General features: G+C 66.2%; 56 protein-coding genes and 1 pseudogene (1 of these 57 only partly in view). 27 read left to right on the top strand and 30 right to left on the bottom strand.

The features are described from left to right. Positions 1 to 185: 185 nt before the first annotated feature. Positions 186 to 938 carry a lipoate--protein ligase gene (locus AB0I34_RS27940; RefSeq protein WP_360450546.1) on the bottom strand — a complete coding sequence of 251 codons (753 nt, stop codon included), beginning with the start codon at positions 936 to 938 and terminating at the stop codon, positions 186 to 188. Between the two features lie 162 nt (positions 939 to 1,100). Beyond that, entirely contained in the window at positions 1,101 to 1,751 is a 651-nt protein-coding gene (locus AB0I34_RS27945) for an amino acid racemase (RefSeq protein ID WP_360450549.1), read from the bottom strand. Positions 1,752 to 2,028: 277 nt separating this feature from the next. Here AB0I34_RS27945 and AB0I34_RS27950 point away from each other — a divergent pair, with 277 nt between their 5' ends. From AB0I34_RS27950 to AB0I34_RS27960, 3 genes are all read left to right on the top strand, one after another. Continuing rightward, positions 2,029 to 2,958, top strand: a complete 930-nt coding sequence (locus tag AB0I34_RS27950; RefSeq protein WP_360450551.1) for a cysteine synthase family protein — start codon at positions 2,029 to 2,031, stop codon at positions 2,956 to 2,958. After that, a complete protein-coding gene (locus AB0I34_RS27955; protein WP_360450554.1) occupies positions 2,955 to 3,692 on the top strand; it encodes a haloacid dehalogenase type II in 738 nt (245 codons plus the stop codon). Before AB0I34_RS27950 ends, AB0I34_RS27955 begins: the two co-directional genes overlap by 4 nt. 351 nt (positions 3,693 to 4,043) lie before the next feature. Beyond that, positions 4,044 to 4,721, top strand: a complete 678-nt coding sequence (locus AB0I34_RS27960; RefSeq protein WP_360450557.1) for a helix-turn-helix domain-containing protein — start codon at positions 4,044 to 4,046, stop codon at positions 4,719 to 4,721. Between the two features lie 282 nt (positions 4,722 to 5,003). On the opposite strand, the gene AB0I34_RS27965 is transcribed toward AB0I34_RS27960, so the two are convergent. After that, positions 5,004 to 5,372 (bottom strand): metalloregulator ArsR/SmtB family transcription factor, encoded by a 369-nt coding sequence (locus AB0I34_RS27965; protein WP_360450560.1) that lies wholly within the window; start codon positions 5,370 to 5,372, stop codon positions 5,004 to 5,006. 114 nt (positions 5,373 to 5,486) lie between these two features. On the opposite strand from AB0I34_RS27965, the gene AB0I34_RS27970 reads away from it, so the two are divergent. After that, complete coding sequence (locus tag AB0I34_RS27970) at positions 5,487 to 5,672, top strand: hypothetical protein (protein WP_360450562.1); 186 nt, start codon at positions 5,487 to 5,489, stop codon at positions 5,670 to 5,672. A 199-nt stretch (positions 5,673 to 5,871) separates the two neighbouring features. Here AB0I34_RS27970 and AB0I34_RS27975 read toward each other — a convergent pair whose 3' ends face one another. Next, positions 5,872 to 6,369, bottom strand: coding sequence for a DUF2505 domain-containing protein (locus AB0I34_RS27975; RefSeq protein WP_360450565.1), 498 nt, complete (start codon positions 6,367 to 6,369; stop codon positions 5,872 to 5,874). A gap of 411 nt (positions 6,370 to 6,780) precedes the next feature. Here AB0I34_RS27975 and AB0I34_RS27980 point away from each other — a divergent pair, with 411 nt between their 5' ends. The 4 genes from AB0I34_RS27980 (at position 6,781) to AB0I34_RS27995 (ending at position 9,464) form a co-directional block, all read left to right on the top strand. Then, positions 6,781 to 7,266 (top strand): hypothetical protein, encoded by a 486-nt coding sequence (locus tag AB0I34_RS27980; protein ID WP_360450567.1) that lies wholly within the window; start codon positions 6,781 to 6,783, stop codon positions 7,264 to 7,266. Between the two features lie 20 nt (positions 7,267 to 7,286). Further along, a complete protein-coding gene (locus AB0I34_RS27985) occupies positions 7,287 to 7,877 on the top strand; it encodes a metalloregulator ArsR/SmtB family transcription factor (RefSeq protein ID WP_360450570.1) in 591 nt (196 codons plus the stop codon). 385 nt (positions 7,878 to 8,262) lie between these two features. Beyond that, complete coding sequence (locus tag AB0I34_RS27990; RefSeq protein ID WP_360450573.1) at positions 8,263 to 8,628, top strand: molecular chaperone DnaK; 366 nt, start codon at positions 8,263 to 8,265, stop codon at positions 8,626 to 8,628. Next, positions 8,625 to 9,464, top strand: a complete 840-nt coding sequence (locus AB0I34_RS27995) for a rod shape-determining protein (protein ID WP_360450575.1) — start codon at positions 8,625 to 8,627, stop codon at positions 9,462 to 9,464. Before AB0I34_RS27990 ends, AB0I34_RS27995 begins: the two co-directional genes overlap by 4 nt. Here the strand turns inward: AB0I34_RS27995 and AB0I34_RS28000 are convergent. The 4 genes from AB0I34_RS28000 to AB0I34_RS28015 all read right to left on the bottom strand — a co-directional run bounded on the left by AB0I34_RS28000 (position 9,452) and on the right by AB0I34_RS28015 (position 13,431). Then, on the bottom strand, positions 9,452 to 9,586 hold the full coding sequence (locus AB0I34_RS28000) for a hypothetical protein (RefSeq protein WP_360450578.1): 135 nt from the start codon (positions 9,584 to 9,586) through the stop codon (positions 9,452 to 9,454). The two genes, AB0I34_RS27995 and AB0I34_RS28000, sit on opposite strands and share 13 nt — an antisense overlap. 323 nt (positions 9,587 to 9,909) lie before the next feature. Further along, entirely contained in the window at positions 9,910 to 11,079 is a 1,170-nt protein-coding gene (gene tal, locus AB0I34_RS28005) for a transaldolase (protein ID WP_360450580.1), read from the bottom strand. Positions 11,080 to 11,133: 54 nt separating this feature from the next. Next, a complete protein-coding gene (locus AB0I34_RS28010; protein ID WP_360450583.1) occupies positions 11,134 to 11,886 on the bottom strand; it encodes a hypothetical protein in 753 nt (250 codons plus the stop codon). A gap of 303 nt (positions 11,887 to 12,189) precedes the next feature. Continuing rightward, entirely contained in the window at positions 12,190 to 13,431 is a 1,242-nt protein-coding gene (locus AB0I34_RS28015; protein ID WP_360450586.1) for a helix-turn-helix domain-containing protein, read from the bottom strand. A gap of 185 nt (positions 13,432 to 13,616) precedes the next feature. Between AB0I34_RS28015 and AB0I34_RS28020 the strand changes: the two genes are divergently transcribed. The 4 genes from AB0I34_RS28020 (at position 13,617) to AB0I34_RS28035 (ending at position 20,179) form a co-directional block, all read left to right on the top strand. After that, a complete protein-coding gene (locus AB0I34_RS28020) occupies positions 13,617 to 14,600 on the top strand; it encodes a universal stress protein (RefSeq protein ID WP_360450589.1) in 984 nt (327 codons plus the stop codon). Beyond that, entirely contained in the window at positions 14,597 to 17,341 is a 2,745-nt protein-coding gene (aceE, locus tag AB0I34_RS28025) for a pyruvate dehydrogenase (acetyl-transferring), homodimeric type (RefSeq protein ID WP_360450592.1), read from the top strand. Before AB0I34_RS28020 ends, aceE begins: the two co-directional genes overlap by 4 nt. A gap of 58 nt (positions 17,342 to 17,399) precedes the next feature. After that, positions 17,400 to 18,344 carry an NAD(P)-dependent oxidoreductase gene (locus AB0I34_RS28030; protein ID WP_360450595.1) on the top strand — a complete coding sequence of 315 codons (945 nt, stop codon included), beginning with the start codon at positions 17,400 to 17,402 and terminating at the stop codon, positions 18,342 to 18,344. An 809-nt stretch (positions 18,345 to 19,153) separates the two neighbouring features. Continuing rightward, a complete protein-coding gene (locus AB0I34_RS28035; protein WP_360450598.1) occupies positions 19,154 to 20,179 on the top strand; it encodes a slipin family protein in 1,026 nt (341 codons plus the stop codon). A gap of 176 nt (positions 20,180 to 20,355) precedes the next feature. Here the strand turns inward: AB0I34_RS28035 and AB0I34_RS28040 are convergent, their stop codons facing one another. The 3 genes from AB0I34_RS28040 to AB0I34_RS28050 are packed head-to-tail and all read right to left on the bottom strand — an operon-like array spanning position 20,356 to position 21,394. Beyond that, positions 20,356 to 20,616, bottom strand: coding sequence for a hypothetical protein (locus tag AB0I34_RS28040; protein WP_360450601.1), 261 nt, complete (start codon positions 20,614 to 20,616; stop codon positions 20,356 to 20,358). After that, positions 20,613 to 20,993, bottom strand: a complete 381-nt coding sequence (locus AB0I34_RS28045) for a hypothetical protein (RefSeq protein ID WP_360450604.1) — start codon at positions 20,991 to 20,993, stop codon at positions 20,613 to 20,615. The genes AB0I34_RS28040 and AB0I34_RS28045 overlap by 4 nt, the downstream gene beginning before the upstream one ends. Further along, positions 20,990 to 21,394 carry a V-type ATP synthase subunit D gene (locus tag AB0I34_RS28050; RefSeq protein ID WP_360450607.1) on the bottom strand — a complete coding sequence of 135 codons (405 nt, stop codon included), beginning with the start codon at positions 21,392 to 21,394 and terminating at the stop codon, positions 20,990 to 20,992. Before AB0I34_RS28050 ends, AB0I34_RS28045 begins: the two co-directional genes overlap by 4 nt. 160 nt (positions 21,395 to 21,554) lie before the next feature. Between AB0I34_RS28050 and AB0I34_RS28055 the strand changes: the two genes are divergently transcribed. Beyond that, positions 21,555 to 21,992, top strand: a complete 438-nt coding sequence (locus AB0I34_RS28055; protein WP_360450610.1) for a MarR family winged helix-turn-helix transcriptional regulator — start codon at positions 21,555 to 21,557, stop codon at positions 21,990 to 21,992. 11 nt (positions 21,993 to 22,003) lie between these two features. Continuing rightward, the gene (locus tag AB0I34_RS28060; protein WP_360450868.1) at positions 22,004 to 22,354 is read left to right on the top strand and encodes a DUF488 family protein; all 351 of its coding nucleotides are present in this window, start codon (positions 22,004 to 22,006) and stop codon (positions 22,352 to 22,354) included. Between the two features lie 46 nt (positions 22,355 to 22,400). Here the strand turns inward: AB0I34_RS28060 and AB0I34_RS28065 are convergent, their stop codons facing one another. Together AB0I34_RS28065 and AB0I34_RS28070 are read right to left on the bottom strand one after the other, a co-directional pair. Continuing rightward, positions 22,401 to 22,748 (bottom strand): hypothetical protein, encoded by a 348-nt coding sequence (locus AB0I34_RS28065; protein ID WP_360450613.1) that lies wholly within the window; start codon positions 22,746 to 22,748, stop codon positions 22,401 to 22,403. A 52-nt stretch (positions 22,749 to 22,800) separates the two neighbouring features. Further along, positions 22,801 to 23,526, bottom strand: coding sequence for a DUF2249 domain-containing protein (locus AB0I34_RS28070; RefSeq protein ID WP_360450616.1), 726 nt, complete (start codon positions 23,524 to 23,526; stop codon positions 22,801 to 22,803). An 87-nt stretch (positions 23,527 to 23,613) separates the two neighbouring features. Between AB0I34_RS28070 and fdxA the strand changes: the two genes are divergently transcribed. The 4 genes from fdxA (at position 23,614) to AB0I34_RS28090 (ending at position 25,537) form a co-directional block, all read left to right on the top strand. Next, entirely contained in the window at positions 23,614 to 23,940 is a 327-nt protein-coding gene (fdxA, locus tag AB0I34_RS28075; RefSeq protein ID WP_360450871.1) for a ferredoxin, read from the top strand. Positions 23,941 to 23,945: 5 nt separating this feature from the next. Then, positions 23,946 to 24,653 carry a helix-turn-helix domain-containing protein gene (locus tag AB0I34_RS28080; protein ID WP_360450619.1) on the top strand — a complete coding sequence of 236 codons (708 nt, stop codon included), beginning with the start codon at positions 23,946 to 23,948 and terminating at the stop codon, positions 24,651 to 24,653. Then, a complete protein-coding gene (locus AB0I34_RS28085; protein WP_360450622.1) occupies positions 24,653 to 25,021 on the top strand; it encodes a cupin domain-containing protein in 369 nt (122 codons plus the stop codon). The genes AB0I34_RS28080 and AB0I34_RS28085 overlap by 1 nt, the downstream gene beginning before the upstream one ends. 84 nt (positions 25,022 to 25,105) lie before the next feature. Beyond that, the gene (locus AB0I34_RS28090) at positions 25,106 to 25,537 is read left to right on the top strand and encodes a hypothetical protein (protein ID WP_360450624.1); all 432 of its coding nucleotides are present in this window, start codon (positions 25,106 to 25,108) and stop codon (positions 25,535 to 25,537) included. Between the two features lie 268 nt (positions 25,538 to 25,805). Here AB0I34_RS28090 and ctaD read toward each other — a convergent pair whose 3' ends face one another. The 4 genes from ctaD to AB0I34_RS28110 all read right to left on the bottom strand — a co-directional run bounded on the left by ctaD (position 25,806) and on the right by AB0I34_RS28110 (position 30,164). Continuing rightward, complete coding sequence (ctaD, locus tag AB0I34_RS28095) at positions 25,806 to 27,500, bottom strand: cytochrome c oxidase subunit I (RefSeq protein ID WP_360450873.1); 1,695 nt, start codon at positions 27,498 to 27,500, stop codon at positions 25,806 to 25,808. Between the two features lie 155 nt (positions 27,501 to 27,655). Next, positions 27,656 to 28,138 (bottom strand): TraR/DksA C4-type zinc finger protein, encoded by a 483-nt coding sequence (locus AB0I34_RS28100; RefSeq protein ID WP_360450627.1) that lies wholly within the window; start codon positions 28,136 to 28,138, stop codon positions 27,656 to 27,658. A 398-nt stretch (positions 28,139 to 28,536) separates the two neighbouring features. After that, positions 28,537 to 29,196, bottom strand: a complete 660-nt coding sequence (locus AB0I34_RS28105) for a response regulator transcription factor (protein ID WP_360450630.1) — start codon at positions 29,194 to 29,196, stop codon at positions 28,537 to 28,539. Positions 29,197 to 29,198: 2 nt separating this feature from the next. Further along, the gene (locus AB0I34_RS28110; protein WP_360450633.1) at positions 29,199 to 30,164 is read right to left on the bottom strand and encodes a HAMP domain-containing sensor histidine kinase; all 966 of its coding nucleotides are present in this window, start codon (positions 30,162 to 30,164) and stop codon (positions 29,199 to 29,201) included. A gap of 293 nt (positions 30,165 to 30,457) precedes the next feature. Here AB0I34_RS28110 and AB0I34_RS28115 point away from each other — a divergent pair, with 293 nt between their 5' ends. Next, on the top strand, positions 30,458 to 30,772 hold the full coding sequence (locus AB0I34_RS28115; RefSeq protein WP_360450636.1) for a TraR/DksA C4-type zinc finger protein: 315 nt from the start codon (positions 30,458 to 30,460) through the stop codon (positions 30,770 to 30,772). A gap of 1,859 nt (positions 30,773 to 32,631) precedes the next feature. On the opposite strand, the gene AB0I34_RS28120 is transcribed toward AB0I34_RS28115, so the two are convergent. Beyond that, the gene (locus AB0I34_RS28120) at positions 32,632 to 33,087 is read right to left on the bottom strand and encodes a MarR family transcriptional regulator (RefSeq protein ID WP_360450639.1); all 456 of its coding nucleotides are present in this window, start codon (positions 33,085 to 33,087) and stop codon (positions 32,632 to 32,634) included. A gap of 82 nt (positions 33,088 to 33,169) precedes the next feature. Between AB0I34_RS28120 and AB0I34_RS28125 the strand changes: the two genes are divergently transcribed. Then, a complete protein-coding gene (locus tag AB0I34_RS28125; RefSeq protein ID WP_360450642.1) occupies positions 33,170 to 34,624 on the top strand; it encodes a DHA2 family efflux MFS transporter permease subunit in 1,455 nt (484 codons plus the stop codon). 1 nt (position 34,625) lies between these two features. Beyond that, the gene (gene sigJ / locus AB0I34_RS28130) at positions 34,626 to 35,546 is read left to right on the top strand and encodes an RNA polymerase sigma factor SigJ (protein WP_360450645.1); all 921 of its coding nucleotides are present in this window, start codon (positions 34,626 to 34,628) and stop codon (positions 35,544 to 35,546) included. Positions 35,547 to 36,008: 462 nt separating this feature from the next. Here sigJ and AB0I34_RS28135 read toward each other — a convergent pair whose 3' ends face one another. Further along, on the bottom strand, positions 36,009 to 37,076 hold the full coding sequence (locus tag AB0I34_RS28135) for an LUD domain-containing protein (RefSeq protein WP_360450648.1): 1,068 nt from the start codon (positions 37,074 to 37,076) through the stop codon (positions 36,009 to 36,011). Positions 37,077 to 37,434: 358 nt separating this feature from the next. On the opposite strand from AB0I34_RS28135, the gene AB0I34_RS28140 reads away from it, so the two are divergent. Continuing rightward, the gene (locus tag AB0I34_RS28140) at positions 37,435 to 38,430 is read left to right on the top strand and encodes an alpha/beta hydrolase (protein WP_360450651.1); all 996 of its coding nucleotides are present in this window, start codon (positions 37,435 to 37,437) and stop codon (positions 38,428 to 38,430) included. 83 nt (positions 38,431 to 38,513) lie between these two features. Here AB0I34_RS28140 and AB0I34_RS28145 read toward each other — a convergent pair. After that, positions 38,514 to 38,780: pseudogene (locus AB0I34_RS28145) on the bottom strand (tyrosine-protein phosphatase); the annotation flags it as partial. A gap of 490 nt (positions 38,781 to 39,270) precedes the next feature. Beyond that, positions 39,271 to 40,557: a DUF1479 domain-containing protein gene (locus AB0I34_RS28150; RefSeq protein WP_360450654.1), complete on the bottom strand. Its 1,287-nt coding sequence runs from the start codon at positions 40,555 to 40,557 to the stop codon at positions 39,271 to 39,273. A gap of 90 nt (positions 40,558 to 40,647) precedes the next feature. Between AB0I34_RS28150 and AB0I34_RS28155 the strand changes: the two genes are divergently transcribed. Further along, positions 40,648 to 41,784: an ROK family transcriptional regulator gene (locus tag AB0I34_RS28155; protein ID WP_360450657.1), complete on the top strand. Its 1,137-nt coding sequence runs from the start codon at positions 40,648 to 40,650 to the stop codon at positions 41,782 to 41,784. A gap of 16 nt (positions 41,785 to 41,800) precedes the next feature. Continuing rightward, positions 41,801 to 42,016, top strand: coding sequence for an NPCBM/NEW2 domain-containing protein (locus tag AB0I34_RS28160; RefSeq protein ID WP_360450660.1), 216 nt, complete (start codon positions 41,801 to 41,803; stop codon positions 42,014 to 42,016). Between the two features lie 44 nt (positions 42,017 to 42,060). Here the strand turns inward: AB0I34_RS28160 and AB0I34_RS28165 are convergent, their stop codons facing one another. Both AB0I34_RS28165 and AB0I34_RS28170 read right to left on the bottom strand, forming a co-directional pair. Next, positions 42,061 to 43,659, bottom strand: a complete 1,599-nt coding sequence (locus AB0I34_RS28165) for a family 20 glycosylhydrolase (protein ID WP_360450662.1) — start codon at positions 43,657 to 43,659, stop codon at positions 42,061 to 42,063. Positions 43,660 to 44,088: 429 nt separating this feature from the next. Then, positions 44,089 to 44,850: a helix-turn-helix domain-containing protein gene (locus AB0I34_RS28170; protein ID WP_360450665.1), complete on the bottom strand. Its 762-nt coding sequence runs from the start codon at positions 44,848 to 44,850 to the stop codon at positions 44,089 to 44,091. A gap of 102 nt (positions 44,851 to 44,952) precedes the next feature. Here AB0I34_RS28170 and AB0I34_RS28175 point away from each other — a divergent pair, with 102 nt between their 5' ends. The 3 genes from AB0I34_RS28175 (at position 44,953) to AB0I34_RS28185 (ending at position 49,296) form a co-directional block, all read left to right on the top strand. Continuing rightward, the gene (locus tag AB0I34_RS28175) at positions 44,953 to 45,684 is read left to right on the top strand and encodes an amidase domain-containing protein (RefSeq protein WP_360450668.1); all 732 of its coding nucleotides are present in this window, start codon (positions 44,953 to 44,955) and stop codon (positions 45,682 to 45,684) included. Positions 45,685 to 46,063: 379 nt separating this feature from the next. Beyond that, positions 46,064 to 46,348, top strand: coding sequence for a hypothetical protein (locus AB0I34_RS28180; protein ID WP_360450671.1), 285 nt, complete (start codon positions 46,064 to 46,066; stop codon positions 46,346 to 46,348). Between the two features lie 1,646 nt (positions 46,349 to 47,994). Next, positions 47,995 to 49,296, top strand: a complete 1,302-nt coding sequence (locus tag AB0I34_RS28185; protein ID WP_360450674.1) for a site-specific integrase — start codon at positions 47,995 to 47,997, stop codon at positions 49,294 to 49,296. 38 nt (positions 49,297 to 49,334) lie between these two features. Here the strand turns inward: AB0I34_RS28185 and AB0I34_RS28190 are convergent, their stop codons facing one another. The 7 genes from AB0I34_RS28190 to AB0I34_RS28220 all read right to left on the bottom strand — a co-directional run. Continuing rightward, a complete protein-coding gene (locus AB0I34_RS28190) occupies positions 49,335 to 50,540 on the bottom strand; it encodes an acyl-CoA dehydrogenase family protein (RefSeq protein WP_360450677.1) in 1,206 nt (401 codons plus the stop codon). Beyond that, positions 50,540 to 51,859 carry an acyl-CoA dehydrogenase family protein gene (locus AB0I34_RS28195; RefSeq protein ID WP_360450680.1) on the bottom strand — a complete coding sequence of 440 codons (1,320 nt, stop codon included), beginning with the start codon at positions 51,857 to 51,859 and terminating at the stop codon, positions 50,540 to 50,542. Before AB0I34_RS28195 ends, AB0I34_RS28190 begins: the two co-directional genes overlap by 1 nt. Before the next feature lie 47 nt (positions 51,860 to 51,906). After that, the gene (locus AB0I34_RS28200; RefSeq protein WP_360450683.1) at positions 51,907 to 53,142 is read right to left on the bottom strand and encodes a DUF6596 domain-containing protein; all 1,236 of its coding nucleotides are present in this window, start codon (positions 53,140 to 53,142) and stop codon (positions 51,907 to 51,909) included. Positions 53,143 to 53,170: 28 nt separating this feature from the next. Then, positions 53,171 to 53,578 (bottom strand): TIGR03668 family PPOX class F420-dependent oxidoreductase, encoded by a 408-nt coding sequence (locus AB0I34_RS28205; protein WP_360450686.1) that lies wholly within the window; start codon positions 53,576 to 53,578, stop codon positions 53,171 to 53,173. A 129-nt stretch (positions 53,579 to 53,707) separates the two neighbouring features. Continuing rightward, positions 53,708 to 55,303 carry an NAD(P)/FAD-dependent oxidoreductase gene (locus tag AB0I34_RS28210; RefSeq protein WP_360450689.1) on the bottom strand — a complete coding sequence of 532 codons (1,596 nt, stop codon included), beginning with the start codon at positions 55,301 to 55,303 and terminating at the stop codon, positions 53,708 to 53,710. A 9-nt stretch (positions 55,304 to 55,312) separates the two neighbouring features. Then, positions 55,313 to 56,140, bottom strand: coding sequence for a CoA ester lyase (locus AB0I34_RS28215; protein ID WP_360450692.1), 828 nt, complete (start codon positions 56,138 to 56,140; stop codon positions 55,313 to 55,315). 24 nt (positions 56,141 to 56,164) lie between these two features. Next, a protein-coding gene (locus AB0I34_RS28220; protein ID WP_360450695.1) for a CoA transferase crosses the window boundary here: on the bottom strand, positions 56,165 to 56,751 show its final stretch. 601 nt of this gene lie beyond the right edge of the window; 587 of the gene's 1,188 nt are visible here — the last part of the coding sequence; the start codon falls outside the window, past its right edge; the stop codon is at positions 56,165 to 56,167.

Raw genomic sequence — 56,751 nt, forward strand, 5'->3', positions numbered from 1 at the left:
ACAACCACCCCGAACCCCCGGCGACAACTCAACATCACCGGGGGCAAGACCCCACGCGCCCTTGACACACCCGGCCCACATGGGTGCGGTTTTGTCCTCATCGACGCTCAGCGCTGATCGCCACTTGCCAACGTCCCACGGAGCAGCGACGGAGCAGGACAACGGTCGCGAGCAGCGCCGCAGGGTCAGTGGATGTGGCCGACCCTGTGATCGTTGACTAGCGATACCGCCATCTCCCAGGTGGCCTGGTCCAGGGCTGACGGCTGGAGCTGTGCCTTCACCGCGTACGCATCAAGGATCCGGCGCTCTACGGTTTCGACATCCAGACTTGGCACCTCCCTCGACAGTGACCCGACCGATGCGACCTCGAACGGCAACCCGAGGTGGCGGTAGACATCCGCCAACAGCGGTTGGATCTTCGCGTCGTCACCTATCACGATCAGCGAGCTGAAGAGCCAGGCATCGCGAACGATGCGCTGTCCCGTACCCACCAGCTTCACCAGACCGCGAGCATTGACGCTGTGGGCACCGGGGCAATATTCACCCGGTACCGCCCCCACTCGTGCGTCGATACCCAACTCTCGAAGCACCTCGGCATACATGGCTCCGAAGTCCTTGAAGCGGGTCTCCAGCCCCGCCGACGCCATACCCTCAGACTTGACGTGGTCAACAACCAGGGACGCCGAGGTGTAGGCAACTGGACGGCCGCCCACGGCGCGCACTAGGGGCTCGAAACCGGCCGAGCGGGCAGAACCCACCGCGGCCCGGAAGCCGGGATGGAGCGTATCGCGTCGGCCGAAGACCAGAACCGGCCTCGCCGGCCGGTAGACCCGCAACGCTTCCCTCACCTCGCCGACGGACGCACGCCGCACCAGCGCATGGGCAACCGCCAAGTCCATGGCCTCGTCGCTACCGCCCAGAGCATCGGACACAAGCACGCCGCCATCGTGCCACTCCAGCGTGCCGGTGGACTGTGGAAATCGTCCACAGCCTCCATTGACTTCTAGCGCGAGGACAACTTGTTGCCGAACAGTCCAGGTCAGCTCCTTCTGGAACTACGGGCTCAGTCGGTCGGGCGTCGGGACATGGGGGCTCATCGACTATGTTTCGGTACTGGGCCCGCCGCGCCATGAAGGCATTGATTGCCGACCGATGGCGATGTCCAAGGCCGCGACTCCAAGCAGCCTGGTGGAGTCGAGCAGGGGCAGCGACGAGATGTCCTCGGTGATCAGCAACGGGATCTCCGTGCAGGCCATCGCCACGACATCACAGCCCTGCTTCGCCAGCCCCTCGATCACCTGCCGGCACTCATCGCGGGACGCCTCGGAGATGACGCCGTTCACCAACTCCTCATAGATGATCCGGTCAATGTGTTCGCGCTGATCCGGCAGCGGGACGACGCAGTCCAATCCTCGGTCTGCAAGCGCCCGCCGGTAGATCGGACCATCCATAGTCAATTTCGTGCCTAAGACACCGACAACCTGCCGCCCGTCACGCACCGCTCGATCGGCAACGACGTCAGCGATGTGCAGACCGGGCAATACCAGTTCTGTGCCGGGCTCTTCCAGCGCCAGGTGGGCCGTGTTGCACGGGCAGACGAAGAAGTCCGCCCCGGCACGAGCGAGCCGGTCGACGCTCTGCGCCAGCACCGGCCGGATCGAGGCGTAGTCGTCACGGTCCCAGGCGGGGAGGCTGCGTCCCATCGCGATACAGTCAAGGGTCACATCGGGATGCTGATGCGGTCCGATCACACGGAATCCCTCCTGACAGAAGGTCAGGAAACACAGCGCGGCGCCTTCCGTGGTATGTGCAAGGATGCCCGCGTGAAGAGGTTCCCAAGAGCCAGACGAAACTCTTGTGGCCTGAGCCGTCGGCTCCGGCGATATCAGCTCTCCAGCTCCCATCATCATTGAGCCTCCCAACAGTTGTTCACCGGCACGACGAACCGCACGTTACGTCCGCGCCCGCCACTTGCGTGCTTCAAACTTTGAACTGCACGTTCCCGGCTCACAGTCGACACTTGCGCACATGCACAGGTCAGGTCCCGCGCCCCGTACCGTTCTGGATCACATCGGCAATACCGCGTTGCTACCGCTGCGTCGGCTCGGACCGCGCAACGGATCTCGGATCCTGCTCAAGCTGGAGGACAGCAATCCCACCGGAAGCATCAAGGACCGGATGGCGCTCGCGATGATCGAGGCCGCGGAAGCCGACGGCAGGCTGCAGCCGGACGGCAGGGTAGTCGAGTACACCGGTGGCAGCACAGGAGTCTCGCTGGCTCTGGTCTGCGCCGTCAAGGGATACCACCTCGACATCGTGAGCTCTGACGCTTTCGCCGCCGAGAAGCTCGCCCACATGCGGGCGCTCGGTGCCGACGTACACGTGATCGCCAGCGACCAGGGTCGCATGACGGAAAAACTCACGCGTGACATGATCGAAGCGGCCCGGATCATCACGGCAGACAACGGCGGCTTCTGGACCGATCAGCTGAACAACACCGACCAGCTGCGGGCATACCACACCATGGCAGACGAAACCTGGGCACAGACTCACGGTGAGCTGGACGCATTCGTGCAGATCGTCGGCACCGGGGCCTCGCTGCGGGGCAACGCCGAGCGGCTGCGAAAGTACGACAGTTCGATCGCCGTCGTCGCGATCGAACCAACCGAGTCCGCTGTCCTGTCCGGTCGTCCGACCGGCGCGCACAAGATCGACGGCGTCGGTGCCGGCTTCGTCGTACCTTTGTGGCACGACGAAGTCGCCGACACGATCGAACTGGTGTCGACAGAGGAGGCATCGGCCATGGCGGTGCGGCTCGCACGGGAGGAGGGGCTGTTCGCAGGTACGTCGACCGGAGCCAACGTCCTCGTCGCACTGCGCATGGCAGAACGGCTTGCCCCGAACTCGACGATCGTCACGGTGATGTGTGACACGGGCATGAAATACTTGAGCAAATGAGCGCCTACGCCGCGAAGGCAGACCTGTCTGGTGTCTCGGTCGTAGCACTGGACATTTTCGGCACCACCGTGGACTGGCGCACCAGTGTTGCAGAGCAAGTCGCGCAGATCGCCGGCCGAACAAACGCCAAGGTGTCGCCGGGCCGCTTCACCGACGAGTGGCGAGATCGCTATCTCCCGGCCCTGGAGGCAATCAGCAGCGGCATCCAGCCGTGGCGGAACCTCGACGCGCTGCATCAGGAAGCTCTCGACGACCTTCTCGAGGTCCACGGCGTCGGCGACGACTTCGACGACACAGCCCGCCGAGACCTGGTTTTGGCATGGCACCACCTGGCACCGTGGCCGGATGTCGTGGACGGCTTGGCCCGGCTTCGCCGCCGATTCACTGTCGTGGCTCTGTCCAACGGCGGACTGGCTCTCCTGGTACGCCTGCTCAAGGGCGCCGACCTACTGTTCGACTGCGTCCTGTCGGCCGAGATGTTCCAGTCCTACAAGCCGCAGGAGCATGTCTATCGGGCAGCAGCCGACCTGCTCGCGGTCCGCCCTGAGCAGATGCTGATGGTTGCCGCACACACATGGGACATCGACGGGGCACGGCGAGCAGGACTACGCACTGCCTTCCTTGAACGACCAAAAGAAAAGGGACCGGACCGAACCGCGGACCGCGCAGCCGACACAACGAGTGACCTCGCAGTGAGCAGCCTGACAGAGCTAGCGGACATCCTCAGCTGCTGACCGGCATCTCGACGTACCGCGATCAGCCGAAACCTGCAGGACCTCGGACCCGCAGCTACTTCGCAGCAATGGAACCTGATACGGCGACTCCCACTGAGGCGGACCATGCACAAGAGATTTTTCGTTGCCACATGCAAGGAAATCAGCCGGGTCGCGATCGCGGGGTTCCGAGTCGACGACTCATTGAAGAAGGTGCGGCTGCCGGTCACGGATGGCCGACTGCAGGCGAGCTGGCCTGCACTTGTACAACGTGCGCGTCTGCGCTCAGTCCATGCGCGAGACACGACTGCGCAGGAGCTGCCCTTCTGGTCGGACATCGATGCGGACGCCCAGTGTCGGTAGCCTGGAGCGATGAACGGGTATGGGCAGTTCTGCGCGGTCGCACGAGCACTGGATGTGGTCGGCGAGCGGTGGACCCTGCTGATCGTGCGCGAAATGCTCTCCGGGCCGGTCACGTTCGGCGACATCCGTCGCGGCATCCCCCGCATCCCGCCTGCCACGCTGACCAGCAGATTGCGCTCGCTTCGCACCGCCGGCATTGTCGACATGTCCGACCGGCTCTACCAGCTCACTGAATCCGGGCTAACCCTCGCCCCGGTGGTCCGCGAACTGGCCCGCTGGGCGATGACAACCGAGAGCGCTGCCTTGTCCGATGATGATCTCGATACCGCGGCGCTCACGTGGGACATGCAACGCAGAGTCGACGTCGATGCTCTGCCCGAGCGCACCGTGGTCCTCGCGCTCGAGTTCACCGACCGATCACCGCGCGACCGGTACTTCTGGCTGCATCTGTCCAAGACGAACGTCAACCTGTGTCGAGAGGACACCGGAGCGCCGGTGAGCCTCTGGCTCACGGCGCCGACCGCCGAGGTCACCCGCTGGTGGCTCGGCGATCTGACCTGGTCACAGCTGCAGCAGCGCGCCGGAGTCACGGTGCACGGCGACCGCGCCGTACAACGCCAGGTACAGCACTGGTTTCTTCGGTATGCGTTCAATCGCAGCGCTCTCGCGCCGATCTCTCCTGCTTAGCGGAGGCTAGTTCAAGATTTGAACTGGCTGCTGCACTGCTCTGGCTTGACGATGACTATGTCGGCGCTACTGATTCGTCGATGGACCAGTCGGCCACGTCCAAGCGAGGACGGAGAAGCAGAGCTCGATGAATACCGATCTCCACCTCGCACCCGTTGCACGACCCGGCATCGACGTGTCGCACCTGCACCGATCCACGCAGTACGGCATCTCCGCCGCCAGCCCGCTCCGGCGCCGGCTCCGCTACTCGGCCGAGCTCGCGGATCTTCCGCACGAGCGCTCTCACCGCACCGCCCGCCGAACCCGGGATCGACCCGACGCCAGCGCGTCTGCGCGAAGACCGTCCAACAGCTCCGCCTGTTCCGACAGAACCGAAGTCAAGATCACTCGCGCGACAGCGAGTAGCTCGGCCACGTGCGGGCTTGTCAACGAGTAGTAGACCTGCGAGCCGTCCTTCCGGGTCGTGACCAGGCCAGCTCGACGAAGGACTGCCAACTGCTGCGACAGATTCGAGGCCTCCAGCGGAAGCTCGGGCAGCAACTCACCGACCGCCATCTCCCGCTCGCTCAACAGCTCGAGCACCCGGATCCGGGCGGGATGACCGAGGGTCTTGAAGAACTCCGCCTTCAGCTGGTGCAGCGGTGTGGTCACTAGGCCTCCGCCCTTCCGTCACTACATGTCATGCGCAATGCATGCGATCATGAATTGAAGAATTCTGCAACTCTTGTGTACGGTGGGGGAACAGCTCACGGCCGGACGGAGACCATGGACGCGTTCACCGAGGAACTGCGACAGCGGGTCGTCACTGCCCGGCGGGAACTCCGCACCGCTCAGGACAGCGGAGACCTCGACGCCGAGCGCATCTACTCCGGCGAACTCGACAGTCTCCTCCGGCTGGCCATGGAGAACGGCGTGACCGTTCCGGCTGACCTACCCGGTGAAGAAGTCTGATCAGTCGAGTCCGGCCCAGCGCACGAAAAGAGCGACCGCCTTGCTCTACGAAGTGACCTACACCTCCCGCGAGCCCGACGCGCCCACCCGCACCGTGACCGACGCGGCCGGAGTTACCGAACTCGTCCGCCAGGCAGCGGCCGCAGGCTCGCGGGTTCACGTTCGCCCGCTACCCGATGAGCACTCGGACCCAGCGGCCTCACAGTGAGCCGGCCAGCCAGGACCACGCCACCTCGAACTTGCTCTCCAGCCTGACCCGGACCGCGTCCGCCATGACCTGCTCGAGCCCTTTGCCCACCACCGGAAGCGACGCGGTCACGTGCAGCTCGAAAGCCTGGGTTGTCCCTCGTCCTTCTGGGGTGATCCGCGTCCTGCCGGTCAGCCTCACCGGCGCACCGGCCACCTCGCCGTCGACCTCAGCCTCCCGTGCGCCGTCGACATCCGGCCGGTGCCAGATCTTGTTCTGCGCCAGGATCAGCGAGTGACCGACGAGTCTTCGTGCGACGACCGGCACATCCACGGGCTGCGTCTGCCAGTGGACTCGGACCGCCCGATCGTCACCGGAGTCTCCCACTTCGACGTCGTACGACTGCGCCCTCAGACGCTCGAACACCTGTTCCTGGAAAGTGACGTCGGTGATCATCGCGAACACTTCCTCCGGCGAGGCGTCGTACGACGTGACGAGGGTCAGGTCCATGATCCATGTTTACACCGAGTGCGACCACAAGGCACCGATTCGTTGTGTCGGGCAATGACGCGGTCACCCTCAGACTCGGATCTGGTCGGGCAGGTCGAACCCGAGCTCGTCCACGTGGTCGACGTCATCCCGGGCGAGAAGACGCCGCCGGCGACTCACGGTACCTAGACAGGTGGAACGGTTGCATTCACCGAACAAGTCACGAACCTCCCTGTCGGCGTGATCACTGCCTCCGGGCTCGTCACCGCACCCGCGAAGGCGAGAAGGCTCATCGCGTCGTTCCCGCCGCGCAATGCGCCCGCTTCGAGACCGGGTATCTCGTCGAGCGCGGCGTCGTCGACGCGGCCTGACAGGGGTGGAAGCCGGTGCGGGATTCGATGAGGTGACGGCCCTTCTGGCACGATTGCGCTTATGAAGCGCGTCGTGATCCTCGGCCGTGGCGGCGCAGGGAAGTCAACCCTCGCAACGACCCTGGGCACCGCGACCGGGCTCCCCGTCATCGAACTCGACAAGCACTTCTGGGCACCGGGTTTGGAAGCGACTCCCCCTGATCGTTGGGCCGTCCTTCAAGGCGAACTCGCCCGCGCCGACCAGTGGATCATGGACGGCGACCTCGGACCCTACGATGTCCTCGACGTCCGTCTCCGCAGGGCGGACACCGTCCTCCTGCTCGACTACTCCTTTCCGCGTTGCGCCTGGCAAGCGATGCGCCGCTCGCGGGAACGGGCCGATTTCTGGCTCTGGGTATGGTCATGGCGCCGACGGCACCGACCGCTCCTCATCAACGCGCTCACGACGCACGCCACAGGCGCGAAACTGCACGTGCTTCGGAATCCACGAGCAACGGCACGCTTCATGGCACAGGTCCGAGACAACCACAACGATCGACGACCGTAACGATCCACAGGTCGTGACAATTGCTCGAGCCCGCCTCGCATGCCGCGGTCGACCTGCTGCCGATCGCCGACGAATTCGACGTGCTGCCGGAGGCACGGGTTGTCGAGGGCCTCGGCTTCATCGAGTTGAGCCGGGTGGCGCTGGCAGCTGATTCACGGCTTCTGCAAGTGATCAGACGTGCAGCGAATGATAGATTTTCAGCTGTGGAACGTCGGCGCCGGAGAGATGACGCCCCGGCGGCCGAGTCACAGGTGCGCCGGGTGAGCAGACCTCTGTATCAGGTGAAGGCTGAGTTCTTCAAGACGCTCGGGCATCCCGCGCGCATCCGCGTGCTGGAGCTGCTGAGCGAACGGGATCACTCGGTTGCGGAAATACTGGCCGATGTTGGCATCGAGGCGACCAGTCTGTCCCAGCAGTTGGCCGTGCTGCGCAAATCCGGGTTGGTGGCAACCCGTAAGCAGGGTTCGACGGTGATCTACTCACTCACGAGCCCCGACATCACGGAGCTGCTCAGAGTTGCTCGCACGATCCTTACCGGGATGCTGTCCGGTCAGGTCGAACTGCTGGAGGATCTCCAGGAACCACTGGCCGCACCCCAGCCTGATCGTTGACCTGCGCAACAACTCGACATGAGTACAGGTTGGTACGCCTGGCGCCGTGACTACCAGGACGGGATACCCGGACATGGACAGCCTCCTCTGCTCGTTGCCTGGAGAAACGGTGATGCGCAATTGACAGAGCTCGCTCACCGGTATGCGAGCTCAAGAGCGCGGCGTGATGCGCTGCCTCGCTGTTGGTCAGGCTGTGCTGGTCCGGTGGCGTGTAGTCGGGCGCCTCGATAAATGGGTGCTGGTCCCGATGGTGGCCGCGGTCGGTGTCGGGCATGGTTGGAGGCTAGGCGCAACTGGGGCGAACGGTGCATAACAGATGGCTCCGTTGGCGGCAGCGGCGTCTACTTTCGTTCTTCTTTTGATGCCTTGTAAAGGTTGTGAAGTCTTGAGCTACACGTTCGCCGTTCTCGACGAAGTCAAGCTCGGTCCCGAGGACCTGGTCGCGCTCCGCGCAGCACTTCGTGCTGAGCGCGCGTTCCGGCTGGAGCAACTCGACCACCTCGCCGGCACCTGGCCAATCCTCGCTGATCTGCCTGCCGACCAGCGGGCTCGTGAAGAGGTGCTGACCGCTCTTGCCGCGGCGGCCCAGGTGGTGCTCACCCATGTCGACGCCGCGCTGAGCCGGATGGATGCCGGCGAGTACGGCAGTTGTCGCCTGTGTGACCGGCCCATTCCGCTGGCGTGCCTGCGCATCCTGCCCCACGCGCGGTACTGCGGCCCGTGCCACCAACTCAAGGGGACTGGCTCATGACGCCGTCCCCGCGTACTCCGTTCCCGCGCACGGCAGCGCTGCGGCGGCGCGGCACGTGGTCGGCCAGCCAGCGGTCGTCCGGCGTAGCGATCGACCTCGGCAGCGCCCGCACCAGGGCGTGGATGCCCGACCACGGTTTGATCTTCGACGATCCCACGATCGCCTCGTCGGGCGCTGCCGGTGACAGTCGTCCCGTGCACCGCGGCGTCGTCGTCGACCCGACGGGCGCTGCCCGCGTACTCGAACGCCTTGTCGGCCGCCGAGCCGGCCTCGGCCACTACTCGTTGGTTGTCTTGACCACACCGGTCCTGTGCGCTGATCAGCACGTCAGCGTGGCCCGCGCCGCCCTGGAGGTTCTCGATGCGAGGGTCGTGCTGACCATCGACAGTGTGAAGGCCGCCGCGCTCGGAGCAGGCGCCGGCATGGCCCGACCACTACTGGTGCTGGACATCGGAGCAGGCCTGACGGAGGTGGCTTTGCTGGTCGACGGAGTCGTGATGTGCGCGCAGCGATTGGACGTGGGAACATCCGATCTTGGCGCGACCACGACCGTTGCCGAGCTCGTGGAGTCGATCGTCACGGTCGTCACGGACCTCCTGCGCCTTGACTGCGCTGCGATGGTTGTCGACGCATTGGACCGTGGGCCACTCCTCACCGGAGGCGGCGCGCTCCGCCCGGAGATCACCTACCGGCTTGCCAAACAGTTGGGGGCGCCAGTGCGTCCTGCTCCCGCACCACAGTCCGCCGCCGTCCGCGGCGCGGGTCTGGCTTTGGGTGCCGCCGACCACCACCCCTCGATCCGTACCGAACAATCTGTCCGAAGTCACCACCCGTAGATCCGTTGCATGACCTGATGCCGCGGCGCTTGCTGCGGCCCCGGGTAGGCGATGAGGATCGGGGCGTTGTCGGGACCACGGCCCTCGACGATGGTGAACCCGTCGAGGGTTGACCGCGTCACCCGGCGGCTGTCGCGTCAGAACCCGTTCGCAGCGCTCCAGTTCTCTCTCGCTCGGCGCGGTCCAGATGAGGTACTGAACCCCGATGTGGCCCAGGCCGCGCGGGGCCCTGGGGCCCCGTCTGCGCAGATACAACTGAAAGCCGTCAGCGCAAGCCAGTAGCGCGGCATCTAGTTCTTGGACCGCGATGGTCCATGCGAGCAGTTCCGCGTAGAAGGCAACCGACCGGTCCACGTCGGACACGAACATCACGGCGGAGGTCAGGCTCAAGCTCGCTGGCTGTTGCGCTGTGGTCGGGGTGTCGTGCCCGGCGAGGGAGACAGGTTCAGCCGCGGCGGGTGTGGCTGCGTCGTCGAGAGGCACCCGGAGAACCCTTCACGCTGGTCTGGCCACGTGTCTGCGGGGCTGCCGCGAGGTGGGTCAGCTTCGCCAGTACATCTTCGTATGCCTTGTCGAAGCCGGCGATGCCATTGTCTTCCAGGGTGCGGCCTACAGCAGTCATGTCGATTCCGGCCGCCGCCAGTCGCACCATCACTTCGACTGCTTCCGGCAGTCCGGTGTCCACGGTGCAAACCATCGTGCCGTGGTCCTCGAAGGCAGCGATGGTTGCTTCGGGCAAGGTAGTGACCGTGTCGGGGCCGATGAGTTCCTCGACGTAGCGGGTGTCATTGTCCGTAGGGTTCTTGGTGGATGTCGACGCCCACAACGGCCGCTGGACATCCGCACCCATCCTGGCGAGCCGGTGCCAGCGGGCTGTGGAGAACTCATTGGTGAAGAACCGGTAGGCCAGTTTGGCCTGCGCGACTGCGGCGTGGCCGCGCAGGGCCAGCGCCTCGTCGGTCCCGAGCGCCTCAAGTCGCCGGTCGACTTCGGTGTCGACCCGGCTGACGAAGAACGACGCGACACTGCTGACAGTCGAGGGATCACCGCCGTTCGCGGTGAACTTCTCCAGCCCCGACAGATAGGCCTCGATGACCTCCGCGTAGCGAGACAGGGAGAACAGCAGAGTTACGTTGATGCTGCTGCCTTCAGCGGTCAGCGTTTCGATGGCGGTGACGCCTTCTGCGGTTGCCGGAATCTTCACGAGCAGATTCGGTTGAGCGATACGCCGACGCAGCCAGCGCGCGGCCACTATCGTGCCCGGAGCGTCGTGAGCCAGCGCTGGAGACACCTCCACAGACACGAATCCGTCGACGCAGTCACCGCGATCGAACACTGGACGAAGGACTGTCAGGGCCTGGCTGGCGTCAGAGATGACCATCTCCCAGTAGGCCTCCTCCACCGACCTGCCGACATCGATCAGCTCCGAGAACTGTTCGTCGTAGTCATGGGAGCCGATGATGCTTCTGGCGAAGATCGTCGGGTTCGCGGTGACGCCGCGAACCCCGTTGGAGACCATGCGCTCCAGGGTGCCGTCACGCAAGGAAGCACGGGTGAGGTTGTCCAGCCAGGGGCTCTGCCCGAAGTGGCGGTAGAGATGTTGAAGCTTGGTCATCGCGTTCCCGATTTCCCTGGCATCCGCCAGACGCAGCTGTCGAGTTGTGGTTGTTCACTTGTCCGTGTCGTGGAGCAAGTCGTCCCAGTCGATGCGGGCGCGACCTGCCGCGCCGTCTCCCAGCACGAACCTGGCGGGATCTCCCGCCGCTCTCGGTCCCGAGGCCAGCCACGCTGCCATGCCGTGGGCGCTGCGGCGCTCGATCTCGTCCAGATATGCTCGGCGCTCGTCGACGATCCGCAACCGTTGCATCGGCGACCTGGCTCGTTGCAGAGCCGAAAAGCTGGCCCGCCAGGCCACGCAGAGGGCTTCGTCGCTCAGGACACCCGGCGCGACCGGAGGGATGGATGCCTGGTCTGGTTCAGTCTCCAGGATCGGCGCCGTCACGGACCCTAGCGAGCGGTCGGCACGATCCGGCCGGACAGGCCGAGGCGACGGGCTGGCGAGGTGGCCATGTTCTCTGAGCCAGCGAACGCAGTAGCGAATCGCGTAAGGCGATCCCCCAACTGCGATGACCAGCAGGAGCACCGCTGTCGCAGCGCCTACCAGGGTGCCCAGGCCGATGAGGGAGACTGTGCCACCCGCGGCGAGGGCAGTGCTGGTGGACACGATCCGTCGTCGATCCCGTGGGAGCCGGGAGGGACCGTCGGGATCTGCCAACGCGACCATGGCCACGACTGCGCCCGTGAGGGCCGCGAGGACGAGCAGCACAATGACGTTCGTGAGTGACCAACTAAGGGCCGTGACCGCACCCAGTGCGCCCAGCACTGCGCAGAAGAGCACCCAGACGACCCGATAGGCTCTCATGGCCTGCTCCCCTGCCCCCTGGTGTGGGGCGCGTCGAGGCGAGTTACGACTGATTGGTCCACGACAAACCTCCTTGCGGCGGCGGGCGGATCCCGAAAGAACGGCCCGTGACTCGGTCATACACACGAGCCGCAGTCCGCCGGGGTCCGGCTCTGGTTGAGCCGAAGTCCGGGTCTTGCTCGTGCAGTAACGACTGTGCCGCCGTGTGACGATGACGGGTACGGCAACGATCGGCGAACCTGTGACCGCCCGGATGGCCGACGCCCGGCAACGATGGCCCCTTGAGACGCAGCCCGGGTCAGGTCAGGCCTGGGCCTCTGCGCCGGAGGGAAGGTCCCGGGCAGGCCATTCGAGCAGGCGTGCGCCCAGCACGGCGATGTGCAGCGTGAACCGCTGCGCTGGGTCGCCGGGGTCGTGTCCAGTCAGGGTCTTGACCTTGTCCAGCCGATAGGTGACGGTGCGGACCGACATGTTCAGGCGCCGGGCCGCCTCCGTGGCGACCTCACCGGTCGCGAAGTACGCCTCAAGGGTCTGAAGAAGAGGTTCGGCACCGCCGCGGGCGTGCGTCAGCGGGCCTAGCACAGCCTGGATGAGATCGATGATGGCGGCCTGGTCGCGAATCAGAACCCGGTAGACGAGCATGTCGCGGGCATCGACCACGGGCGTGTCGAGTTGCAGCCGCTCAGCGAGCATCAATGCCTCGCGCGCCTCCTCGTAGGAACGGGCGATGCCGTAGGAGCCGGGATAGGAGCGGCCGGCAGCGACACGCCAGGTACGGCCGCGCCGGTGCCGGACCAACGCATCGTGGACGAGGTCCCCGACCTCTTTGATGGTCGTGCGGGGGGCCTGGGTGGGGGCGGTTGCGGGGAGCAGCATCACCAACATGCCTTCTTTGGTGGCTACAAGCACCTCGCGGTCCCCGAACTGGTCGAGGATGAACCGTTCCAGCATGCTCGCTGTCGTGTCGCCGTCGGGCAGCCCGTCCGCGGGGGCGGCCAGGACCACCTGGTGGGGCCGGCCGAGATCGAGCCCGAACGGTTCGGCACGCTCGACCATCCGGGAGACGTCGGCGTCGCCACGGAGCAGATCGTCGATCAACTCGCGGCGCAGCGCCTCCTCTTGTCTGATCAGCTGCTTGGTCGCGACCTGATAGCTGTCCACGAGGACGGCGATCGCTTCACCGACGGCCCGCAGTACCGCCTGGGCCGAAGCGCGGACCGTGTCGCGGTCGCGATACGGCACGACGTCGGGCAGGTCCCGCCACATCCGCCACGCCGCGGACAGGTACAGATCGACCACTCGTCCCGCTGGGATGCCCTGCTCTGCTGCGCGACGCCCGAGTTCACGCACGATCGCCAGCTCGTGTTCCCGCGGACCCCGCCCGGAGATGGCAGCATCCGCGAGCAGGGTGAGGTACTCGACGAGCAGCTCCAGCGGCGCCTGCGCGTCGCCGGCGGCCGCCTGCGCGATTGCCGTCAACCAGGCCTCGTCGGCGCTGTTCGGGGCACTGTCGCTCAGTCCTGGTAGCCCGCCGTAGTCGCTCATCTCACTCCCCTCCGGGTGAGATACCGCCGCGGCTGTGCGGCGCTGTCCAATTACAGCATCGTTGCCGGGCGTCGGCCATCAGTGCGGCCTGAGGTTCGCCGATCGTCGCAGTACCTGTCCCGGCAGCGGAACGGCACAGTCGAAAGGGCAGGGCATCCACAGTCGAAGCGAAGCGGAGCGGCGACATGACGAACGCAACTGGCGCCGGCCGCCGACCGGTCCTCGTCGGTGTCGACGGCTCGATATCCGCCCAAGCCGCGCTCGCCTGGGCCGCCACAGAGGCGTCTTCGAGGCACCGCCCGCTGCGCATCGTTCATGCCTTCAGCTGGCCGATGACCAGCAACGCACTGGGCATGGCCTTCGTCGGTGATGCCGACCTCGACCTCCAGGCTGCCGCCGAGTGGATCCTCAACGAAGCAGCGGCCCATGCGCGAGAAGTTGCCCCCGACACCAAAGTCTCCACAGACCTGTTCGTCGGTCCCGCTGCGCCAACGCTACTGAGCGAGGCGCAGGATGCCGACTTGGTGGTCGTGGGCAGTCGTGGCGTCGGCGGCTTCCGCGGCCTGCTGGTGGGGTCGGTGAGCGCCACCGTGGCCGCACATGCCCCGTGTCCGGTAGTCGTCGTCCACCCCCACCGAGACGGTACGGCGTTCCCCGCCTCGGCGACCGGGCGGATCGTGGTCGGCGTCGACGGCTCGGAGATCTCGTCAGAGGCGATCCGGTTCGCCTGTCAGCAGGCGGCACGCCGCCACATCGGTATCACCGCCGTGCACGCCGCGATGACGACTCGGCAACACCCGTCGCTCCGTGTTCCCGCAGAGATCGTCGACCAGATCGACTGGCAACTACTCGCCGAAGCGATGGAGAGCAAGCGCGTGCTCTTCCCGGGCATCGAGGTACGGACGAAGCTTGTGCACGGTCACCCGGCCCAGGCGTTGATCGATTCGTCGGCGGGTGCCGAACTGATCGTCGTCGGCTCGCGCGGCCGCGGAGGCTTCGCCGGGATGTTGCTGGGATCGATCAGTCAGGCGGTACTGCAGCACGCTGTCTGTCCCGTCGCCGTGGTCCGTCCGCATCGAACGCCGTCCGCCACGTCCTCATCGGCCGGCCGGCTCCGCTTTGCAGGCACGTCACCGGACGAGCTCTCGAACCTGAAGGAGCAGTCATGACACCGACCCCGCAAGGCCTGCCAGAAAGCCTTGGGTTGCACAGCCAACTGCTCGACCTGGACCCGTCAGAGACCCAGGAGTGGCTGGAATCGATCGATCAGGTGGTCGACCATGCCGGGCAGAACAGGGCGAGGTACCTGCTACTCAGCATCCTGCAGCGAGCCCGCGACCGCCGGGTCGGTGTCGCCAACCTGCGCAGTACCGACTACCTCAACACGATCGCACCCGATGCCGAGCCGACATTCCCTGGCGATGAGCACGTCGAGCGACGGATCCGGGCTTACAACCGCTGGAACGCCGCGGTCATGGTTCACCGTGCGCAGCGCCCGGGCATCGGTGTCGGCGGCCACATCTCGACGTACGCCTCGGCCGCGGCGCTGTTCGAGGTCGGCTTCAACCATTTCTTCCGTGGCCACGACGCACCCGGCGGCGGCGACCAGATCTACTTCCAAGGCCACGCCTCACCAGGCATCTACGCGCGCGCGTTTCTGGAAGGCCGCCTGACCAGCGATCAGCTCGACGGCTTCCGGCAGGAACTCTCCCACGCCGGACAGGGCGGTGGGTTGCCGTCGTACCCGCACCCGCGGCTGATGCCCGACTTCTGGGAGTTCCCCACGGTCTCGATGGGTTTGGGCCCGATCAACGCGATCTACCAGGCCCGCTTCAACCGCTACCTGCACAACCGTGGCCTCAAGGACACCAGCGACCAGAGGGTCTGGGCCTTCCTTGGCGACGGTGAGATGGACGAACCCGAGTCGCTCGGCGCGATCGGCGTGGCGGCCCGTGAAGAACTCGACAACTTGACCTTCGTCGTCAACTGCAACCTTCAGCGTCTCGACGGCCCGGTCCGCGGCAACGGCAAGATCATCCAGGAACTCGAGTCGTACTTCCGCGGCGCCGGCTGGAACGTCATCAAGGTGGTCTGGGGACGGGAATGGGACCCGCTGCTGGCCGCCGACACCGACGGCGCGCTGCTCAACCTGATGAACACCACACCCGACGGCGACTTCCAGACCTATAAGGCCGAATCCGGTGCATTCGTCCGCGAGCACTTCTTCGGCCGCGACCCCCGCACCGCTGCCATGGTCGAGCATCTGTCCGACGCCGAGATCTGGAACCTCAAACGCGGCGGACACGACTATCGCAAGCTGTACGCCGCCTACCGGGCCGCGACTGAACACACCGGCCAACCGACCGTGATCCTGGCCAAGACCATCAAGGGATGGACCCTGGGCTCCCACTTCGAGGGCCGCAACTCGACCCACCAGATGAAGAAGCTCACCATCGACGATCTCAAAGCCTTCCGCGACCGCCTGTTTCTGGACATCCCCGACACCGCCCTCGACGCAGTCAAGCCGCCCTACTATCGGCCACCGAAAGGCTCGCCAGAGCTGGAATACCTGCACGAGCGGCGGCACGTCCTCGGCGGCTACCTGCCCGCCCGCAGGGTTGCCGGGAAACCGCTCTCGCTGCCACGAGAAGCGGCGTATGCGATCGCCAGTCGCGGCTCAGGTCGGCAGGAGGTCGCCACCACGATGGCGTTCGTCCGGCTGCTCAAGGAATTGATGAAAGACCCGGAGATCGGTCACCGGTTCGTCCCGATCATCCCCGACGAGGCCCGCACCTTCGGCCTGGATTCCCTGTTCCCGTCCAAGAAGATCTACTCCCCCCACGGACAGGCCTACCTGTCGGTGGACCGCGAGCAGATGCTGAGCTATCAGGAGGACACCCGAGGTGTGCTCCTCCACGAGGGCATCACCGAGGCCGGGTCCGCCGCATCCTGGACAGCTGCGGGTACGTCGTACGCCACGCACGGCGAGCCGATGATCCCGCTCTACATCTTCTACTCGATGTTCGGGTTCCAGCGCACCGGCGACCAACTCTGGGCCGCGGCCGACCAGCTGACCCGAGGTTTCCTGCTGGGTGCCACTGCCGGCCGCACCACCCTCAACGGTGAGGGCCTGCAGCATCAGGACGGCCATTCGTTGCTGCTGGCATCTACCAACCCTGCCTGTGTCGCCTACGACGCAGCCTACGCGTTCGAGCTCGGCCACATCACCGCCGATGCCCTTCGCCGCATGTACGGCGAAGCGCGCCCCGGCGAAGACCACAACGTCTTCTACTACCTCACCCTCTACAACGAGCCGATCACGCAGCCGGCCGAGCCCGCCGACGTCGACATCGACGGCATCCTCGCCGGAAGGCACTGCTACTCCCCCGCCACGGATGGCGACGGCCCGAAGGCGCAGATCCTTGCCTCCGGCATCGCGATGCCTTGGGCAATGGAAGCACAACGCCTCCTGAAAACCGACTGGAGCGTCCAGGCCGATGTGTGGTCCGTGACGTCCTGGACCCAGCTACGCCGCGACGCACTCGCCGCCGACGAATGGAGCCAGTCTCACCCCGACCAGCCGCCCCGAATTCCCTATGTCACGAGGCGGCTGGAGGAAACCGCAGGCCCCGTCCTGGCGGTCTCGGACTGGATCCGCGCGGTACCCGACCAGATCGCTCCGTTCGTCCGTAGGCCCTGGACGTCGCTGGGCACCGACGGATTCGGCCACTCCGACACCCGCGCCGCCCTGCGCCGCCACTTCGGAATCGACGCGCAATCCATCGTCGTCCGGGTTCTGCAGCAGCTCGTCAGAGTGGGCGACGTCGATGACTCGGCACCGCGGCAGGCAAGGACGATCTACGGCCTGGCCGACGAACTCCAGGACCAACGCCGCGACACGCGGCGATGACACCCCAACAATGACGCCCTGTGCTCGATCACGGGACCCGATTCTTCCAGGAGGAACCATGCGTGTCTTTGTAGCCGGTGCAACCGGCGCCATCGGCCGCCAACTGCTGCCCTTACTCAGCTCAACGGGCCACGAGACCATCGGGTTGGCAGGCTCGTACGGCGCCGCCGTCGAGGTCGAGCTGCTCGGAGGTGAGGTTGCCATGGCCGACGCGCTGGACGCCGGCGCGCTGAGTCTGGCAGTCAAGGACTCCGCACCTGACGCCGTGGTTCATCTGCTCACCGCGATCCCGGGCAAGATCAGTCCGAGACGGATGAGCCGCGACGTCGCGTGGACCAACCGGCTGCGGACAGAAGGCACCCGCAACCTGCTGTACGCCGCCGAACTGGCCGGCGCCAAGCACATCATCACCGAAGGCTTCGCCGGCATCTATGAGCCGAACAAGTGGATCCCGGCCACCGAGGTCGCGCCGTTATGGCGAAATCCACCCAGGCAATTCGCCCCGATGTTCGCCGCCCTTCGGTCGCTTGAAGAGCGCACCAGGCAGGCAGATGGGCTGGTACTGCGGGTGGGGGAACTCTACGGCCCTGGCACGATCTATAGCGCCCGTGGATCATTCGTCTGCGAGGTACGGGCTGGGAAGATGCCGATCATCGGGACCGGCGACGGCATCTTCTCCTTCACCCACGTCCACGACGCGGCGACGGCGATCGTCGCTGCGCTGAACAGCGACGCTCGCGGCGTGCTCAACATCGTCGACGACGAGCCGGCACCGGTGCGCGAGTGGCTGCCCATCCTCGCCGAATTGCTAGGCGCTCCCCCACCGAAGCAAATGCCCGTGGCTCTTGCCAAATTGGTCGGCGGTGGCCCAGGGATGGCTCTCATGAACCATCGGCGCGGAGCCGACAACACTCTCGCCCGGCGCACCCTCGACTGGGCACCGAAGTACAGCTCATGGCGTCAGGGATTCGCGGCAGAACTGCCCCACGCCGCCCATCCCTGATCCGAGCGGCGACCTCGCGCGCGCTTCGCCGCCTGTACACAAGTCGCCGGAAACCATTGGCCTGACCAACGTTCCAACGTGTGCGCGTGTTGCCGATCATCGGCAACCAGAGGGCCTTAAGTCAGCCGACGTTGCGGGGTGCTAGTCCCTGGCAGTCAGACAACTATGGAAGTACATCGACGCTCTAGAAGGAGCAGATTATGAGCACTGATGGGCGCACCGCCCGCACACCAAGCCGGGAGACACTGTCGGACCCGGCGTACCAGGCCTTCCTGGTCCTGCGAACCGTCTTCACGGTGGCACCGATCGTGTTCGGCCTGGACAAGTCGCCAACCTCCTCACCGACTGGCCCGCCTACCTGGCCCCCTGGATCAACGACATCGGCGTCATCGAAATCGTCGCCGGCATCGCAGTCGCCCTGATCCCCCGCTACGGCGCACTGCTCGTCGCCGCCTGGCTTACCGGCATCATCATCAACCTGCTCACACTCTCAGGCTTCTACGACGTCGCCCTACGCGACTTCGGCCTCCTCATCGCAGCCCTCGCACTAGCCCGCCTCGCCACCAAATACACGCCACCACGACACGGCTCCTGACGAGACGAGCGACGAGTTCATACCCCCTTCGCAGTGAAGAGGAGCCGACCAACTGACCGCCGCCCTGCGGCGGGCAACCGGCCGGCGAGCAATCCGCCCCCGACCTGGCCCTCCGGTGGCATGATCCCCGGTTCTGGGAAGGCGGGGCAACAAGGTGTCGACAGCCTGCCCGTCGGCCGTTCGAGACCGCGGGCGATGTCTTAACGGAGAAGAAATGATCATCGTTTACCTACTATTCGCAGCGTTGGTCGTCGGCCTGGTCGGATCGGCGGCATGCATCCGCGTGGTCAAGCAGTTCGAGCGCGGCGTCCTCTACCGGTTCGGCCGGGTGCGCCCGACGATCCGGCCGCCTGGTCTGGCCTTCCTGCTGCCGATCGCCGACCGGCTGCAGAAGGTCAACATGCAGATCATCACGATGCCCGTCCCCGCACAGGACGGCATTACCCGCGACAACGTGACGGTCCGCGTCGACGCAGTCGTGTACTTCAATGTGATCGACCCGGTCCGCGCAGCCGTCGACGTCGAGGACTACATCTCGGCCATTGGCCAGGTCGCGCAGACATCTCTGCGCTCGATCATCGGTAAGAGCGACCTGGACGACCTGCTGTCCAACCGGGAACGCCTCAACCAAGGGATGGAGTTGATGATCGACAGCCCGGCGCTCGACTGGGGCGTCCACATCGAACGGGTCGAGATCAAGGACGTCGCTCTACCGGAGACGATGAAGCGGTCGATGTCGCGCCAGGCCGAGGCCGAACGGGAACGCCGAGCACGCATCATCACCGCCGACGGCGAACTCCAGGCCTCGGAGAAGCTGGGCCAGGCCGCCGAGGTGATGACAGAACACCCAGCCGCCCTGCAATTGCGCCTGCTCCAGACCGTCGTCGAGGTCGCCGCCGAAAAGAACTCCACCCTGGTGCTGCCGTTCCCGGTCGAGCTGCTCCGGTTTCTAGAACGATCGACACCACCGGAGCCCGCCAAGGCAACCGGTACCGATCAAGCGACGCAGACCACAGCACCCGCCGCGAGGAACGGCTCGCCGGCGACTGACATCCCACCGATCCGCGAGATCGAGCAGTCCCAGCGAACCAGCGGGCCGGTCTCATCCGACTCATTGACGGCATCCCCAGCGGCGACGGCCAAGCCGCCGGCCCTGCCCGTCCCCGAAACGGCCGGGTTGGCACAACCTCAGTGCGGCGGACTCCCCGCCGGATGTGCCGACCCGGCATGGCAACCATGAGGACGCGAGATCGGCGTCCAGTTGGTGGTCGGCCGGATCGTCCGGCACGTTCCTGCCGGTAAAGGAAAGGAAGCGCGACATGGCAACCGTCTCGTTCAAGGGAGCCACCCGGGTGTATCCGGGCTCCGACACCCCGGCCGTCGACGGGCTGGACCTGGACATCGCCGACGGCGAGTTCATGGTGCCACGTGAGGTTCGAGGTGATCGAGGGTCGTCCGCAGGGCGGTGTCGCTGAGCACGGTGCCGGTCGCGGACTGGTCGCCGAAGTTGAGCATGGCGTCGGTGCGGGCGCTGAGGTCGGCCAGGTCGGACGGGGTCTCGCCGGGATCGACGATGGTGACGACCTCGGCCAGCCGCAGTTCCTGCAGAGCAGTCGGGGCGTCGTCCAGGCGGGGCTGAAGCCCGGCCACCTCGAGCTGGGTGAGTGGGACCATCATGGTCGGCTCATCTCGTCCTGCGATGACCGTGTCCGTTGCGGCAACACGGCGGCGACAACCGTTGCGATGTCTTGGTCACGGCGCTGGGCGGCGACCGCGGTCAGATCGGCAGCGCGGCTGAGGCCGGCCTGGGTCAGCCGTCCGGCCTCGGCGCGGGCGGCGGACAGGATCGCGGCCGTCCGTTGCCGCGCCACCTCCGCGGCCTGCGCCTCAGCCTCGGCGATGAGGTGATCCGCCTGCACTTGAGCTAGTGCCACCTCATCGCCGGCTTGGTCCGCCGCGGCCAGCCGGGCGGCGATCGAGTTCTCCAGCTCCCGTACCAACTCGTGCGGCGTCGGACGGTCTGCTGTTTCGCTGTCGTCGTGCGTGCGGCTCATGCGGCGCTCCACGTGGGGTTGGGCTCGTTGCCGGCCGCGTCGCGGGATGCCCGGCGGGTGCGGGCTCGCCTGAGCCGGGCGTGCTCCTCACGCTCACGCTCATCGAGCGTCAGCGCGATCCGGCGCGCCTCGTCGTGCAGTTGCGGAAGGACAATGTTGTCCAAGGCATTGACCTGCTTGGTGGTCCGCGCGATCTCCGTGGCCAGCCGTCGTACGCTCAACTCCACCGCACACAGATCCAGCAGCCACTCGAGTTGCTCCTCGTAGGCCAGTGCGACGGTATCGAGGTGGGCAGAGACCAGGGCAGGTGCCCAGCCGCGGGTGGCTGAGTTGCGGCGGACAGGGTCATGGCGCAGGTCGAACACATGGATCCCAGCCACGGTCCGAGAGCGCAGGTCCACACCGATCCCGGTCGCGGCGGCGAGCGGTCGAAGGCCTCGTGCCGGCGATCGTCAAGCGCCTGGAGCGTCCGCGCATTTATGTCGTAACACGATATACTCGACTCAAGGCCGGGTTCTCCCGGTGAGACGCTGAGGACGTGATCACATGCAGTCCGACACGATGCACGACGAACAGGTGGCAGAGCCACTGACGAAGGCGGACTTCGAGGCGTTAGCTCGTTTCCGTTTCGGCATCCGCCGGTACCTGCGCTTCAGCGAGCAGGCCGTCCGCGATCACGGCCTGACCCCTCAGCAGTACCAGTTGATGCTGGCGTTGAAGGGTTTTCCCGGCCGCGAGTGGGCGAGCGTGAGCGAACTGGCCGATCGTCTTCAACTGCGTCATCACAGCGTTGGTGAACTCGTGAACCGTGCCCAGGCGCAAGACCTGGTGACCAAGGCACCCCATCCGACGGACGCCAGGGCTGTCCGGGTCGAAATGACGCGGCACGGCGAGCGAGCGTTGGCACGGCTGAGTGCACTCCACCGCGACGAGCTTCGACGCATGGGCACAGCCCTCGCAGTGCCGGAGTGGAGCGACACCACGGGCGGTGCCGCGTGACACGCCACACTGTGCGGGTCCGCAGGATCTACGATCAGCCCGTGGCCGACGACGGCATCCGGGTCCTGGTCGATCGCGTGTGGCCCCGCGGTATCCGCAAGGAGACGGCCGCCATCGACGAGTGGGACAAAGACGTCGCACCGTCCACAGAACTTCGCAAGTGGTATGGCCATGTCCCCGAGAGGTTCGAGCAGTTCGCGGCACGCTATCGCGACGAGCTGGCAACACAGGCCGGGCGGACCGCGCTGGACCACCTGCGCACGCTCACAAAACGCGACGCCCTGACCTTGGTGACGGCGACCAGGGACGTGGACCACAGCCAGGCGGCGGTCCTGACCCGGTTGCTGAGCGAGCCACGCTGACCCCTTCGCTGACCGGCCAATCGACGGGGCCGGTGGCGCCGGCAAGCTACTGACCGGGGCGCTTCCTGATCTGCAGGCCTGGACGACGACGATGGATGGTCAGGTAGGACAGGCCGCGATTGCCGGCCGTGATGTTGCGGGTCGAGCCACGGGGCAGCCAGACAACGTTGCCGTCGGCAAGAGCCTGCTCTCCGTCGGGTGTTCCGGCGGTGCCACCGCCTGCAACGACGACAAGTACCACGTCGAGATCCGGCTCGGTGTGGGTGTCCACGCGCCGCCCAGCCGGGAGATGGATGAGATTCGCGTCGAGCTGGCGACCCGGCTCGGCGAGCGTCCACCGGGCACCAGACGGTACAGGCGAGTCATCGACGAGTTCGTGCACGTCGAGCAGCACCCGCACCGTCGGCCGCTCAGGCAGGACGTCAGCTGAGTCATTCGTCGACTCCTCAGGCATCAGCGGCGACCCGGCCGATCCGGACTCGCCATTCCTCAGGCCCGGCCTGCAGATAGTCCCAACTGAAGGCGCCAGGGTGAATGGCTTCGAACTCCCGGCGCAACGGCTTCGGGTCGTGGCTGTTGACCAGAATGAACGCCTCCCCCGGCTCCAGCCGGGCGTACCGGGCGAGAACGCGTGGGTGACGTCCGCCGCGCGCGATTCGCCGTACGTCGATGACCGTCGGCTGTTCGACCTGCTCCCCAGCCAGGTAGGCCTGCAGGTCTGCGGCCAGCGACGACGGATCCACCCCGGGCAGGCCGGCAAGTGCGGGGAGCAACACCGACTCCTCGATCTGGAGGTGGGTGTCCAGGGTCGCGGTGATCATCGCGCCGAGCCTCGCCGCATCGACCAGGCCAGCGGCTGCCAGTTCGTCGATCTGAGCGTTGAGTGCTGCGGCTCCGACTCGGAGAGCCTCGACCAGAAGCCGAGTCTCATCGTCCTGGGAGGCGGCCGCATAGAGATCCCGATCCGCAGTAGCCAGGTATCGACGCACTTCATGGAGGCAGAAGTCCACCAACTCCGCAGACCGTGGCTCGGCGCCCTGGGCAATTGGCTGTGCTGAGGTCAGCTCCGCCAGACCGGTCAGCAGTCGCTCGTGGGCCTCCTGGACGGCACCTCGAGCGATGACGTCCGGGTCGGTCTCGGTCGCCTGGATGAAGATCTCCGAAGCCGGCATCGTGCCACTCTCCTCACATCGCTGTTTTCAATGATTATTACATGTGATATTTGTAGTAATTACAAGCGTCTGATGAGGGAGGCTGATGTGACGTACGTGATCGCGTTGCCGTGCGTCGATCTGAAGGACCGCGCCTGCGTCGAGGAGTGCCCGGTCGACTGCATCTACGAAGGAGGGCGCTCCCTCTACATCCATCCCGAGGAGTGCATCGACTGCGGTGCCTGTGAACCGGTGTGCCCGGTCGAGGCCATCTTCTACGAGGACGACCTGCCCGAGCAGTGGAAGGATTACCAGGCCGCGAACGCCGGGTTCTTCGAGGACCTCGGCGCCCCCGGCGGAGCCTTCAAGATAGGCGCCATCGACCATGACCATCCACTCATCGCGGCGCTGCCGCCGCAGGAGCAGGCAAGCTGACCTCCATGACCAGGACTGACCAAACGGCCGACGACCAGCCACGCCGACAGGCACTGCTCGAAGCCCTGCGAGCCTCCGACGCTCCGCTGGGTGTCACCGAGCTCGCCGAACGGCTCGGCATCCACCCCAACACGGTCCGCTTCCACCTCGACGCACTCGTGACGCAAGGACTGGTCGATCGCAGGCTCGAGGAACCGACCGGCCGTGGCCGGCCTCGGACCGTGCACACGCCACATCCCGGGATGGACCGTGGAGGCCGTCGTCAGTACCACCTGCTGGCCAAGATCCTCCTCGGCCAACTGTCCACGAGTTCCGATGCAGGGTCCGCAGCCGAGGCCGCGGGCCGCAACTGGGGCAGCTATCTCGTCGAGCACGTTCCCCCATCCCATCAGCCCGACGTCGCCGAGGCCACCCAGCGGTTGAGCGCGATGATGACCGACCTGGGATTCGCCCCGGAAGCCGACGGCGACGCAGCCGAACGCATCAGACTGCGTCACTGCCCCTTCCTGGAGCTCGCGGAAGAGTACTCGTCCACCTTGTGTCCGCTGCATCTCGGCCTGATGCAAGGTGCCCTCACCGAGATCCGCGCACCGATCACGGCAACCAGCCTCGAGCCGTTCGCCGAACCCGACGCGTGCATCGTTCACCTCTCCCCCAGCCGGGGCCTCGGCGTGGGCACCCGCCCGCGCCCACGCCGCGACAGGAGCACCTGATGCACCTCACCAGGATCGGCACCACGCCCCGGCGCCGGGCACCCATCCCCGGAGGTCCGACGATGGAGGTTCTCGTCGCCGCCGAGACCTCCGACAACATCGCCATGGTCCAGGTTTGGATCCCGCCCGGTGGCGGCCTGCCCGAACATGACCACGGACCGTCCGAGATCGTTCTGATCCACCTGTCAGGCTCGATCGACCTGCGGCAAGGCGACCAGCGACACAGTCTCGCCCCCGGCGCCATCGCGCACATCGCCACTGGGGAACGAGTCAGCCTGACCAACCCAGGAACCGAACCTGCCGTCATGATGATCGTTGCCTCACCACCTGAATTCGTCGCGCGAATCGCCGCCTGGCCAACTGCCTAGGGCCATTGGCCTCCCCGTGGACCACGACCTGGCCACGGCCACGCGATCGCGCTCGCAGCATCACTGGATCCACGAGGAGCAACGTTGAACGCCGCACCAGCCGCCGTAGCAACCGCCGCCGTCTTCATTTGGCTCGGCATGGTGTTCGCGATCTCGTTCCTGGAGGCACCACTCAAATTCCGCGCCCCCGGGGTCGACATTCCGATCGGCCTCGGCATCGGCCGCATCGTCTTCCGCGCGCTGAACCATGTCGAGATCGCCTTGGCACTGGTGACGCTGGCAGCGATCGTCATAGGGCGGCCGACCGGGGCCATAGCGACTCTCACCGCGGTGATCCTGGTCATCCTCGCCGGACAACTCATCATCATCCGGCCTCAACTCAACCGGCGCACCGACCGCGTCCTCGCCGGTCAGTACCCACCCCGATCAACCATGCACCTCTACTACGTCGGTCTTGAGGCGGCCAAGGTGCTCACATTGACGGCGCTGGGAATCTGCCTCCTCGTGGCGCAGTGACTCCCACTTGATGCGACACACCACCCGTGACCACAGCCGTTACCCAAGGCGGGCTTCAGAGCAATACGGCCCTGGGGTTGGGCATCGGTAGCAGCCAATGCCGGCATCTTGATCACGGGGGGTCTGGTTCGGCTGACGGGTTCGGGGGCTGCCCATGCGGGCCGGAAGCCCGGCCACGTCTCGCGCCCAATCCGCCATTGCGTTCATGGGCCCGCGAAGGCCCTAGATATCTGCACCTGTGCTGGCTTCTGACCGAGGCGTGGGTTTCTCACCTCGTGTCTTCTCCTTCGGCCCCGGTACCGGCGGTCTCCTCGAGATGGTCGACCCGGTCGTGGTCCTCGCCGGCGTCGAGCAGGTTGTCCTTCGGCGCGCGATTGTCCGGGGACTCGGTGAGCGAGACGTCCGGGTGATGCAGGTCGAAGGCCGGGCTTTCGGACCGGATCCGCGGCAGCTTGTCGAAGTTGTGGCGCGGCGGCGGGGAGCTGGTCGCCCACTCCAGCGAGCGGCCCCAGCCCCAAGGGTCGTCGACGTCGACCTTGGGCGCATTGCGGGACTTGTAGACGTTGTATAGGAACGGCAGAGTCGAGGCACCGAGGATGAAGGCGCCGACGCTGGAGACCTCGTTCAGCGTGGTGAAACCCTCGTTCGCGCCGTACGACGCGTACCGCCGCGGCATGCCCTCGACACCCAGCCAGTGCTGCACCAGGAACGTGGTGTGGAAGCCGATGAACAGCAACCAGAAGTGCAGCTTCCCGAGCTTCTCGTCCAGCATCCGCCCGGTGAACTTCGGCCACCAGAAGTAGAACCCCGCGAACATCGCGAACACCACGGTCCCGAACACCACGTAGTGGAAATGCGCCACCACGAAGTAGGTGTCGGTGACCTGGAAGTCCAAGGCCGGCGAGGCCAAGATCACCCCCGTCAATCCACCGAACAAGAAGGTGGTCAGGAACCCGAGCGACCACAACATCGGCGTCTCGAACGACACCGAACCGCCCCACATCGTGCCTATCCAGTTGAAGAACTTCACCCCGGTCGGCACCGCGATCATGAACGACATAAACGAGAAGAACGGCAGGCTGACCGCGCCCGTGACGAACATGTGGTGCGCCCACACCGTCATGGACAACGCGGCGATCGCCAGCGTGGCACCGACCAGACCGAGGTAGCCGAACACGGCCTTGCGGCTGAACACCGGCAGGATCTCGGTGATGATGCCGAAGAACGGCAAGGCGATGATGTACACCTCGGGATGCCCGAAGAACCAGAACAGGTGCTGCCACAGCATCGGGCCGCCGTTCGCGGCATCGAAGACGTGAGCCCCTAGGGCTCGATCCGCCTCCAGCATCAGCAGCGCGCCGGCCAGAATCGGGAACGCCACCAGCACCATGATCGACGTGATGAGAGTGTTCCAGGTGAAGATCGGCATCCGGAACATCGTCATACCTGGTGCCCGCAGGGAGATGATCGTGGTGACGAAGTTGACCGCACCCAGGATCGTGCCCAGACCGGCCATCCACAGACCCATGATCCACAGGTCACCGCCGATACCCGGCGAGCGCACCGCGTTGGACAGCGGGGCGTAGCCGGTCCAGCCGAAGCTCGCCGCGCCGCCCGGGGTGAAGAATCCACTGAACGCGATGAGCCCGCCGAACAGGAACAGCCAATAGCTGAACATGTTCAGCCGCGGGAACGCGACGTCCGGGGCGCCGATCTGCACCGGCATGATGACATTGGCGAAGCCGACGAACAGTGGTGTCGCGAACAGCAGCAGCATGATCGTGCCGTGCATGGTGAAGAGCTGGTTGTAGACCTCTTCGTTCACGATCTGCAGGCCCGGCTTGGCCAGCTCGGCGCGCATGACCAGCGCCATCATGCCGCCGATCAGGAAGAACGCGAACGACGTGATCAGATACATGTGGCCGATCAGCTTGTGATCGGTAGTGGTGAGGACCCGCACCACCGCACGGCCCAGCGGACGGCGACGTCCTGCCGCGGGTTCGCCGGGTCCGACCCTGGCCGTCACCGACCAAGGACGGCTCTGGTGGGCACCAACATGGGTCAGCTGCTCGTGGATCGGATCGCTGTCGCCGGCCTGAGTGGTCCCCACGGACCGACTCACCAGTTCGCCGGCGGGTCGCTGGCAGGGAACGAATCCTCGCCGCACACGTCAACGATGTCCCGCAGCGGTCGCGAAGGAGACGTCGGAGGGATGGTGCCTGTGCGCCAGGGATGCAGGCGGTCGGTCGCCGACTCTTTGGAGAGCTGGCATTGCAGGCAGAGACTGGCCATCGGGATGGCCTGCAGCCGGTCCGCAGAGATGGCGCGTCCGCAGCGTTGGCAGATCCCGAAGGCGCCGATCGCGATCCGGAACAGAGCAGCGTCGATGTCCGCCAGGGCAGCTCTGGAAGCGCTCATCAGCGTTGCCGTCACGTCACTCTGAGCAGGTCCGGAGGCGGCCAACGCGTCGTACGCGAGGTCGGTGAACTGATCGAGACGAAACCGCCGCTGCTGCTCGAGCTCGTCTCGATACCACTTCAGGTCGACAGGGTGCGGGTCACGTGGTGTGTCGCGTGGCGCCACCTGATCCAGGTCGGTCATCGAAACCTCCTCGTCGGCACGAATCGCGGAGCCGCGATACCCGCGCCTCCGTGTTCGCACGATCCCAACGATGCCGTCTCGCACCCGAGCTGAATACGTGCCCGATCGGCGAACGCCGGACTCCATCGTTGCCGGGTATCGGCAACCTCTCGCAGACCTGGCTGAGGAGCGCGGCTCACCGTGCAGCCGGCCCTCCGTCATCAGGACGGCAGGCACATCCTTGGTTTCTATCGCAATACGACATATTTTGGGCCTGTGCCCTGCTCGTGACGGTGCGTCGGATGGAGTGCGGCCAGTAAGAGGGCTGGGTCTCCCCCGTTGCACCGTCCGGCAGGGTTCGACGACTCCCAGCCATCCCCACGTTGGTTAGTCGTTGTCGGGCGACGGCCCCCGTGGGTTCAGGCCTCGATCAGGCCGGCTCTGATCGCGTACCGGGTCAGTTCCAAGCGGTCGCGGAGGCCAAGTTTCTGGAGCATGTTCGCCCGGTGCCGCTCGACCGTCTTGATGCTGATGAACAGGATTCCAGCGATCTCCTTGGACGAGTGCCCCTCGGCAACGAGCTTGAGTACCTCTTCCTCGCGGGCGGTCAGGATCTGCTCCGGGATGGTCTGGCCGAGGCGTGCCCGATTCAGGTAGTTACGGATCAGCGCGTTCACCGCTCCCGGGTACAGGAACGGCTCTCCGCGCATCGCGGCCCGGCACGCTTCCACGAGGTCGCGGTCAGCGACGGATTTCAGCACATACCCCGCAGCTCCGGCCTTGAGGGCTTGGAAGAAGTACTGCTCGTTGTCGTACATCGTCAGCATGAGAATCCGCAGGTCGGGCTGACGCGACGACAGCTCACGTGCTGCCTGCAGCCCGGTCATCCTCGGCATGGCGATGTCGAGAATCGCCAGATCGATCTCGACGGACCGGGCAAGGTCGACGGCCTCCTTGCCATCTCCTGCTTCGGCGACCACCGTCAGGCCAGGTTCGCTGTCCAGGATCAGCCGTACACCGCGGCGTACCAGTGCATGGTCGTCGGCGAGCAAGATGCGGGTGGCGCCCTGTGCAGCCATGCTCAGACTCCGTTCCGGTCGAGCGGCACCAGCAGGTTCACGTCAGTACCACCTGCCGGCGCGGCGCCGAGATCGAGAGTGGCGCCAACCAGCAGTGCGCGCTCCCGCATGCCACGGATTCCGGCTCCCTCGTGGGCCAGCCCGAGGCCGCGGCCGTCGTCACGGATCCGAAGACTGACAGCTCCCTCGTCGTGGCGCAGGCTGATCTCCACGTAGTCGGCGTCGGCATGGCGGGCAACGTTCGTCAGTCCTTCCTGGGCAACCCGATAGATCACAAGCTCGGCCTGCTCGTCCAGCACGGGCAGACCAGGCTGGAAATCGTGACGTATCGCGAGACCGGTGTGCGTGGACAGCTCGGTCACCAGCGCAGTCAAAGCACTGACGAGACCAAGATCCTCCAGCACACCCGGTCGCAGCCTCCGCGCCAGCCGGCGTACCTCATCCAGGCTGTCCCGGGTCGTCTCCTGAGCATGGAACAAGTCCGCGCGCAGGTCGGAGTCGTCCACCCGTCCGGCCGCCCGTTTGAGTTCCAGCAGTACGGCGGTCAGGCTCTGGCCGACTTCGTCGTGCAGCTCCTGAGCGATCCGTCGCCGCTCCGCCTCCTGGGCAGACAGTGCACGGGTACTGCTGGTGGCACGTTCTGCCTCCAACCGCGCCAGCATCTCGTTGAAGGCACGGATCAACTGCGAGACACCACCCTGACCGGCGACTGGCAGCCGCTGCCCGGGCTTGAGCAGATCGACGGTCGCCATTCGGCGGCTCAGCCGGTCCAGCGGAGCCAGCCCTACCTGCAGGAGTACGGCGTTGGCGACCAGCATGACCGCGAAACCGCCCAGCAGCACCACTGCCTCGGTGAAAACCACCGGAGCGGACACCGTCACCGGTGCCCACAGCAACAGTGCGGTCGCTGCAGCAAGCACCACCGCATTCAGCGCGAAGATGCGCCAGAACAACGGCGCTGCAAGCACGCCTCTCCTCGCCGCCGCTGTTTGATGACTCGGCATATGTTCCATGCTGCCCAGCGTGCCTGTTCCCCCACTGCAAGTCGATCGGGCTAACACTCATCCGCGTCTGCCTGCGGCGGTCCGAGCTCCCGAAATGGGTGTCAGGCCCTATGGTCTGCCCCTGCTGCATCGCCGATGGTGGTGACAGAACAGATCACGAGCCTCAAGACGGCCTTCCGCAGACAGCCGGCGTGCGCACTGCCCCCCAGGCGCACGCCGGTCTCTGGTTGACGTCCCTTGAAAGGACCCCGATTCACATGACGACGGACATGGGCCGTGCCCCACAACTCACACACCACGAAGCAGGCGAGCGCCTGGCACACGAGCGCAACTCCCGCCTCGCCCAACTGAGGGCAATCGAGGAGTCCGCGCCGCATGCGGACGAGGACTTGCAGGCGGCACAGACCGCCGCGATCGAGCGCGTTCTCGAAGAGATCGACGCTGCCGGACGGCGCCTGTCGGACGGCTCCTACGGAGCCTGCAACAGCTGCCGAACCACGATCCCCGTCGAGCGCCTCGAGATCCTTCCGTACGCACGCTTCTGCGTGGGCTGCCAGCAACGCGCCAGCTGACAGAGCCGATCCAGTGGAGGAGTTGTGCACGTGACCCAGCAGATATCTGCGTTCGACAACAGACGCCTCGAGGCCGCGGAGCTCCGTGTTCTGCGGGCCGCCCTACTCGAACAGCTGCTGTTCCGGCGTCAACAGCTCCGGGATATCGCTTGGGGTGCCAACGATATCGCCGGAACGGCAGGCGCTCGTGACACCGCCGCGCACAGCGAGGTCCGTGACCAACTCACCGTGGCTGCACAGACCGCATTGGCCGAGACTGAGGCCGCTCTGATCCGAATGAACACGGGGCGGTACGGCGGATGTGGCCGATGCGGTCGCACAGTCAGCCTCCAGTGCCTGTCGGTCCACCCTCAGGCGCGCTATTGCACTCGGTGTCAGCACTTCCTCGCGGCCCAGCAATGAGCGGGCCGATCACCAGCCACCGTGCCCGGCCGTGTCCGCCACTACAGCCGGCTCGTCGGCCGCAGTCGCGAATGCCTCCAGCGCGCGGATCAGCTCGCGCCGTCGGCTGACCGGCATCGCGCGGACGACACGTTCGATCTCGGTCCTGCGCGCCCGAGTGACCCGCCGGACCAGCGACCGGCCAGGCGGTCGACCATCCGCAGCGCGGTCGACGCGGTCACACTCACCGAGGAAGCAACTCTGCGCTTCGACAGCAAACTGAAGCGATTGCTACGCGACGCGCGATCGAAGGCCCACGATCCTGGCTTCGCTTCGCAAACGGTCGAAGCATGAACTCCGCACGTCGAGGAGTTTCTTGACTGCATCTCGCGCCCAGTCTTGCTCGCGCTGTCGCCTGCCTACCAACAAGGAAACGACTCGACGACGTACTCCGCGATGCACTCGACGCATTCGCGACGGAACTCGCCGTCGACGGCATCGCGATCGGTGCCCTTAGGCGCATGTCGGAGTTCTTCGTGGCCATCTCACGGGCCAAGAAGAAGCGGTGCTGACCCACATCGATTTCCGCGAGAGACCGGCAGGACCGCCCCAGTTCTGGGACGAGGAGCGCACAATGCATCAGGAGTTCATCGACTTCGCGTACGAGGATTGACTCGCCGGACCCAGGGCTCACCAAGATCACTCTGAGCGATAGAGGCATGGCTTAAGCTTGCGGACCGTCGAACTCCGCTCCGCCTTGCCGCACACCTCTTTACGCACCTCAATCAGCGCGAGAGGATGGTCAGCAATGAGAACCTACGAGCCATTCGGGACCAGCTAAGCCCTTACTGGTAAGAGCTTTCGTGCGTCAACGAGATTCAGTGATCACCTTCGGCTGCAAATCAGCGGGTTCGGGGTTCAGTCCCTGGCGGCGCACAAAAGCCCAGGCCACCAAGGTGTCCTGGGCTTCTTGACGTCTGCAGGTCGCCTTTACTCGCCTCTTTGCCGACGCCGCCCCCAATGCGACGGCCGTGCCATCTCCGTCAGCACGCTGCCTTGCGTTTGGCCTGATCGTAACTGTGCGTCACATCACATCGTCGCGCATCGTTGCCGACTTCTCGGCGCACTGGCCGGTCACGGCGTTGAGCAGCCAACCGTCGCAGCGTGGGTCAACGAGCTCGCCGACCGGGGCTGTGGAGGCATGGACGCAGGTAGCTGGTGTGCGATCGGCGACCCGTCGTCCGGCTTCACGACGACGAGGTGGTCGCGGGTGGAACTCGGCAGCAGTCCTCGCTCAGCCAGCTCCTCGACCGCATTGAACGGCGAAGTGGTGGCGAAGTACTTGCAACGCTGAACTCATGAGGACCTTCCAACCAGTTCACCCGGACACGTTTGGCAGACTTGACGGGCCAGACCGGAGAAGTGTGAGCCCTTTGCGAGCGTGACCTGCATCCCTTCGGCGTTGGCGGAGTGCCCCTCTAGCCCGCTGCATCCGGCTGGCGGTCGTGGATCGCCCGGCTCAGCACGTCCCAGTAGCGAGCCACGACGGCGAGCTCCTCCTCGGTGAACGCCAGCATGGCCTCACCCATCGCCTCGGCGTACAGGTCGAACCTGGCGCTGATCGGCGCGACGCGCTCACGGCGTACGGAGACAGCGAAACGCCGGCCGTCTTCGGGTGCCTTCGTCCGGGCCACGTAGCCGGCGTCTTCGAGCGCGTCGAGTACGCGCGTCACAGTGCTGCGGGGCAGCCCGGTCTGCGCGCTGACCTCCGAGGGATACATCGGCCCGTCGTGCAACGTCAGTACGTGGAGGGCCAGGAGGGCGACCTCCGAGATGCCGGCGCTCTTCGCCACTTCGGAGTACAGCAGCATCAGCCGCGGCAGCAGCCGCTGGAACCGGTCGCGAACGATCGCCTGGCTGGACGACGGAGTCATGGCGATCACGCTACTTGTCCCATTTCGGAATTACCTGCTACCGTCGAGATCGTTCCATATTGGAACTACTTTGGAGGCAGCCGTGCGGGGCAGGACGTTGGCGATGGTGGTCCTGGTCGCCGCCAACTTCATGGACTTGATGGACACGACCGTGGTGAACGTGGCGTTGCCGTCGATCCAGTCGGACCTTGGTGCCACCGGCAGCCAACTGGAGTGGATGGTGGGTGCCTACGCCCTCGGTCTGGCCGCGTCCCTGGTCACGGGAGGACGCCTCGGCGACATCATCGGTGTTCAGCGTGTGTTCCTGGCCGGCATCATCGGGTTCACGCTGACTTCGCTGAGTGCCGCTGTGGCCGGTTCCGCAGACTGGCTGGTCGCCGCCCGCGCGACCCAGGGGGTTTGCGCCGGATTCATGGTCCCCCAGGTGCTGGCTGGTGTTCAGGCCCTGTACCCACCTGACCGGCGAGCGCCGGTCTACGGACTGATCGGATTCATCACGGGCTCCGCCGCTGTCATCGGCCCGATCCTGTCCGGCGGGCTGATCTCGAGCGGCGGTTTCGGGATGGGGTGGCGCGCCATCTTCGTGGTCAACGTGCCGATCGGTGTCGCCTTGACGGCCATCGCGCTGAAGGTTGTACCCAACGCGCGTTCGACCCGGCCGCCCCGCCTGGACCTGCCGGGCGTTGCTCTGCTCACCGCCGCGATCGCCTGCCTGGCGCTGCCGCTCATCGACGGCCGGCAGGCGGGATGGCCGTGGTGGTCCTGGACCCTCCTCGGCACCGCCCCGATCCTCCTCGCCGGTTTTGTCAGCTGGCAGTTCGCTGTCGAGCGATCGGGCACGACACCTCTCATTCCTGTTCACCTGTTCCGCAACCGCGCCTACGCGGCCGGCAACGTCGTGAACTTCAGCTTCCAGGCCGGCCTGGTCGGGGTCTTCCTCGTACTGACGCTCTACGTGCAGCAGGCGCTCGGCTACTCCGCACTGCAATCGGGGCTGGTCTGGCTCGGGTTCAGCCTCGGCACCCTGGTCGGCAGCGTGCTTGCGGCGACGGTCGCCGGTCGCATCGGTCCCCCGCTGATGACCTTCGGAGCGATCCTCGCCGCTGCCTCGGTCGCCGTCGTTGCTCAATGGCACCCGGGCGCCACTCCCCCACCTCACTGGTGGCAGGTGAGCCCAGTACTCACGATCGGAGGCATCGGCATGGGATTGCTGGTCGTGCCGCTCTTCGATGCCGCGCTGGCCTCGGTGCCCGCTGCCGACGCCGGAAGCGCGTCGGGCGCGCTCAGCACGATGCAGCAGATCGGAGGAACTCTGGGCGTCGCCGTGATCGGTGGGATCTTCTACGACCATGCAGGAGCACAGCCCACCGGCACGAGCCTGGCAACGGCCCTGCAAGTCGCCTGCTGGTGCTCTGTCGCAGCGTTCGGTGTCGCCGCGGCCGCCGGTACGGCGTTCGTCCGGGCGCCTGTTCGTACCGAGTCCCAGAAACCGTCCCCGACCCCGATCGGGTGCCCTCAGCGACTAGGAGATGCCTAGGATGGGCGTCGAACCAGTCCGTCACGACCCTCGGTTGACCACGATCGTCGGCGACCGGCGCCGGCTGATCAACATCGCGTACCGGCTTCTCGGCTCGGTCACCGAGGCCGAGGACGCCGTCCAGGAGACGTTCACCCGCTGGTGCGCCCTCCCGCTGGAACAGCAGGAGTCGATCGAGTCGCCCAGCGCCTGGCTCAGCACTGTGGTCAGCCGGGTTTGCCTCGACCAACTCGGATCTGCCCGCGCGCAGCGAGAGCGGTACGTCGGACCATGGCTGCCCGAGCCGCTGCCCGATACGGCCGAGTGGTCCCGCGGGCAGAACGCCGCTACGGCGGATCCGGCTGATCGCATCACGCTCGACGAGTCGATCGACATGGCCTTCCTGATCGTCCTGGACTCGATGACCCCGGCCGAGCGCGTCACCTTCCTGCTCCACGACGTCTTCAGGTACCCGTTCGCCGAGATCGCCGAAGTGGTCGGCCGTACGCCGGCGGCCTGTCGCCAACTCGCCTCCTCGGCGCGACGGCGGGTACGGGCAGCTCAGCCTGTCGAGACGTCGGCGGCCCAACGAGCCGATGCCGTCCGCGGCTTCCGGCACGCGTGGGAGGCCAAGGACGTCCGCGCCCTCGTCGAACTGCTCGATCCGCAGGCGATGGCCGTCGCTGACGGTGGGGGCGTCGTGCTCGCGTCGTTGGACCCGATCGAAGGCCGCGAAGAGGTCGCCCAGTACTTCGTCGAGCTGGCCAAGCGCGCCGAGAGCCTGGAGCTCCTCGAGCGGACGGTCAATGGCCGGCCGGGTCTGGTGGCAATCCACGAAGGCGCCTTCGCCGCGGTGTACTCCTTCGAGATCGTCGACTACCTCATCCGCCGCATCTGGGTCGTGCGCAACCCGGACAAGCTCCACATGTGGACGGAACTGTGAACCGGCCCAGGCTGTCCGGCCCGTCGGCGTAGCTGTGCTGGACGACCTGGATCGGGCCATAGCGCATGCGCTGCACATCGATGGCCGGGCGCCCTTCAACCGGATTGCGGCGGTCTTGGCGTTTCGGATCAGACCGTGGCGCGGAGGTACCACAGGCTTCGCTCCGGCGGACTGCTTCGCGTGGCCGGGCAGCCGGTGGCGCGGCGGCTGGACTGGGTCGAGTGCGTGCTGCGTGTCCAGGCAGTTCCACGAACCGCCTCAGCGATCGCGGACGCGTTGGCCCGCAGGAACGACACAGTCTGGGTCAACCTGACCTCAGGCGGCACCGAGATCGTCTGTGTTGTTCGAGCGCGACCGCATCTGCGCGGCCGCTTGCGCGCTTCACGATGCGCTGGCCGCCACGGCCTCCTGTCCACGGGCGCGATGGCGTGCTGCCGCATCGCGCCCGTGGGAAGACTGTGCTCAGAAACCGATGGCTTCGCGCAGCAGAAGCACCGTGCCGCGCCCAGGCTGCAGTTCCGCATTGAGAACAAGGAGCCGGTTCACCGCGCTGGGCTGCCCGTAGATCTTCTCGGCGCGGACGGTTTCCAACGGGAGGGCATAGTCCTCGACGCGGCGCAGCGCGGTGCTGAGGTCGGGCACCAGCTTCTGCGCACCGACGACCCAGATCGCACGGCCCGCGCCGCCGGCGTTCGCCGGGAGTTGGCTTCCGCTGGCCGAGGGAAGCACCAGCGAGCCGGTTTCGGTGACCGCGCTGACGCTGCCGACCATGACATCGGGGCTGGCGAGCAGCCGGCGGATCTCGTCGGCCTCGGTGGCGCGATCCATCGCCAGCAGACGTGGCTTGAGCGCCTCGTACCGCCCACTGGTGTTGATGTCCTCCTCGATGCCCGAAAGCCGGAGGGTCTCGCTCGCTCCGGTCAGCACGCTGGCACCCGCGGGGATCAGATCCTTGATGCGGGACCGTGCGGCCGCGGCGTCGTCGAGGATCTCGACCGTGAAGCCGTTGGCCGCAAGCGCTGCTGCCGCCGACTCAAGCCGCTCGGCGGACGCAGGGTCGGCGAACTGGCTGGACGATGTCGAGGATTCCCAGGCAACGATCGGCGATCCCGGCAGCGGCGTGGTGTCGAAGTACCTGACCTCGAAAACGCGTTCGCTGAACTTCCAACCTGCGGGCGTACGCCGATAGCGATCGTTGAACAGCGCGTAGTTGACGATCGATGTGCCGTTGCGCAGCCGGCCGAGCTCGGACACGTAGGCGCGACCGGTCGCGCTGTCCCCGTCGATCTCGATCGCCCCCGGATGGGTGGTCTGCACGAAGTACTCCCACTCGTCGGCCAGGCGTTCGGTCCCGGCCCGAATCTCCTCCCGGCCGGTCTGCACGATGTGGGCCTCGGGGATCCGGTACACGGCATCGTCGGTGAACAGCGACACGAAGCGGTCGTAGTCGCCGACCATCGCCGCATCACTGAACTCTCCGCGCAACGCCTCGATCTCCACGCGGTCGGCGATGGCCTGAAAGTCATTCATCTTCTTGCTCCTTGTGGTTCCGAGCCCGGCGAAGAGAGCACACCGGGCTGCCCGTTGTCACCACTAGGACGACGGGGCCCTGCGAAATGTCAGGCGGCCCCGGCCCTCACGATCGGCAGTCAGGAACTCTGGCGGCCGGGAAGGACGGAAGCGATCAAAGCCGTCCCGGAGCCGTTCGCCCCGGGCTCGACGGACGGGGTGACGTCCTGCGATGTCAGCGCCTCACCGCACTCCGAACAACAGACCGTTGCCCGCCCGAGTGATATGAGCCTCGTCTGATCGCCTCACATCCGGCTCGGCTCGATCGTCAAAGCGGCGAATCCACATCCGAACGACTTCCAACGCATCGGAGGCAGCCATGCAGGCTTTCAAGGAACCGGAAACCAACAGATCCGACCGTCCGTCGCTGGGCATCCGGTTACTGCATGCCTTGGGCAAGGAACCGGACTGGGCGGAGATGACGGACGAAGAACTCGCCGCCTTCAGCGAAGCCGAGAACCGTAAGCGGATGTCGCCGTTCGCACGGGTGATCACCGGACGTCCGCGCCGCGGCGTCGACATCAGATGGCAGGACCTGACTCTGCCCGGGCGCAAGCTCCGGCTCCGGGTGTACCGGGCGGGCGGCCCGCGGAGCGGGAGCAATCGTCTTCCACTGGTAGTCCACGTTCACGGTGGCGGGTTCGTCGGAACAGCGGTGCAGAGCGACTGGATCAACAGCCACCTCGCGGCGCAGTTGCCTGCGGTGATCGTGTCCGTCGAGCACCGTCTGCTCGCTCCGGAGACTCCTCTCTCCGGACCGGTCGACGACGGCTGGGACGTGCTGCAGACACTGGTCCGCGATGCCGCGGAGTGGGGAGTCGATCCCGACCGGGTCGCCGTCTTCGGCGAGAGCACCGGCGCGCTGATCAGTGCGCTGGCAGCGATCCGCGGCAGAGACTGCGGCCTCCGGCTGCGAGCGCAGGTTCTGGCCAATCCGTGTGTCGACCTGACCCCGACCCTGTACGACTACCCGTCGATGGCTCAGTACGGTGAGAGCCCGACGCTCACGAAGACCCAGATGGAGTTGTTCTGCCGGCTCGCGATTCCGGCAGGCACCGATTCCCGTCCTTTGTCACCGCTGTACGCCGAGAACCTGAGCTCCCTGGCTCCGGCACTTGTCATCGTGCCGACCTTCGATCCGGTCTCCGACCAGGGCCGCCTCTACGCCGAGCGCCTGCGCGACGCCGGAACTCCGGCCCGGCTGACCGAGTACCGCGGTGCGACCCACGCGTTCCTCAGCATGCCCAACGTCGTACCGCAGGCAAAGCCCGCACGGGCAGAGATCCTCGCGTTCCTCCGCGACCGCCTCAGCTGACGGCGGGCCCGGTCGCTCTCGCAGACGATCCACGGGGGCGGAGGAAAGAAGGGCGGCCACCTCGGGAGAGTCGAGGAAGGCCGTCATTCGGCATGGGCGCGGGCGCAGTACCTCTCCAGCACGGCCGAGGACAGCGCGGCCTCCCCCATCCGTGCAGCACGCGTGTTCATCGTCCATACAGCGAGGTCGTAGTCGTCGAGAATCGCGATGAGCGGCGTGCGGACAGTAGCGAGCAGCATCGCCACGACCATGCCGGTGCGGTCGCAGCCGCCACTGCGATGGACGAGGACACCGCCGGAGCCGGATTCCACGATCTGGGCGAAGACGGCAGAGAATTGCTCGGGCCCAACGACGCAGTACCTCGCCGTGGTACGCCGGACTGTTCAACCGCTCGCCCCACTCCACCATGAAGGCGGCGTCGGCCGGGTCCTCGATGGGCAAGTGATAAGTGATCACGCCGTCAACTCGTCGGAGGGCGAGGCGTTCCCCGGCGTTTCGGAGATCGATGATCGTCGAGACGCCGGCTGCGACCACAACGGACCACCGCTCAATACCGGCCTCACTTCAGCCAAGGTCGCGGAGTGATGGAGCAGAACCTGCTCGCCTCGAGTTGCTCCGCCAAGGAAGCGGTCGGCCAGGACCTCGTTGGTGAGTGCTCCCAGGGCGGGCAGCGATCAGGCGCCAGTCGTGGGACGCCAGCATCAGCGCTCTTACACCCCAGGGGACCACGGGGCCTCCACTGGCGAGCCACAGGTGCAACGAGCGGCGGGCCGAAGGTCTGCCGAGCCAGGCGATGGGGAAGGCTCCCCGCACTCTCCCACAGTCCGCCAGCTCGTCAGGTCAGGTCAGGCCGAGGCCACGGCGGCCGGTGGGGTTCAGGTTGTCGACCTGGAAGCGGTTGGGCCAGGTGCGTTCGTAGTGTTCGGCGGGGAAGTCGCTGGGGCTGGAACCGGTGAGGAAGGCGTTGCGGACTTCGGTGGCGTAGCTCTCGTTGCGGGGGCACCAGGGGGCGGCGGGGATGTAGATGACGTTGCCCCAGCCTTGCTGGTTGGTGACGGGGGCGACGCTGTGGATCATGTCGCAGTGCCACCAGACGGAGTCGCCGGCTTTGACGTCGGGGATACCGGTGAGGGCCTCCAGCAACAAGGGGTGCCATTTCTCGCTGACGGGGAAGACCTGGTTGACGGTGACGCCGCAAAAGTCGTCCTCCGGGACGTCGGGCAGTAGCGGCCGGAGCATCAGGTAAGCCATCGCCTTGGCGATCGGCACGGTGTGCAGGACGCCTTGGTCGTGGTCCATGTCGGACAGGGCGGTCCAGCCCTGGAAGGTGCGGAACGCCGAGCACATCGTCGTACCGGGGTACTGCCGGCCGGAGGTGCGGTGTGCGGCCTGCCACGGGTCGTACCGCTCGACGCTGCCGTCGAAGAGGTGCGCGAACGCCTTCTGGTTGAACTCTGTCATCCACAGATCCAGCGTGCCGGGGTCGAGGTGGGCGCCCAGACCGCCGGAGTTCGTGCCCGGTGGACGGCGCCGGATCCGGTCCGGGTACAGCGAGTCCTGGTCCGGGTCGAACCACTGGACGCCGTCGGAGCTGTACTCCCACTGATGATTCAGAAACGCCTGCACGTGCGCCATCCGGTCACTCTGCCGGGCTTCCATCTGAGCTCGTGACCAATAGATCGGGTAGATCTCGGGCTTGGAGCCGACGCTGCCGAAGAAGTCGTCCCCGGGGCCGCGGTAGTTGGTGAAGAAGTCGTTGCTGTCGACGTACTCGACGACATCACGGTCCCACGCCAGCGCCTGATCCCGCTCGAAGTGCCCGCGGACGACCAGGCAACCCCGCCGACGCAGCAGAGCCAGCTGTTCTGCCGAGACCGTGCCCGCGGCGATGTCCGCGTAGTCGATGACCGGCCAGACCGGTACGCCGTTCCCCCGCGCTGTCTTGATCTCCTCGACCTCCGCACGGACGCCGTCTTCGATGACTGCGAAGACCTCCTCGACCGTGCGTCCGGACGCTGCGATGCGGGCGCGCAGGGCCGCCTTGATCTCCTTGATCGCCGTCGGCAGGTCGGCCGGCGTCTGATCCCAATGCGGCAGGGCAGGCAATATCGCGGGATCTGCTGACATGGCGGCTCCTTCTGGTCCCGACCCATTACTTGAAGGCAACTCTAGGGCGCCTGCAGCTTTCTAGCCAAGACTCCTGTCTAGAATGATCGGGTGAATCCTGCCAAGCCTTCACTCGAACTGCTGCGCAGCCTGACCGACGAGCATGTGCTCACGGCCTTGATGCGGCGCCGGCGCATGACACGGGCGGAGCTCGCCATCGAGACCGGACTCTCGAAGCCGACGATGGGTGAGAGCGTGCGCCGGCTCACAGACGCGGGCGTCGTGGCCGACACCGGCGAGCGCAGTGTGGGCGGGCGCGGGCGCGGCCGGGTCGCGTCGTACTACGCGCTCGCTGATGACGTCGGCGTGGCGTTGGCGCTCAGCATCGCCCCCGAAGGCATCGTCGCCGAATGCGTGGACGCGTACGGCGACAACCTTGCGCGGGCCGAGCAGAAGATCGACAGACCGGCGCAACCGGACGCCGTTGCAGTGGCTGTGAACGCGGCTGTGAAGCGGGCGGGCCGGCAGGCCGCACGGCCTGCTCGGCTCGCGGTTGTCAGCGCCGCAGGACCGGTCGAGCGCGCCACCGCTCGGCTGATCAAGGTCCCCGACCAGCACTTCCCGCTCGGCGAGCTCAACCCGGCCGACCTGCTGGCGTCACAGGTGAGCGGACCAATTGTCGTCGACAACGACGTGAACTGGGCCGCCCAGGCCGAACGCGACCACCACCACGACCTACGCGACTTCGCCTACGTCTTCCTCGGTGAGGGACTTGGATGTGCCGTCGTCAGCGACGGGCAGATCCGGCAAGGGTACGCTGGCACGGCGGGCGAGATCTCTCACTTGATCACCATCGGCCCCGACGGTCGCGCCACCCGCCTCATCGACATCTTCGGCGACCTCGACCTACGCCAAACCGACTCCACTGCGATCGACGTCGACCGCCTCCTGACCGAAGCCACCGATGAACAGGCCGGTGCTGTAGTGCGCCAGGCTCTAGGGCAAGCGATTAGCGGGGTCCTTGCGGCCATCGTCGCGTTGACCGATCCCGAAACCGTCATCATCGGCGGTCCGTGGGGAAGCCATCCCGTCATCCTTGACGCCATCACCGCCGCGGCTACCCATCTCCCCCGCCCAGTTCCGATACGGGCCGCTGAACTCACCACTGAAGCATCGCTCGTCGGTGCTCGCATCGACGCCCTCGCCCGCTTACGCAAATCCATTATCACAACAGCCCACGAGATCTAGTCGCAGCACAACTCAAGTGCTCGATCGGTCCAGCACGAGGTTTGCGTCGACGTTCCAGGTCGTTGGCGACGGCAAGGTGTTGTTCGACAGCGGGGTCGTCGACCGCTTCGCCCCGGAACAGGTCGATGCGGACCTGGCCGGCGTACGCGTTCTAGATCTGGTCGGGGGCGACGGCGGTGACGGTGGATACAACGACCGCGCCGAATGTGCGGCACCGACCGCCAGCTGCTGAAGTCACATCTGCAGGGCGGACCGGTCATCGATCTGCCCCTCCGGCTAGGCCCAGTCGATCTCTGACGACTGGAACCAGATCCAACCGCGGTGGCGCCAAGTGGTGGAGTGCGGGGCCAGGCGGCTGGCGTAGTCGGGCCAGTCGGTGGGGGTGCGCGACCAGCCCTTTTCGGAGGCGCCGGGGAGGCGGGGCAGGAGCATGAACTCCAGCTCCTCTGGGGTGGTGATGGTTTCGCACCAGATGGCTGCTTCTACACCGACGATCTGGGCGTCGCTGTCGACTCCGGGTGTGATGCCGGTGGGGTTCCAGTCGATGCCGTCGCGGACCGAGATCGGGGTGTAGAACGGCAGGCCGACGCGTTTGCGGAGTTCCTCTTGGGCGGGATCCGATGATTCGGCGGCGTGTGGGGAGTCGAAGTACAGACGGCTCACCGGCGAGAGGAGCAGGCGAGATCCGTGGGCGAGGGCGCGCGGGACGTCCTGCTCGGCCTTCTTCATGTGCTCGACCAGGACCGGCAACAGGTCCGGCGGCAGCGTCGAGCTCGCGGCGTCATCGTCCATCAAGTCGAGCTGGCGCGGCTCCAGCCAGTACTGCACCACGTCGTCGGAACTGATCGACGCCCGGGCGATCTCCTGCCAGCCGACCACCCGCTTCCCACGCGCGCGAACGAGCGCGGCGGTCCGCTCCACGAACGCCGCGTGTGCCTCGTCCGCCATGCCCCACGCCTCGTCCCCACCGATATGCACATACGCGCTCTGCGGGAACTGCGGAATGACCCCATCCAGCACGTCCTCGACGAACGACCAGATCTCCGGCCGCTCCGGATCGAGGGTGTTGAGCGGGATGCTGGTTCCGTTGCCGAGATCGACCGACCGCAGCTCGGCCGGCGCGAGTTCGGGGTACGCGCTGAACACCGCGGTGGTGTGCCCGGGCATATCGATCTCCGGAACCACCGTCACGAACCGCTCGGCGGCGTACGCAACCAGCTCCGCCAGCTCGTCCTGGGTGTAGTAGCCACCCGGGCGGTCGCCGATCGCGCCCTTCGCGCCGACATCGGTCAGCATCGGTCGTGACGGCACCTCGACCCGCCACCCCTGGTCATCGGTGAGGTGCAGGTGCAGCACGTTGAGCTTGTACAGCGAGAGCATGTCGATGACCCGGCGGACCACGTCGGGTGCGTGGAACGTGCGTACGACGTCCATCGACAACCCTCGCCACGCGAACCGGGGCCCGTCGACGACGCGGGCGGTCGGCAACGCCGCGACACCGTCCTGTGCGTGGGCCGCGATGAGCTGCCGCAGCGAAGTGAGCCCGCGATGCACCGCCTCCGCCGTCGGACCCCAGACGCGCACTCCCTCGCCGGTGATCTCCAGTCCGTATCGTTCGTCGGCGCTCGCATTGTCGGCCCGCAGACCCGCGGCGGGGGCGACCTCGTCGAGGCCGGTCGAGTCGATCAGCACCGTGATGCCGGTTGCTTCACGGGAGAGTACGACGTCAGAGTCGAGCCGGACGTCCTCGATGAAGCGCGCGGCGGGGCCGGCGAGCTCAGGTGACTGAACGACGACGCCGACCGTGCCGCCGACGGCGAAGGTCCCGCCGGCCGTGGCCGTTGTGGCGGGTGCGGGGATGAGCGGCAGGTTCATGAGGCTCCCGACAGACGTGGGCCGGCTGGCATTGTGGGCAGCGTACTTCCCGGCGCTGGCGGATTCTCTCCGACTCTGCCAATTCGCCGTTTGATGGTGACATCGCGTTCAGCGTAAGGCCGCAGCCACACCGCCTTGGGTTACGTGGCTTGACAAGAGTCGATCGCTCGTGCGAGCGCGCCCCGACCAGTGATGAATCCAGTTCGGCCTCGCGATCAAACACGTGTCCACCGTCTGGGATTGTGACTAGTTCGCGTGTGACTCCTGTGCGCCCGAGCGCGGAGGAGGGGATACATCGTCGTCTCAAACCTTCCCTTGCGAAGCACGATGCGGTCGCACTCAAGCTGAGGCCGTCGCGTTGCGCGCGGAGAGAAGCTTCCAGGCGACACGCTTTTTCACTAATGCTCCGACCGGGCCTCTGGAACTCGTTCAAGTAACCGCGAGGTTGCACCAATCGGTCTCACCGTGGGCAATCAGGCTGTCAGCGACCAGCACTGCCGCGCGGGCTTGGAAGAGTCCCCGGTCGCCGACCACGATGTCGCCCCAGTGCAGGTCGAATGCGTAGTCCTGACGGTACGGGACACACTTGCCGTCGCTCTTGCGGATGACTTCGATGAGGATCTCGACGGATTGCTGCGGCGTCGCGAGGTGATCCAGAAGTGCGTACCCCTTGAAGCGGCCCCACGCGGCATACCTCGAGTGGCTGAATCTCAGCTCGACGTGACCGACGATTGATCGTTCCGCGGCCAGTGCGATTCGGCGCGAGTGGATCGTGATGGCGTCCCAGGAACAGCCTGCCTGATCAGGATCCGCACCATCGACTACCGAGGTCGACGGCCAGGGAGAGGCAGCGGCGTTCGCCGTCGACGGGATTCCGGTGGCAGACCGAGCAACGCCCGGCACATGGGTACGGCGTTTGGGCCACGCGTCACCGTGCTGAGTGATGTTGGCGGCCTCCAGGATTCTGGTTAGTGTGCCGGGAGGTAGGGCAAGCACTTGTTCATATCCCTCAACGACCGTTTCGGACGGCATCTTCGCGCCGTTCTCGTACTCCGATAGGACCGAGTGCGAAGAGTAGTTCAGCCGGCGTGCCATCTCGCGCAGGCTCAGCCCGGCTGTCAGTCGAGCCGCGCGCAGCGCCGCTCCGACAGTCTGCTCCGGTGACGGGTTATTGCTGTCCAAGACATCCATCGGTTACCGCCGCACAACTAAGGCTGGGCAATCAGTATGCCAATCAGTGCAATGCCGTGGAAGCTCTGGCGGCGCTGATCTGGTCGGTGGTTGGTCTTCGTGATGAACGGCAGCACCTCGTGCGACCGTCGTCTTGATCGGCCGACCCACGACGATCCGTTCGAGAGAACAGGAACCACAGTGAAGACCAGACTCAGAAGGAAGCGTGTCCTGCGGGGCGCCGGCGTCGCGATGACGCTGGGCGTGACAGCACTTCTGTCGGCGACTTTGCCAGCCGAGGCCTACAACGGGCAAGGGGCGGCGACCTATGCGGACGCCTGGGCCCTGGGCCGGAACGGAAACTATCCGATCTTCACCTCCGACTGCGCCAACTTCGTTTCTCAGGCCATGCATCAAGGAGGCGGCTTCTCCTATATCGGCCAGAATCGCAGCAGCACCGACGACACCCTCTGGTGGGCCTCGTGGAGCGCCGCGTCGGGCTTCCGCTGGAGCCATTCCTGGTCGGTTGCCCAGGACAACTTCTACTTTCTGAACGCGACCTATCCAGGAGGATGGCAGCAGGGCACCGCGCCCGGTAGCGCGAGCTACTACTGGACACCGGACGCTGTCGTGACAGGAGATCTTCTGTACTACGACTGGCAAAGCGACGGCTCGCTCGACCACGTCTCGATGCAGGTCGGGTGGGGAACCGATCCCACCAGCGGATGGAGCGGCAACTACGTGGACCAGCACACGAACGACCGCCGACACGCCTTCTGGTCGCTGCGTCCGTACAACAGCCAATGGGCTTCGACCACTATCCATTTCATGCATATCGACTCGAGGAACAGGTGAGCTCGGCGTGACCCCCTCAGTAGCAAGGCTTCATCGACTCACTGCTCCGGCGTTCGCGGCTGCCGGCGTCATCGGGGCCATCGGTCTGTCGATGTCCGCCCTGACGCAGCATGGTGCCCGGGATGCTCAGACAGGGAGCGCAGAGACCACCTCTGCGGTGACCGCGGCAACGATCGGTGCGTTAGTCGTTCACCAGCAAGCGTATGCATCGTCCACGCCGGCGATCCACCAGACCTCAAGCCTCCGGCAACCGACCACCGCCGTCGGCCTCCAGAAGGGACAACCACCAGCCGCAAGCTCAGCCACAGGACGAGCGACGAAGGTCGCGACTGTAGGCCGCAACTTCACCGGGACTGCGGCGCTCCAGGAAGTACGTCTGGTGGACGCGATCCGGCAGGCCAGCGCAAGCCCAGCCTTCAGGAGTCTCGATGGCGGAGTCTCCCGCGTCGCGATCGATTCACTCAGCATCGAGGGCCAGCATGCACGAGTACACGCGGTCGCCACCATGTGGTCGTCGGTCGCGCAGCGGCAGTCTGACGGCCGGTGGATCGTTGCTACGCCCAAGAACACCCTGCAGGTGATGCTCGGGCTGGATCCGGACGCGGACGGACAGTGGAAGGTTTCCACGTTCACTTGGACGTTCGCGCCTGGCTCGGAGCCGTAGCCAGGCCGCGAAAGGAGCTGCAGCACCATGAAAACTTTCGTGCTTCTCGTACTGGCTGGCGCGGCTATGGCTGCCGGCATGCCGGTCATTCTCAAGAGAGCCGCGCGGCATAACCCATTGCACGCGGACACGGACTTTGCACACTGGAGCCGCACCGACGCTGAGGTGATCTCGACACTCCGTGTCCGTCAACGCATCTTCCTGCGGGTCCGCTTCGCAGTCGGCACATCGATCATCCAGACCGACTTGGAGCTGCCGCTCAACGAAGAGGTTCCCCATACGGGCCGGCGCGTCCCGATCAGGTACGACCCCACCGCTCCGGCACGTGCCACGTTCGAACACCCCGGGCCGCACGCCGCCATCCGACGAAGGCGGCCTAGGCGAGCTGGATGAGTCTGACCCGAGCATATCGCTGCCATCTGCGGCCGGGGCAGGTATGCCCAAACTCCAAACATGGAGCCTCAACAAGCAAGGTCGCCAGCAGAAAGCAGACGTTGACGCGATTGGGCGCACGGCGCACTCTTGACCCGGGATCTCTACCACTCCCCATCCAAACTACGCCGCGATGACCGATGGTTGCCAAGGGGACAGCTACGCCAAGCAGTGAGCACAGGAGTTCTACTGTGTTTCGGCAGTCGACACCGTTGTCGACGGCAGATGGAAACTGACCCCAGGCGTCTGCTGTGGTCAGGTGGAGCGTGTCGTCAGCTCTCATCGCCACTGCCCTGGTCTACGTAGCTGTCGTCGACTTCGAGGGCGCTGATGATCCGGTCGAGGCTGCCGAGGACCTGCCGGCTCATCTCCGACAGCCTCTGCCGCGGGTCTCGGCGGCGGGGACGGTCTGCAGAACACGATGGCGGTGTACACATGGTGCTGGGGAGTCGGCGGTGGTGATGACCATGGACAGCTCAGGCGTGACCCGTTCGGGATCGTCAACGCCGGCACTCACGGGCATCGCCGGAACCTATGACCTCGCGGCCCTCAAGTCGATCAAGCAGCGGGTCGAGGAAGCTGTCCGGTTTCTCCACTTCCTGCGTCACTGGCCGGACTCAGGGCGGCCTCTTGACAGCCAGGATTCTCAGAAGGTGCGGAGAGCGGCCGACAGTGCGGGATGACATATATGGTCGAGCTTTTGGCGGTCTGTTGCCTAGTACCCCATTCGGAGAGATGCTCTACTCCTCGATGATGCTGGTGCCGGTCTGATGGCCGCGAGACTCCGACGCCTCGCATGCCGTCGACTACCCTCGCCACTCACCCTTTACGCACCTGAATCAGCGAGAACCGATGGTCAACAACACGAGTCGTTGCACACCCGCACCTCGAGAATCCGCAGGTCACGGCCAACATTGCGAACTGGCCGCAACTATCGATCATCCTCGGCCGCAAATCAGTGGGTTCGAGTCTGTGTGCTCCTGATCCATAGCCAACGGTCAAGCTCTTGTCGCTTCGCGCCCACGACCATCCGCGGATTGTCGAGGCGCTGCGCAAAACGACAGCCCAGGTCTCGCTGATCGTCGATCGACAGGCCGCATCAGTGTCGTCTCGAGAGGCCGCAATGCACTGAGTTATCCACAGAGCCCAGATCTGAAGTTTCGCCTCCCCGAACGTTGAGCAGCGTTGGTGCTCGACGATCGAGGAGGTTGTGGGTGGCGTTCGCGAAGGATCAGTGGACGAAGGCAGTCAAGCAGGCCGATGGGACGGTGAAGCGGGAGCGGGATGAGAAGCGGTGGGGGCGGGGGAAGAGGTGGCTGGGGGTCTGGACTGATCCGCACGGCAAGGAGAGGTCGCGGGCCTTCGAGACGAAGGTCAGGGCGGTCCAGTACGCCACGGGCATGGAGACGGATCGGGATCGTGGGGATTATCTGGATCCCAACGCCGGCAAGGTGCGGCTCGACGAGATCTGGCCGCGGTGGATGGGGTCGCGGACTGTCGACCCGGCTACTGAGATTCTGTACGAGTCCAAGTGGCGGCTGCATGTACAGCCGATGTTCGGGCGGCGGATGGTCAAGAGCATCCTGCCGTCGGAGATCGCCGTCTGGTTGACCGATCTGATCAGCGCATACGGTCCTTCAACGGCTCGGAGCGCTTGCCTGATCCTCAACGGGTGCCTCGAGCTCGCGGTCGCCGACGAGCTCATCAAGCGCACCCCGGGCCAGTCGAGGATCGTCAAGAAGCCGGCGAGACGATTGTCCGACGTCGTGGCGTGGTCGGACGAGACGGTCGACAGCATCATCGAGCCACACCCCGAGGAGTTCGGGCTCATTCCCATCATCGGCTCGGCAGCAGGCCTGCGTCAGGGCGAGATGTTCGGGCTCTCGGTCGACGACTTCGACTTCGAAGAACTCGTCATCCGGGTTCGGCGTCAGGTAAAGCGGCTCGGCAAAGCGTATGTCTTCGCGCTGCCGAAGAACGACAGAGAACGCCTCGTGCCGATGTCAGCGTCCTTGGCGAAGATGGTCAGGGAGCACATCGCACGTTTCGGTACGACGACAGTCTCGCTGCCGTGGGAGCAGCTCGACGGCGAGATCCAGGACCACGCTCTCCTGTTCATCTGGTCAGACAGCAGGCAACTCCGCGCACGCCTGTACGACCTAGTGGTCTGGAAACCCGCACTCGTGATGGCTGGTGTCATCCCGCCACCGGTCAAGGACACGCGAGGTCGTCGACGTTACAAGGCCGACCGCACTAGCGGTCTGCACGCGTTGCGCCACTACTTCGCCAGCATCACCCTTGCGGACGGGATCAACATCAAGGAGCTGTCGGAGTACCTCGGACACCACGACCAGGGGTTCACGCTCCAGATGTACACCCATATGCTCCCATCGTCCTACGACCAGGCCCGGCAGGCAGTGGATCGCCGACTGGAGCAGCTGACGGAGCAGGGACGGAGCAGAGGTGATCACGGCCCCGAGGACGGACCGTTCGATGCTGGCCCGGGCCTGATCTGACGAACAGCCGCGTAGGCCGGAATCCCTTACAGATAGGGCTATTTCAGTTCCGAGGATGTCTTGCCCAGGAGGCGGCGGGCGACGATCAACTGTTGGATTTGCTGGGTGCCTTCGAAGATGTCGAGGATTTTGGAGTCTCGGGCCCATTTCTCGAGGAGTTCGTGTTCTGAGTAGCCGAGGGTGCTGGTGAGTTCTATGCAGCGGAGGGTGATGTCGTTGGCGGAGCGGCCGGCTTTGGCTTTGGCCATGGAGGCTTGGAGGGAGTTCGGCTTGCCGTTGTCGGCCATCCAGGCTGCTTGCAGGGTGAGGAGGTAGGCGGCTTCCCAGTCGGATTCGAGTTGGAGGTACGTCGCCGCGGCCGCGGGCTGGAGGTGGACGGAGCGGTCGTAGTCGATCTCGACCCCGGTGTCGGCCAGCAGTTCACGGGTGAGTTCGAGCGACGCACGGGCGCACCCGACGGCCATGGACGCGACCAGCGGACGCGTGTTGTCGAAGGTCTGCATGACACCCGCGAAGCCTTTGTCGGCGTCGATCTCGGGTGAGCCGAGCAGGTTGGCCGCGGGCACGCGGCAGTTGTCGAAGCGAAGAGCGGCGGTGTCGGAGGCGCGGATGCCGAGCTTGTGGTCGAGCCGTTCGACCGTCATGCCCGATGTGTCCTTCGGTACGACGAACGACTTGATCGCGGCCCGCCCCAACGACTTGTCGAGCGTCGCCCACACCACCACGGCGTCGCAGCGACCGCCCGCGGTGACGAAGATCTTCTCGCCGTCGATGATGTAGTCGTCGCCGTCGCGGCGCGCGGTCGTCTGGATGTTCGCCGAGTCGGATCCGCACCCGGGTTCGGTGATCGCCATCCCGGCCCACACACCGTCGAATCGCCGCAACTGCTCGTCCGAGGCAACCGATGCGATCGCGGAGTTGCCGAGACCCTGCCGCGGCATCGACAGCAGCAGTCCGACATCACCCCAGCACATCTCCATGATCGACAGCACCGACGACAGGTTCGATCCGTTCACAACATCTTCACCGGCGGCAGTACGTCGTACTCCGGCCGCGCCCGCGCCGGAACTGGTGCCCGAGGCACCCAATCCGTCGACCATCGCCGCGAGCATGTCCAGCTCGACCGGGTACTCGTGCTCAGCCAGGTCGTACCGCCGCGAGTTCGGCCGCAGCATCTCCGCGGCGACCTGATGCGCCTGGTTCACAAAGGCGCGGAACTTCCGTGGCGTCTCGAGGTTGATCATCAGACAAGCACCGCGCCTTCCATGACGCCGATCGCTCGCAGGTCGCGGTACCAGCGTTCGACGGGATGCTCCTTCACGAACCCGTGCCCGCCGAGCAGCTGCACACCGTCCGTCCCGATCTGCATGCCTTTGTCCGTGCACAACCGCCGTGCCAGCGCGACCTCGCGGGCGAACGGAAGCCCTTGTTCCGCACGCGATCCGGCCCGATAGGTCACGAGCCGCATGCTTTCCAGCTCGATCCCGATGTTCGCGACCATGAACGCCACCGACTGCCGATGGCTGATCGGCTCACCGAACGCCGTCCGCTCATTGACGTACGGCGTGACATAGTCCAGCACCGCCTTCGCCGTACCCAATGCCAACGCACACCAGCCCAGCCGCGACAGCCGCACGCAGTCGGCGTAGTCGTCGAGCGTGCCCAACTGCACCGCCGGCACATTCTCGAGGATCACCCGGCTGAGCGACGCCGCCCGCAGCCCCATCGACGGCTCGGCCTCGATCGTCACGCCGGGATGATCGGACTCGACCAGGAAGAGCGCCGGCCCCTGATCCTCCAACTGCGCCGCGATCACGAACAACTCAGCCTCAGCACCACGCGGCACCAGTGACTTCACGCCGTTCAACCGCCCGCCGACGGCCGTGGTCCGCAAGTCGAAAGGATCGAACAACGGCCGCGGCTCCAAGATCGCCAACGCCGCCGCCGGCACCGACGACCCGGTGAACGCAGGCAGGTACGTCGCCTGCTGCGTCTCGTCACCCCACAACGAGATCGCCGTACTCACCGCCGCCGGCGCGAGGGACGCGACCGCCTGACCCATGTCACCGTGCGCCATCGCCTCGGCGACCAGTACGCCGGTCATCGCGGACCGCTCGGTGACGATGCCACCGAGCTCCTCCGGCACCTCGATCAGACTCAGCCCGAGCTCGGCCGACGAGGCCAGCACCTTCGGATCCGTCGTACACGCGGTGTCCGCTGCTGAAGCCGCAGGACGCAGTACCTCGGCGGCGAACTCTTTCACGACCTCGACCACCATCTGCTGGTCCTCGGTCGGCGTCAGGTCGAAGCGTCCGCTCCCTCGCGCTGCCGGCAGCCGGGACGGCTTGCTGAGCTTCGACGCCGCCGAGAAACTCCGAGACAGCGCCCCAGCCGTCCGGAACCCCGTCTTGGTCGCCTCGAACACCACCCGCTCGGTCTGCTTCCGCAACCCGAACCGATCGATCGTCCGCGACCGGGCGAGCCGGTTCAGCAGCGCGACCCCCACCCCGATCGCGTCCCGCCGCCCCCGGTCCCGCGCGCGTGTCCGCTCGTCAAGGCTCATACCCGCTACTGTAAACCGAAGTTACAACCCGGGTCACGTGACCGCAGTCACACGGAGATCGCCGCCGCCTTCGCCTGGAGGTAGCGCTGCTCCGGCAGGCTGGTGGTACGCCGGGCCGCGGCAAGGTAATGCTCCTGCGCCTTCGCCGGCTCCCCCGCCCGCTCATACAGATGCGCCCGTACGGCGTCCAGACGGTGGGTCTCGGTGATGTTCTTGTTGCCGTCCAGCGTGGCGAGCAGGTCGAGACCGGCCTGCGGACCCTGCACCTGCGCGAGTGCGACCGCCCGGTTGAGCGTGACCATCGGATTCGGCGTAAGCCGCTCCAGCAGCACATACAGCGAGAGAATCTGGTTCCAGTCGGTCTCGTTGGCACTCGGCGCCTCGGAATGCACCGCGGCGATCGCGGCCTGCACCTGATACGGGCCGACCGCACTCTGGGCCAGTGTGGCGAGGATCAGCGCGGTGCCTTCCTCGATCTGCTCGCGATCCCAGAGCGCGCGGTCCTGCTCGTCGATCGGGATCAGGCCGCCATCGGCGGTCGTCCGCGCCGTACGGCGGGAGTCCGTCAGCAGCATCAACGCCAGCAGGCCCGCAGCCTCACCGTCATCGGGCAGCGCCGTCCGCAGCATCCGGGTCAGCCGGATCGCCTCGGAGGTCAGGTCGAGCCGCTGCAGTTCCTCGCCGGAACTGGCGGTGTATCCCTCGTTGAAAATCAGGTACAGCACCTGCAGGACAACCCGCAGCCGGTCCGCGCGCTCCTCCTCCGGCGGCATCTCGAACCGGCTCCCGGCCGCCTTGATGCTCTTCTTCGCCCGGCTGATCCGCGGCGCCATCGTTGCCTCGGGCACCATGAACGCCCGCGCGATCTCGCCCGTGGTCAGACCGCCGACCGCCCGCAGCGTCAGCGCGACCTGCGACGCCGGCGTGACGGCCGGATGGCAGCACAGGAACAGCAGCGTCAGCGTGTCGTCCTCGTCCGGAGCCGTGTCGACATCGGCGCCAGGGGCAACCAACTCCTCCGGCCCGGCCATCGACGCGACGCTGTCCTCGCGGCGGCGGCGCGCAGCCTCACTGCGGAACTGGTCGGTCAGCCGCCGCGTTGCGACCGTGATCAGCCAGCCGCGCGGATTCGCCGGTACGCCGTCCGCCGGCCACTGCGTCGCGGCCGCGAGCAACGCCTCCTGGACGGCGTCCTCACACAGATCGAACTGCCCGTGCCGCCGCGCCAGGAACCCCAGCACCTGCGGCGCGAGCTCGCGCAGCAAGCCCTCCACTTGCGTCATCCGCACCTCCCTCCCAGCACCCTACGCGTCAGGAGTACGACCACCCGGACCATTGATCGACCCGGATCCCGATCACCGGTCCACGCGGCGGGTCCGCCTCGTACTGCGGATACTTCGCCACCAGCAACTCCAGTGCCGCCGATCGGGCGTCCACCACCCGCGCGACGCCGTCGACCCGCACCCACCACAGATGCGACCAGTCCTCGTCGTACTGGTCGACCAGGACCGCCACGCGTGCGTTCTCCGCGATGTTGCGCAACCGCTTCAGGTCGATCGTCGTCTTCGGCTTCTGATCGATCCCGATGAACAACTCGTCCCCGCGCACCGCATACGTCACCGGTACGACGTGCGGCCGCCGGTCATCGCCGACCGTGGCCAACCGCCCCACCCGCGCCGCCGCGACCCGCGCCCGGCACATCGCCTCATCCAGTCGCATACTCCCGACCCTAAACCGCCCCACCACAGCGCCCGGCCAGACCGCTGGCGGGTTGTTTCACCGCTGGCGCCGTATAACCCGCCAGCGGTGCCACAAGCCGCTAGCCACCGGCCCACTTCGCGGAGGCGGTCAACGCTGGAGGTGGCGGAGGGTTGCGGTGGGCAGGGTCCGAGTGAGAGGCCCGATGATCGAGGCGTCGCGGAGGGCGGTGCGCGCGGCGAGGTGGCCGCAGGCGCCGTGGACGCCGCCGCCTGGGTGGATGGCGGAGCTGCCCAGGTAGAGACCGGAGATGAAGGTGCGCGGACTACCCAGACCGATGGTCGGGCGGAACACGAGCTGCTGATGCAGTTGCATGGTGCCGCCGCCGAGAGCGCCGAGGCCGAGGGCCGCGTTGCCGGACTCGAGGGCGCTCGGCCGTTGCAGATCACGCGAGATGATCAGCTCACCGAAGCCCGGTGCGAAGCGCTCGATCGCGCGTTCCATCCGGCCGGCCAGCTTGCCGGCGGACTCATCGTCGGCAATCCCTCGCGGCAAGTGCGAGTACGCCCAGACGGCCTCGGTCCCTTCCGGCGACCGGGACGGATCCGACTTCGTGGACTGGCCGATCAGCAGGAACGGCTGCGACGGCAACCGGCCGGTGTCGAGGTCGGCGGACAGATGCACGAGCTCGTCCGCCGTCCCACCGAGGTGGACCACCCCGGCGGATCGCGCCTCGGCCGACTTCCACGGGATCGGCCCGCTCAGCCGGAAGTTCAGCTTCACCGTCGGGTAGTCCCACTCGAACCGCTCGTCCAGATCCCGCCGCAACCCGGCGGGGATCGTTGCGCCAGGCAACAACTGGTTGTAGAGCACCGGAGCAGACGTGTCCGCGATCACTGCCCGGCTCACCGCGACCGTCTCCCCGGATGCCGTCCGTACGCCGGTCACTCGCCCGGATGACACGTCGATCGCCGAGACCGGAGTACCTGAGACGAGGAGGGCGCCCGCGCGCTCGGCTCGACGGACCAGAGCGCCCGAGAATGCGCTCGATCCCCCAGTAGCCACCGGATAGCCGACGTCCTGCGCCATCATCGCGAGCAGCCAGCCCATCGTGCCGCTGACGCTGCCGGACAGCGGCGAGTCGGCGTGCAGCGCGTTGCCCGCCAGCAACGCCGCTCCGCGCGGGCCGGCGAACAGTTCCTTGCCCATCCGGTGCATCGGCATCGCCATGAACCGCGCGAACCGCAGCAACTCACCCGCGGACCCGAGCTTGCGCGCCAGCTTGATGCCAGGCACGACCGGCGGCCAGGAGGTGAGCAATGACTTCAGCAGTGGCTCGCGGATCGCGACGTACTGCTGGTAGAGCCGAAGCCACGCCTCGCCGTCGCCCGGGTGGTCGGAGCCGATCGACTTCGCGGTGTCCTCCGGATCCGGATGGATCGCGACCGAGTCGCCTTCCTCGGCATCGAGCAGATGCACCAGCGGAAGCGGCGCATGCGCCCACTTCAGGCCGAACTTCTCCAACTCCAGCGCGCGCATGACCGGCGACGCCACGCCCAACGGGTAGTTCGAACTGAAACGATCACTGATCCAGCCGTCGTCCTCGGTCGAGCGGACCGCGCCGCCGAAGGTCTCGGCGGCCTCCAGCACCAGCACGTCCCAGCCCGCGTCGGCAAGGGCGATCGCGCTCACCAGGCCGTTCGGCCCCGAGCCGATCACCACGGCGTCAACACTGCGCGGCAGCATATGTCGAGCCTAACTTGACCTGGACTCGATCTCCCGCATCAGGGTGCTGAGCTCCCGGGCGCGCCCCACCATGGCGGGATCGACCATCCGGCCGTCCGGAAGGACAATGACGCCGCCGTCGGAGACCCCGGCCTTGTCGACCGCGGCCAGCAAAACCTCCGCCTCGGCGAGCTGTACGGCGGTCGGCGTGAAGCACTCGACGATCGTGGCCAGCTGCCGCGGATGGATCGCCGTACGCCCGACGAATCCGAGCGCACGGCCCTCCAGACTGGTCCGCCGCAATCCGTCGAGGTCGTTGACCCGCGGATACACCGACATCATCGGAGCGCCCAGCCCGGCCGCCCGCGACGCCGACACCAGTCGTCCGCGCGCCCACGCCAATCCTGCCGATCCGTCCACACCCAGTGCACTCGCCAGATCAGCCTCGCCGAGCGCGACCGCCACCACCCGTGGATCCGCGGACGCGATCTCGAAGGCCCGTTCCAGACCGAGCGGCGACTCGATCAGCGCGGTGATCCTTGCCGTCGGCACCTGTTCCAGGATCGAGTGGACGTGGCCCGCACTCTCCACCTTCGGCACCCGGATCCGGATCACGGGCAGGACGGCCACCGCGGCCAGGTCGTCCTCGATCCACGGCGTCCCGGGCGCGTTGATCCGAACCTCCACCGAACCAGCCGCGTTCGCCGCGATCCAGGCGACAGCCCAGCCGCGCGCGTCCACCTTGTCGTCGACCGGAACCGCGTCCTCCAGGTCGAACACGACCAGATCGGGGCCTGCGGCAACAGCCTTCGCGAACCGGTCCGGCCGGTTGGCAGGTACATACAGTGCGGTCAGCACGTCAAGCCCCCTCAGGCATCAGCGTCAGACCACGCCGGCCGCGCGCAGCGCAGCGAGTTGCTCCGGACTGACTCCGATCTCGGCGAGCACCTCGTCGGTGTTCGCGCCGTGCGGCCGCCCGGCCCAGCGGATCGACCCCGGCGATTCGGACAACCGGAACAGCACATTCTGCATCTGCACCGGTCCGCCGAGCTCGTCGTCGTCCACCGCGACGATCGTGTGCAGCGCGGCGTACTGCGGGTCGGTCATGATTCCGCGGATGTCGTGCACCGGACCGACGGCGGCCTCAGCTTTCTCGAACTCCGCCATCACCTCGTCCAGCGGCCGCTCGGCGATCCACGACCCGACCGCCTCGTCCAGTTCGTCGGCGTGCTGCGCCCGCTCGCGCCCGGTGGCGAACCACGGCTGCGCCACGAGGTCCGCACGACCAACCAGCGTCACCACCCGCTCGGCGATGCTCTGCGAGCTGGTCGACACCGCGACCCAGCGCCCGTCCGCGGTCTTGTAGACATTGCGGGGAGCGTTGTTCGACGACCGGTTCCCCAACCGCGGCTGGACGTACCCGGTCTGCTGGTACGCCGTGATCCCACCACCGAGCATCATCAGGATCG

Origin of the sequence: Kribbella sp. NPDC050281, assembly GCF_040655855.1 — a bacterium.
In the GTDB taxonomy this organism is placed as follows: Bacteria; Actinomycetota; Actinomycetes; order Propionibacteriales; family Kribbellaceae; genus Kribbella.

Coding starts and splice junctions, on each gene's coding strand:
- AB0I34_RS28020 (WP_360450589.1), top strand. CDS start 13,617: ATGACGAACGCAACTGGCGCCGGCCGCCGACCGGTCCTCGTCGGTGTC.
- aceE (WP_360450592.1), top strand. CDS start 14,597: ATGACACCGACCCCGCAAGGCCTGCCAGAAAGCCTTGGGTTGCACAGC.
- AB0I34_RS28120 (WP_360450639.1), bottom strand. CDS start 33,087: ATGACTCCGTCGTCCAGCCAGGCGATCGTTCGCGACCGGTTCCAGCGG.
- AB0I34_RS27980 (WP_360450567.1), top strand. CDS start 6,781: ATGAAGCGCGTCGTGATCCTCGGCCGTGGCGGCGCAGGGAAGTCAACC.
- AB0I34_RS28010 (WP_360450583.1), bottom strand. CDS start 11,886: ATGAGAGCCTATCGGGTCGTCTGGGTGCTCTTCTGCGCAGTGCTGGGC.
- AB0I34_RS27960 (WP_360450557.1), top strand. CDS start 4,044: ATGAACGGGTATGGGCAGTTCTGCGCGGTCGCACGAGCACTGGATGTG.
- AB0I34_RS28045 (WP_360450604.1), bottom strand. CDS start 20,993: ATGAGCCGCACGCACGACGACAGCGAAACAGCAGACCGTCCGACGCCG.
- AB0I34_RS28100 (WP_360450627.1), bottom strand. CDS start 28,138: ATGACCGACCTGGATCAGGTGGCGCCACGCGACACACCACGTGACCCG.
- AB0I34_RS27950 (WP_360450551.1), top strand. CDS start 2,029: ATGCACAGGTCAGGTCCCGCGCCCCGTACCGTTCTGGATCACATCGGC.
- tal (WP_360450580.1), bottom strand. CDS start 11,079: ATGACCAAGCTTCAACATCTCTACCGCCACTTCGGGCAGAGCCCCTGG.
- AB0I34_RS28085 (WP_360450622.1), top strand. CDS start 24,653: ATGCACCTCACCAGGATCGGCACCACGCCCCGGCGCCGGGCACCCATC.
- AB0I34_RS28040 (WP_360450601.1), bottom strand. CDS start 20,616: ATGATGGTCCCACTCACCCAGCTCGAGGTGGCCGGGCTTCAGCCCCGC.
- AB0I34_RS28030 (WP_360450595.1), top strand. CDS start 17,400: ATGCGTGTCTTTGTAGCCGGTGCAACCGGCGCCATCGGCCGCCAACTG.
- AB0I34_RS28115 (WP_360450636.1), top strand. CDS start 30,458: ATGACGACGGACATGGGCCGTGCCCCACAACTCACACACCACGAAGCA.
- sigJ (WP_360450645.1), top strand. CDS start 34,626: ATGGGCGTCGAACCAGTCCGTCACGACCCTCGGTTGACCACGATCGTC.
- AB0I34_RS28205 (WP_360450686.1), bottom strand. CDS start 53,578: ATGCGACTGGATGAGGCGATGTGCCGGGCGCGGGTCGCGGCGGCGCGG.
- AB0I34_RS28210 (WP_360450689.1), bottom strand. CDS start 55,303: ATGCTGCCGCGCAGTGTTGACGCCGTGGTGATCGGCTCGGGGCCGAAC.
- AB0I34_RS28165 (WP_360450662.1), bottom strand. CDS start 43,659: ATGAACCTGCCGCTCATCCCCGCACCCGCCACAACGGCCACGGCCGGC.
- AB0I34_RS28015 (WP_360450586.1), bottom strand. CDS start 13,431: ATGAGCGACTACGGCGGGCTACCAGGACTGAGCGACAGTGCCCCGAAC.
- AB0I34_RS28140 (WP_360450651.1), top strand. CDS start 37,435: ATGCAGGCTTTCAAGGAACCGGAAACCAACAGATCCGACCGTCCGTCG.
- AB0I34_RS27995 (WP_360450575.1), top strand. CDS start 8,625: ATGACGCCGTCCCCGCGTACTCCGTTCCCGCGCACGGCAGCGCTGCGG.
- AB0I34_RS28195 (WP_360450680.1), bottom strand. CDS start 51,859: ATGAGCCTTGACGAGCGGACACGCGCGCGGGACCGGGGGCGGCGGGAC.
- AB0I34_RS28150 (WP_360450654.1), bottom strand. CDS start 40,557: ATGTCAGCAGATCCCGCGATATTGCCTGCCCTGCCGCATTGGGATCAG.
- AB0I34_RS28190 (WP_360450677.1), bottom strand. CDS start 50,540: ATGATCAACCTCGAGACGCCACGGAAGTTCCGCGCCTTTGTGAACCAG.
- AB0I34_RS28055 (WP_360450610.1), top strand. CDS start 21,555: ATGCACGACGAACAGGTGGCAGAGCCACTGACGAAGGCGGACTTCGAG.
- AB0I34_RS28175 (WP_360450668.1), top strand. CDS start 44,953: ATGAACGGCAGCACCTCGTGCGACCGTCGTCTTGATCGGCCGACCCAC.
- AB0I34_RS27975 (WP_360450565.1), bottom strand. CDS start 6,369: ATGGACCTGACCCTCGTCACGTCGTACGACGCCTCGCCGGAGGAAGTG.
- AB0I34_RS27970 (WP_360450562.1), top strand. CDS start 5,487: ATGGACGCGTTCACCGAGGAACTGCGACAGCGGGTCGTCACTGCCCGG.
- AB0I34_RS28080 (WP_360450619.1), top strand. CDS start 23,946: ATGACCAGGACTGACCAAACGGCCGACGACCAGCCACGCCGACAGGCA.
- AB0I34_RS28105 (WP_360450630.1), bottom strand. CDS start 29,196: ATGGCTGCACAGGGCGCCACCCGCATCTTGCTCGCCGACGACCATGCA.
- AB0I34_RS28200 (WP_360450683.1), bottom strand. CDS start 53,142: ATGACGCAAGTGGAGGGCTTGCTGCGCGAGCTCGCGCCGCAGGTGCTG.
- AB0I34_RS27955 (WP_360450554.1), top strand. CDS start 2,955: ATGAGCGCCTACGCCGCGAAGGCAGACCTGTCTGGTGTCTCGGTCGTA.
- AB0I34_RS28070 (WP_360450616.1), bottom strand. CDS start 23,526: ATGCCGGCTTCGGAGATCTTCATCCAGGCGACCGAGACCGACCCGGAC.
- AB0I34_RS28035 (WP_360450598.1), top strand. CDS start 19,154: ATGATCATCGTTTACCTACTATTCGCAGCGTTGGTCGTCGGCCTGGTC.
- AB0I34_RS28135 (WP_360450648.1), bottom strand. CDS start 37,076: ATGAATGACTTTCAGGCCATCGCCGACCGCGTGGAGATCGAGGCGTTG.
- AB0I34_RS28170 (WP_360450665.1), bottom strand. CDS start 44,850: ATGGATGTCTTGGACAGCAATAACCCGTCACCGGAGCAGACTGTCGGA.